Here is a 54512-nt window from a genome sequence, read left to right on the forward strand (position 1 = left end):
AACGACCCCGCCAGATTGGCCGCATTCGCCTCCGTTGGCGCATGGGTCGTCACCGTCGACGGTGCGGCCAAGAGCGCCTTCAACACATCCACATTGCGCGGCGTCGTGGTGACACAAACCTGAGGCCGATCACCCAAGCGCAGCGCAAACTGCAACTGGTCCCAAGCCTCCTGCCCGCGTTTCCATTTCGCCAATTCATCCACCCAAGCCGCATCAAACTGCGGCCCCCGCAGCCCTTCGGGATCATGCGCCGTATGCACCGTCGCAATCGCCCCGTTGGGCCAAACCAAGCGCTTGCGCGTCGTCTCCCAATCGGGCCGCCGATCCGGTGGGCTACAGGCCAGTATCCCGCTGTCGCCAAAAATCATCACCTCGCGCACCTGCTCAATGGTCTCCCCCACCAGCGCCACACGGCTGCACGCCCCCGCATCCAACGGACGGCTCCCCTCAACCTTGCTGCGCACCCATTCCGCCCCGGCGCGGGTCTTGCCCGCACCGCGCCCGCCCATGATCACCCATGTCCGCCAATCCCCCTCAGGCGGCAGCTGATGGTCCAAGGCCCAGAACTCGAACAAAAAAGGGAGAGCCAGAAGCTCTCCCTCATCTAGGTCATTCAGAAACTGCGCCTGGGTCTGAACATCGGCGCAGGCGATCCAGCTTGCACCCGATGTCAGCCCGCGCTTTGTCCATGTCGAGGGCATAGCCCCCGCGCGCGATTCCAGCTTGTCGGTTTCGACAGTCATTCAGCGTGTTCTCCGCTTTCAGGCAATGTGCCAGCAAGCCCGCCACTTTGGACGTGTTGCCAGACACCGCAGTTTCCTTGAGTTCCCCCCCGGACCGGGTCTGTTCCGTCAGACCTTCGATTTCCCGACGCAGCGCGCCGATTGCTTCTTGGAGACCGCGCAGAATTTCCGCGCTGTCTTCCGTCTCTTGCTCCGGGGTAATGATCGTCATCGCTTTACCTCTTGTTGGTTATCCCCAACCGAGCAGACACAAAAAAAACGACCACCGGGTCACCCCGGGGCCGTTCGCCCATGTCTTCTAGCGTGACACAAGTCCTACGTCAGACCGTGCGCAAAGTCAAGAAAAACTGTGTTAACAACACCTTACAGCGCCGTACGGCAAAGCACCCGCGCTGATAAAAACCCCGCTGTCTCCAGCGGGGTTTCTAGTCGTTTCAGTTACCACCTGTCGAAGCATTCCCGGCCGCTTCTGCGCCGCGCTCCGCCTCGATCTGACGCCAGCGCGCCACGTTGCGGTTATGCTCGTCCAAGGTCTCAGCAAAAGCGTGCCCCCCGGTGCCATCCGCCACGAAGAAGACGAAATCCGTCTCCGCCGGTTGCGCCGCAGCCATCAGGCTTGCCCGGCCCGGATTTGCAATCGGGGTCGGCGGCAGACCGTTGATCACATAGGTGTTCCACGGCGTCTCTGCCCGCAGCTCTGAGCGGCGCAGCCCACGGCCCAGCACGCCCTTGCCCTCGGTCACGCCATAGATCACCGTCGGATCCGTTTGCAGACGCATGCCTTGGTTCAGACGGTTCACGAAAACGCTCGCCACCTGCTCACGCTCCGCCGCCACACCGGTTTCTTTTTCGATGATCGAGGCAAGGATCAGCAGTTCCTCCGGCGTCTCAATGGGCAGATCAGGGTCACGTGCCTCAAAGGCCTGCGCCAACAGCACCTGCTGCGCTGCCGTCATCCGCGCGATCACCTCGGCGCGGTCATCACCGGGGCGCACCTCATAGCTGTCTGGCGCAAGGCTGCCCTCAGCGGGGAGGTCTTCAACCTCACCGGTCAATTGCTCGACCTGTTTCAGCGCTTCGACAACCTGCCAGCTTGTCACGCCCTCGGCCAATGCCACACGAAACCGCGTGTCGTTCTTGCTAGAGATTTCGGAGTATGCCTCAGGGGTCTCTTCCTCACCCGGCGTGAACTCCGCGCGCTCAACAAACCGGCTTGTCTCCGGGTCCAACTCACGGACCTGCACGCTTACGCGGTTCACGCCCACGCGGTACACAACCTCGGTGCCGCAGGTGCTGGCCCCGCCCTGGGTCACGATATCAACAATCCCCTGCATCGACGTGCCGGGTTGCACAAGAAAGCTGCCCGCTTTCAGGCTGCCCGACTTCTCCTCGTAATCCGCGCCCATGCGAAAGAGCGCGGGCGAGGAAACCGCGCCCTGTTCCTCAAGGCTCTGGCTCACCTGCCGCATGTTCGAGCCGCGCTCGACCTGCACACAGATCGCCTGCTCCAGCGGCCCTTCGGCGACATAGGTCGTCTTGCCCCAGAGGATGATCCCCCCAAGCAGAAACAGGCCGACCAACAGAAACGTCACGGCGTTAGAAGCGATATGACGCCACATTTAGCGGACTTTCCCGAACAGTACCGATGCGTTTGTGCCGCCAAAGCCGAACGAATTGCTCAGCGCCACGTCGATCTTGCGCTCGACCTTTTTGTTGGGTGCCAGATCAATTGGTGTCTCAACCGCTGGGTTATCAAGGTTGATCGTCGGCGGCGCCACCTGATCGCGGATCGCGAGCATGCAGAAGATCGCCTCAATCGCGCCAGCGGCCCCCAAGAGGTGCCCGGTCGCGGATTTGGTCGAAGACATGGTGACCTTGTCCGCCGCATCGCCCATCAGACGCTCGACCGCGCCCAATTCGATGGTATCGGCCATGGTCGAGGTGCCATGCGCGTTGATGTAATCGACATCCGCTGGCTCCAGCCCCGCGTTCTTCAATGCCGCTCGCATAGAGCGTTCGCCACCTTCGCCGTCTTCCGACGGTGCCGTGATGTGATGCGCGTCGCCCGACAGGCCATAGCCCAGCACTTCGGCATAGATCTTGGCACCGCGCGCCTTGGCGTGCTCGTATTCTTCCAAGACCACGATGCCCGCGCCTTCGCCCATGACAAAACCGTCACGGTCCACATCATAGGGGCGGCTGGCTTTCTTGGGGTCGTCTCCGCGTTTGGTCGACAGCGCCTTGCAGGCGTTAAAGCCCGCCATGCCGATCTCACAGATCGCCGCCTCGGCGCCGCCTGCAATCATCACATCCGCATCGCCGTATTTAATCAGCCGCGCCGCGTCACCGATGGCATGGGCACCAGTGGAACAAGCAGTCACGACCGAGTGGTTCGGCCCCTTAAACCCATAGCGGATCGACACCTGACCCGAGATCAGGTTGATCAGCGCGCCGGGCACGAAGAAGGGGCTCACGCGGCGCGGCCCCTTTTCGGCCATCATGACAGCAGTATTGGCGATAGAGTTCAATCCACCGATGCCCGAGCCGATCAAAACGCCGGTGCGCTCCTGATCTTCTTTCTCGGTCGGCAACCAGCCCGAATCCTCAACCGCCTGCTGGGCGGCGGCCATGCCGAACAGGATGAAAGTATCTACTTTCCGCTGCTCTTTCGGCTCCATGTATTTATTGGCGTCAAAGGTGCCATCACTGCCATCGCCCAAAGGAACTTCGCAGGCGTATTGGGTCACCAATTTGCTGGGATCAAAGCCGGTGATCGGCCCGGCCCCGGATTGCCCATCAAGGATCCGTTTCCAGCTTTCTTCCACGCCGTCCGCGAGGGGGGTAACCAAACCCAAACCCGTTACTACAACTCTGCGCATCTTAGTGCCCCTTGCCGATAATCTCTCGGCGAACCTCTTACCCTGCAAAAGCCTGTAGGCACAAGCATATCGGCGGTGGGCCGCAGGCATAGCACAAAAACGCCTATCTTCGAAACCGGGCGGCCATCAAAGGTGGTAAGGGTCTGGTGGCGCCGTTAGACTGGCGGCCCACGCCGGGTTAGCAGATGCACCGGGCCACCCGCTGTCTTTGCCTCCCGAAGCGGCTGATACCCAAGCGCGCCCGCGATCCGCAACGCTGCCTCATTCCCCCTCGAAATCATGCAAACCGTGCGCCCTGTGATCACCCGATCAAACCATTCATGCGCCGCGCGTGCGGCCTCAAACCCCAGACGCTGATCCTGCGCCTGAGGGGCCAAGACCAGCCGCGCTTCGGGGTAAGTATCGAAATCTTCGCCGAAATTCCGTGAACCAAAGACGAAACCCGTCTGCCCCAGCATCTCTCTTTGTCGGTGAAGCTGCACGGCCCATTGCCCGAATCCCGTGATTTGCCAATGCCCAGCATTGCGCAAGAAAGCATCCCACGACTGCCCCTTCGCCCGGGGCCGATCAAGTATCCGGTCCGCCACATCCGGCATCGCCCAGATCTCAGCGTAACGCTCAAAATCCTCGGCCCGCATGGCACGCAGGGTCAGTCTGGCTGTGTTGATGGTCGGGATCGTTCGGGACATGGGGTGAATTGCCTTCACGCTTGAAACTTCTTGGCGAAGACATGCGGCTTCGGCACCAAAGGGACAAGCCCACCCCGCTGCGACAAATAAAAACGGCGTCATTCCGCTAGGAACGACGCCGCTTTCAAATCTCAATTCCGCCGGTCGCCCGGCAAAGCCTTAGGAGGCTTCTTTGATGAACTTGACCGCATCGCCAACGGTCTGGATGTTCTCAGCGGCGTCATCGGGGATCTCGATGCCGAACTCTTCTTCGAACGCCATCACCAGTTCCACGGTGTCAAGGCTGTCAGCGCCAAGATCGTCGATGAACGACGCATTCTCAGTCACTTTGTCCTCTTCCACGCTCAGGTGTTCTACAACGATCTTTTTCACGCGGTCTGCGACGTCGCTCATAATAAGTCCTCATGTCTTCGGGCCATTCAGGCCCCTTTTGGTTTCCGCCCGCCGATGATCAGCGTTTGGAGGATGCCCCAAAAGGGGCGGCTATTTTCCTTGTTCGCACAAGGCGGAGGGGGCAATCAAGCACCCTTCGTTTCGATTCTGCGCCCCCTTTAGCACATGCCGAAGGCTTGGCAAACGCTATTGCAGCGCAGGGTCACAACATGGCCATACCGCCGTTCACATGCAAGGTGGTCCCTGTCACATAAGCGGCCTCGGCACTAGAAAGATAGACCACAGCGGCGGCAATTTCATCCGGATCACCCATTCGGCCTGCCGGAATTTGCCCCATGATTCCAGACTTTTGCTCGTCCGTCAGCTTGTCTGTCATGGCCGTGGTGATAAAGCCCGGTGCCACAGCATTCACGGTGATCCCACGGCTCGCCACCTCATAGGCAAGCGATTTGGACATACCGACAACACCCGCTTTGGAGGCCGCGTAATTCGCCTGACCGGGATTGCCGGTGGCCCCCACCACGCTTGAGATATTGATTATCCGGCCCCAACGCGCCTTCATCATTCCGCGCATCACGCCTTTGCACAGCTTAAACGTCGCCGTGAGGTTCACATTCAGCACGGAATTCCATTCATCATCCGACATGCGCATGAACAGATTATCGCGCGTGATCCCGGCGTTGTTCACCAGAATATCGACCGAGCCCATCGCCTCAGCCGCTTGTTTCGGCAGAGCATCGACGGCTTCCATGTCGCTCAGGTTACAAGGCAGCACATGCGCCCGCTCGCCCAATTCGGCCTTCAGCGCTTCCAACGGTTCGGTCCGCGTACCCGAAAGCCCGACGGTGGCGCCTTGGGCATGCAATTTGCGGGCGATATCCGCGCCAATGCCGCCCGAAGCGCCGGTAATCAGGGCATTCTTTCCTGTAAGATCGAACATGTCTCTTCCTTTATTCTATCAGTCAGGGCCGCGTCAGCAGCCCGTAGCGGCGGATTTCACCCGCTGTCATCTTGTGTATCCCGTCAGATGGCGCTGCCTGCAAGGTAAACCAGTAAAAGCTGTCATTGCCCAGCATCTCGGCCACGTAGCGCCGTGTCATCTGATGTTTGGGCGATTGCCGCGGAAAGCTGCTGCCCTCGCGGTAGCCATTGCGCCAGCTATGCACCCGCAGCGCCGCCCCCGGCGCCATGCGCCGTTTGGCTCCGGCAATGAAAAGCTCAACACCCCCGGAATCAACCACACTATTCGCCCGCAACTCAGTCGCCAGACCCGCTGCGCGAATCTGCCGCCCCATACGATGCGTCGCCTTGGCATCAATGGAGCCGTCGATTTGCCCCAGAACCACCGTATCAATCCGCGGATTCTCGGCCAGATGGCGCGCGAAAGTGGCAGGTGTTCGGCTGGTGATCGTGCCGGACATCAACAGATACGGCCCCTGGACCTGCATCCGCGTGCCATCGCTGGCATTCTCAAGGGTGCCACAGGCCACAACTGAGAGCAGCAGCGCAAAGACGGCAATCAGCCGCCTCATGCGTCACTCCCCAGCGGCGTCCGCTCACTAAGTATATAACGCAGCACATCTACCACATCGAAGGCCAGCGAGATCAGCAAGGTGACCAAGATCACCCGAATGATCCAACGCGCGGCGATTGGCATGGCATCCTTGGCCTGCTTGCGGAACAGATAGACCGCCAGTGGCCCCCAGATCAGCAGATGCGGCAGACCGAGAAGTTTGACGTATCCCATTTGCCGGAACATGCCGTAAACCGCCGCTCCGGTAAGAATACTGGCGGCCACGGCAATCACCCCAACCTTGCGGCTCTGCGGCCATATCAGCAGCGCCATGGGCAAGACCCCCACGGCAAAGACCAGCCAGTTGAACCACCAGATCAGCCATTCCGGCAGCAGCGTCAGGGTTTCTTGCATCGTCATCTCGGCCCTCCGGGGCGTTACGCCTCTTTCGCGGTTTTGACCTCATCCGGCGTGCCGATGCTGCGGGTGGCGAGGGACTTTTCGATCCGGCGGATCATGCCCGACAGCGCCTTCCCCGCGCCGATCTCCCAGGCTTCGGTGACACCCTGCGCGGCCATCCACTCGACCGAAGACCGCCAGCGCACCCGGCCTGTCACCTGCTCTACCAACAAGTCGCGAATCTTCGCGGCATCGGTGACCGCCTCGGCGGTGACATTCGCCACCAGCGGCACAGCGGGATCATTGAATGTGACCTCCCCCAATGCGCGCGCCATCTCATCCGCCGCAGGCCCCATCAGCGGGCAATGGAAAGGCGCAGAGACCGGCAGCAGCAACGCGCGTTTGGCGCCAGCATCCTTGGCCATGGCCACGGCACGCTCCACTGCGGCTTTGTGGCCCGACAGCACGTTCTGGCTGGGGTCGTTCTCATTGGCGACCTGACAGACTTCGCCTTCGGCGGCGGCTTCGGCCAGCTTCTCGGTCTCTTCGATGCCAAGGCCAAGGATCGCCGCCATCGCGCCCTCACCCACCGGCACGGCGGCCTGCATCGCCTTACCACGAATGCGCAGCAGCCGTGCGGTGTCGGCAAGCGACAGCGACCCTGCGGCGCAGAGCGCGGAATACTCACCAAGACTATGGCCCGCCACATAGGCCGCTTTGCCAACCTCGATCCCTTCGGCCTTCAGCGCGGCCATTGCCGCCATCGACGTGGCCATCAACGCAGGCTGGGCGTTTTGCGTCAGGGTCAGCGTCTCAATGTCCCCCTCCCAGATCAGGTCCGACAGTTTTTCACCGAGGGCGTCGTCGACTTCTTGGAAAACGGCGCGGGCTTCAGGATAGGCTTCAGCCAGATCGCGGCCCATGCCGATGGTTTGGGCACCTTGGCCCGGGAAAACGAATGCAATGCTCATGGTTGCGGCCTCTCTTATGCGTTTTGCCTGATGTATCCTCTGCGCCCCAGCCGAACAAGCCTTGCCGCAGGCGCTTGGGGCTTGCCGTGCAGCACAAACCGTGTATACGGGCGCTTCCTTGCAAAGCATATGAACCGCGCAGACTCTCGTGGTGGGGCCGCAAGGATGAATGCCCCGCCTATGAAATGCGCCTTGATATAAATAGGAGTGCACATGCCGCTTTATGAGCATGTTATGATTGCGCGTCAGGACCTGTCTAACACGCAAGCAGAAGGCCTCATCGAACACTTTGGCACCGTCCTCGCGGACAACGACGGCAAGCTCGTCGACAGCGAGTACTGGGGCGTCAAAACGATGGCCTACAAGATCAACAAAAACCGCAAGGGCCACTATGCCTTCCTGCGTTCGGACGCCCCCGCGACCGCCGTGCAGGAAATGGAGCGCCTGATGCGCCTGCATGATGACGTGATGCGCGTTCTGACCATCAAAGTTGATGAGCACAAAGAACTGCCGTCCGTACAGATGCAAAAGCGTGACGAGCGTTCCGAACGCCGCGAACGCCGTTGATCAACGCTTGAAGAAAAGGACTTAAATCATGGCTGCAAAACCATTTTTCCGTCGTCGTAAAGTGTGCCCCTTCTCGGGCGACAACGCACCTGCGATCGACTACAAGGACACACGTCTGCTGCAACGCTACATCTCTGAGCGTGGCAAGATCGTTCCTTCCCGTATCACCGCCGTATCGGCCAAGAAACAACGCGAGCTGGCCCGTGCCATCAAACGCGCTCGTTTCCTCGCCCTGCTGCCCTACGCCGTCAAGTAAGGAGAGAGCACATGCAAGTTATCCTTCTGGAACGTGTGGCCAAACTGGGCCAGATGGGCGAAGTCGTGGACGTAAAGCCCGGCTATGCTCGCAACTACCTGCTGCCGCAGGGCAAGGCGCTGTCGGCCTCCAAGGCCAATGTCGAAGCCTTTGAGGGCCAAAAAGCCCAGCTCGAAGCACAGAACCTCGAAACCAAAAAAGAAGCCGAGCAATTCGCCGAGAAGCTGAACGGTCAGCAGTTCGTCGTGATTCGCTCCGCTTCCGACGCCGGTGCGCTTTATGGCTCCGTCACCACCCGTGACGCCGCCGATGCCGCAACCGCCGAAGGGTTCACCGTCGACCGCAAGCAGGTCGTCCTGGGTAACCCGATCAAGGAACTGGGCGTGCATGACGTGCGCATCATCCTGCACCCCGAAGTCGATGCCACAATCGAGCTGAACGTCGCACGTTCGCCCGAAGAGGCCGAGCTTCAGGCGTCGGGCAAATCGATTCAGGAACTGGCCGCCGAAGAGGAAGCTGCAGCTGAATTCGAGATCTCCGAACTCTTCGACGATATCGGCTCTGCCGCTGACGAAGACGGCGACTCGGACGTTGTGCGCACCCCTGAGGGCGACGCGCAGGACGACAGCAACAGCTGATCCGACCTGTCCGATCTGACATGAAACGCCGCGCGGCTTTCCGCGCGGCGTTTTTTTATGCGCAGGCCTGTCGCAGGGCGCGTCTGCACCTCTCGCGCGAAATCCTGTAAAAACAGACCATTCTGTGCTATGCTACCTCCATTCAGCATGGAGGATGACACATGCGTTACATCACCATCACCACTTGGGAGATCGCCGACGGGGCGGATTATGACGTGGCCCTACGCGCCATCGACGAAAAGCGCCTGCCCGCCCTCAAAAGCTTTGGCGCCAGCCGCGTTACCGTGGTCCGCACCTCTGAGCGGACCAGTGCCGCCATCACCGAATGGCCCGACAAGGCCACGCGCGATGCGGCCGAACTCAAGATCGACGAGGTCCGCCGCTCGGTAAAGCGCGAAGATCAGACCCGCATGACCGGTGAAATGAAAGGCGAAATCGTCGCCGACGTCTAAGCGTGGCGGAAAGCCGCGCTTTGCGCCCCAACCGCTGGGCAAGGGGCCGCGTATGTTTTGCCAACACGCTTGCCCGAAAGGCCCACAACGGTGATCTTCGCGCCGATATAACAAGCCTCGGTGCATCATGCCTCAGACAACACGCCGCATGTTTCTCTCTTTCATCGCTGCCACGGCACTCACCGCCTGCAATGCCGCTCCTGTAGTGTCGCATGTGCCCCCGCAGCGCCCGGCCCTGCCCCTCCACCCGAATGAGACGCCCGACCTGCGGCGCAAGATCAACCACTGGGCCGACTTCTACGACCTGCCGCGCCCTTTGGTTCATCGTCTGGCCATCCGCGAAAGCACCCATAACCCGCGCGCCCGCAACGGCCCATATTACGGCCTGCTGCAAATCCTGCCCGCCACAGCCCGATCTATGGGGTTCCAAGGCAGCCCGTCTGACCTTTTGGACGCCGACACCAATCTGAAATACGCCCTGAAATACCTGCGCGGCGCTTGGCTTTTGTCTGACGGAGACCACGGCACGGCCATCAAATGGTATGCGCGGGGCTATTATTACGAAGCCAAGAAACGGGGCATGCTGGTGGAAACCGGCCTGAGGGACGGGTGATTAATTTTTAGGCTTGCGCGGCCTCACGCTTCGCCGCAGGTAGGTGTTAATCACGTTAAGAAGGAACGCCGCATGACCCTCCGCCTCAACCGCCGTCACTTTCTCGCCGGCTCTGCCGGTCTGCTGGCCCTTCACCCCTTCTCTCTCCGTGCTGCCGCCAATCAAGCGCACCTGCGCCTGATGGAGACGACGGATCTGCATGTGCATGTCTTTCCCTATGACTATTACGCCGACAAAGAGGTCGACACCGTCGGGCTTTCCCGCACCGCCAGCATCGTCAAGTCGATCCGCGCCGAGGCGACCAATACGCTGATGCTGGACAATGGCGACTTCTTGCAGGGCAATCCGATGGGCGATTACATCGCCTATGAGCGCGGCATGAAAGAAGGCGACATGCATCCGGTGATCCAAGCGATGAACACGCTTGGCTATGACGCCTCGACCTTGGGCAATCATGAATTCAACTACGGGCTGGACTTCCTAATGAAATCCCTCGCCGGGGCCGACTTCCCGGTGGTCAGCGCCAATGTCGTCAAAAAGGTCGGAGCCAAGCCCAGTGACGATGACACGCTGGTCAAACCCTATGTCCTGCTGGACCGGATGTTGACCGATGGCGCGGGAGAGGCCCATCCGATCAAGATCGGCATCATCGGCTTTGTCCCGCCGCAGATCATGGCATGGGACCGCCGCCATCTCGAAGGCAAAGTGCAGGCGCGCGACATCCTAGAGGCCGCCCGCGCTTGGGTGCCGCAGATGAAGGAGGCTGGCGCCGATATCATTATCGCGCTGTCGCATTCGGGCATTGGGGCCGCCAAAGAAGAAGACATGATGGAGAACGCTTCCGTTCCCCTCGCCGCCGTTGAGGGGATCGACGCCATCATGACCGGGCACAGCCACCTCGTCTTCCCCTCGGGCAGCTACGCGGACTATCCCGGCGTGGATGTGAGCGCGGGCACGATCCACGGTAAGCCCGCCACCATGGGCGGCTTCTGGGGCAGCCATCTGGGCCTTATCGACCTGATGCTGGAACGCGACGCGGGCGGTTGGCGCATCGCCAGCCACAGCGCCGAGGCGCGGGCCATTTCGCAGCGCAACGAAGACCGCTCGGTCATGCCGCTGGTGGAAAGCGACGCAGAGGTTCTGGCCTCGGTTCAGCAAGACCATAACGAAACGCTCGCCTATGTCCGCCGCGCCGTGGGCAAGACCGACGCCAATCTGCACAGCTATTTCGCGCTGGTGGCCGATGATCCTTCGGTGCAGGTCGTCTCCAACGCGCAGCGCTGGTATATCGAACAGATGCTGAAAGGGACCGAGCATGAGGGGCTGCCGATCCTATCTGCCGCCGCCCCCTTCAAGGCCGGTGGCCGGGGCGGGCCAGAGTATTACACCGATGTGCCGAAAGGCGATGTGGCGATCAAGAACGTGGCTGACCTCTATCTCTATCCCAACACCGCCCGCGCCGTGCGCGTCACCGGAGCGCAGGTGAAGGATTGGCTTGAGCGGTCAGCGGGCATGTTCAACCAGATCACCCCCGGCGAGGCCAACCAGCCACTTCTGAACCCAGAGTTCCCCAGCTACAATTTCGATGTGATCGACGGCGTAAGCTATCAGATCGACCTTAGCCAGCCGCCTAAATTCGGCCCCAAGGGCACCGTGGCGAACTCTGAGGCGAGCCGGATCGTGAACCTTGAGTTCGAAGGGCAACCGCTTGATCCCAATGCCGAATTCATCATCGCAACCAACAACTACCGCGCCAGCGGTGGCGGCGCATTCCCCGGCGCGAAGGGCGATACCATCGTCTTTGAAGGGCCCGACACCAACCGCGATGTCATCGTGCGCTATATTGTCGAAAAAGGCACCATCAGCCCCCGTGCCGATGGCAACTGGCGCTTTGCTCCGATGGAAGGCACCAGCGTGGTGTTCGAGACCGGACCGAAGGCCGCGGATTACGTGGATGAGGTGACCGGCGTGGCAATGGAGCAGGTCGGCGATACGGAAAACGGCTTCGCCCAGTTTCGGATTACGTTGTAAGGGCGTCTCACCAAGGGTGATGTGCCTAAGCACCTAACACTGCCACAAAGGGCATCGCCTTCCCTGGGGGGCGTTGCAACAATAGCAACCTGCGGAAGCGTTCCATTGCTCGCGAATGTTCCAGTTTGCCGAAACCTTGCAAAATCGCCCTCCGCGGGGAGGGAGGGCGATGCCCGGGGTTGCCCCCGGGCGCAACATTTGCGACCGGCGCGTTTGAGGCCCAGTGTGGCTTGTGCTTCATATCTTTACTCTGTGAACACGAAGCAGATCCCCTCGCTCCGGCGTTCATTCACGACCCTGTACCAACGTTGAAGTCGGCCAGCACCGAAACACTACAAATCCCCCCGCTGTCCCTCCGCAGGAGGCAACACCACCAGCCCCCCAAACGAAACAGGGGCGACGGTTGCCCGTCGCCCCTGCCCCGTAATCCGATCCGGTAAGACTTATTCGTCTTCCAGTTCCTCAACTGCTTTCTGAAGCTCTTCTTTCGAGATCTCTTTCTCGGTCACTTTGGCTTGCTCAACAACGTGATCGACAACCTTGTCTTCAAAAATCGGCGCGCGCATTTGCTGCTGCATCTGCTGGTTTTGCTGCACGAACTCAAAGAACTGACGCTCTTGACCCGGGTACTGACGCGCCTGGTTCATGATCGCTTGGGTCATCTCGGCGTCGGTCACCTGAACCTCGGCCTTTTGACCCAGTTCGGCCAGCAACAGGCCAAGACGCACTCGGCGCTCGGCCAATGTCTTGTGCTCGTCTGTCGGCTCGATCTCGGGGTGATCGTGGCCTTCAACGTCAGGGTTTTCCTCGTGCCACAGCTGATGCGCGATCTGCTTGGCTTCGGCGTCAACCAGCGACGGCGGCAGGTCAAAGCTGACCTCTTTGTCCAGCGCGTCCAGCAGGTTACGCTTCATCACAGCGCGCGAAGCACCGGCATATTCCGCTTCCAGACGCTCAGCGATCTGACCTTTCAGCGCGTCGAGATCCTCGGCACCGAATTTCTTGGCCATCTCGTCGTTCACTTCAGCGGCAACAGGCTCTTTCACTTCTTTGACGGTGCAAGCGAATGTCGCTTCCTTACCGGCCAAGTGGGCAGCCTGATACTCTTCGGGGAAGTTCACGACGACGGACTTTTCTTCGCCCGCCTTCACGCCGACCAGCTGCTCTTCAAAGCCGGGGATGAAGGAGTTGGAGCCCAGCACCAGCGGGTAATCTTCCGCCGCGCCGCCTTCGAATTCTTCACCGTCGACGGAGCCTTTGAAGTCGATCACAACCTGATCGCCATCTTCCGCCTTGGCGCCCTCTTTGCGGGCTTTGAAGTCTTGTGCGGTTTCGGCAAGGCTTGCCAGCGCTTCTTCGACGGCGGCGTCATCGGCCTTAACGACCATCTTTTCCAGCTCGATCTTGCTCAGATCAACTTCTGGAATTTCGGGCAGTTTTTCGTAAGCCATGGAAACTTCGACGTCATCGCCTTCTTTCCAGTCTTCGTTGGTCATTTTGACTTCGGGCTGCATCGCGGGGCGATCGCCGGATTTTTCAAAATGCTCTGCCATGGCGCCGTCGATGCTTTCCTGCATCGCTTCGCCCATGATCCGCTGGCCGAACTGCTTTTTCAGCAGTGCCATCGGAACCTTGCCCTTGCGGAAGCCCTTCATTTCGACTTCGGGCTGCGCTTCGGCCAGCTTTTCGTTGACCTTGGCTTCCAGTTCGGCGGCGGTCACGGTGATGTTGTAACCGCGTTTCAGACCTTCGTTCAGCGTCTCGTTGACCTGCATGTGTGCTCCATAGGGTAAGGCCGCGCAGCCGGGGCGCGGGCGAAAATTTGTGTCCTTCTATGGGTGTTGATCCGCCTGCGCAAGGGGGTCCGCGGCCATCGCGTCACATCCGCAGAAATCGGCCCCACCCCCCGTGCAACGCCTGCCGACAGCCTTAGATCAAAAGCACACCGATGTAGCCCGCATAGGCCAAGGCAAAGACTGCGCCCTGCCCACGCGTCACACGCCCGCCAAACGCGGCGCAGCCAATCAAAGCCAGCGTGGCCGCGAGCATGACCCAGATGTCGAGCGTGGCAATCTGCGCAGCTACACCGACCGGCTGAATCACCGCCGTGATCCCAAGCACACCAAGAATGTTAAAGATATTGGAGCCGACCACATTGCCCAGAGCCACATCGCTCTGCCCGCGGCGTGCCGCGATGACCGAGGTTACAAGTTCCGGCATGGAGGTGCCCACAGCCACGATGGTCAAGCCAATGACCGCCTCAGAGAGCCCTACGGCCTGCGCCAACGCCACCGCCCCGGTCACCAGAAACCGCGCTGAAAGGATCGTCAGCACCAGCCCCCCCAAAAGCCAAAGCAGCGACAGCCCCATCGGTGCCTGATCCGGCAGGGGCTCGATGGCCTGCAGGCTGCTGCGATCACTCCGGAAGGTGTAAATCAAATACCCCGCGAGCCCGACGATACAGATCAACCCGGCCACACGGTCAACGCGCCCCAAAAGCACCGCCCCCAAACAAAGCACGCTCGCCGCCAGCATGACGGATCCATCGCGGGCAAAACTGCCCCGATTAATCGCAAAGGGCGCGATCAGCGCGGCAATGCCTAGAATCAGCAGGATATTCGCGATGTTCGACCCGACTACATTGCCAAGCGCGATGTCCGGCGCACCCAGCATCGCGGCCTGAACGGAAGTCACCAGTTCAGGGGTTGAGGTTCCAAAGCCCACGATTGTCAAACCGATAACCAGCGGCGACAGCCCAACCCTTTGTGCCAGTGCCACCGCACCGCGCACCAGATACTCCCCACCGAGCACGAGACCCAGCAAGCCGCCAAGTACAAACAAAATGTTCACGAGAAAATCTCACCGGTCTCACACCATCGGGCGTCGCGGAGACCGCGCAGACGCCCGATGCAAATGGGCATGGACCGGAGGCGTTCAAGGCCGCGCGGAAAATTCAGTTCCGCTGCGGCCCGGCGCTCACATGCCCAAAGCTTCTTTGTACATCTCCATCACCGCTTCTTCTTCGGCGATGTCGTCCTTGTCACGCTTGCGCAGGGCGATCACCTTGCGCAGCACTTTGGTGTCGTAACCGCGCGATTTCGCTTCGGCCATCACCTCTTTTTGCTGCTCAGCGAGGTCTTTCTTTTCGGCGTCCAAACGCTCGATCCGCTCGACGAACTGGCGCAGCTCATTGGCGGTGACCCGGTAGGTCGCATCGCCTTGGGATTCGACGACATCGGGGTTGGTGCTGGTATCGCTCATGGAAAGTCCTCACGGAATGGCTGGCTCTGGCGGGTGTGACTACAGGCTGCACGCCCAGCCCGCAAGCGGGACTTGCCCCCCTTGGCGGTTTGGCGTAGCTCTGCCGCCATGGAAAGCGCAAACACATCTATTTTCGATCTCATGGTCTGGGGCGGCGCGGGTCTGTCCCTTCTGGGATTGCTCGGTCTTGGCTGGTGCATCGTCAAAGTGAGCCGTGCCAAACGCGCGCAGCTGGACGATGAGGCGATGCGCGTTGTATTGCGCAAAGTGGTGCCGTTGAACATGGGCGCGCTGTTTCTATCCGTCATCGGCTTGATGATGGTGATTTTGGGCATCTCTCTGAGCTGATCGAGGCGGCTGTTCGGCGGGCGGTCGCGGCGGGTCTTAGCCGTCTCTGGACAGGGCCGCTGCATCTGCTTAAATCGACGCATGGATATTCGCCAAATCACCCCCCGCTATTTCGTCGCCCCGCAGATCGAGCCCGGTGACATGGAAAGCCTGCGCGCCCAAGGCATCACCCGCATTCTGTGCAACCGCCCCGATGCAGAAGTGCCGCCCAGCCACCAAGCCGCCGCCATGCGCGAAGCGGCTGAGGCGGCGGGCATCGCCTTTGCCGAACAGCCGCTGACCCATCAGACTATGACCCCCGATGTCATTGCCAACAACCGCGCCCTTGGGGTCGATACGGATGACACCGTGCTGGCCTATTGCGCCTCCGGCACCCGTTCGACCATCGCTTGGGCCTTGGGTCAAGCCGGTGAGATGGACAGCGACGCGATCATCGAAGCGGCGCGTCAGGGGGGCTATGACCTTGAAAACATGCGCCCTATGCTGGGGCAGAGCTACAGCTAAGGCTGCGTATCGGCCCCGACCACGGGGCCGACCGCTGGGCCGATGTCTCTTGCAGGCGGTGTCAGGACGCTCTGCGGCAATTGCACCCGGAAGGCCGTGCCAGGCACATCACCCAAAAAGCTGATCTCGCCGCCCAAGCGGCACATGATCTCGCGGCAGATGGCGAGGCCGAGGCCTGCGCCATCGCCCTCGCCCGTGATGCGCGAAAATTTTTCGAAAATCAGCGCCTCTGATCCTGCGTCGATCCCATGGCCGTTGTCGACAAAATCGATCACCAGCCCCTGCGCCGTGACCTGTGCCGAGATCACCAGTTGCGGCTTATCGGCAGCGCAGTATTTGCGCGCATTGGTAACAAGGTTGATGAACACCTGCACCAGCCGGTCGAGGTCGCTGGTCAGGGTGATATCCTCGGCCTGCAGATCACGCAGCACCTCAAGCGGGCGCGTGGCCCCGGCCTGCGCCGTGGTCACCGCCAGATCGAGCAGGTCGCGCAGGTTGCCCTCCCGCTGGTTCAGCGTCACCTGCCCGTTCTCCAGCACCGACAGATCCAGCAGATCGTCCAACAGCCGCGTCAAGCGGATCGTCTCGCTGTGGATGATCGTGGCGTAGCGATTCTTATCCGCGTCCGACAGCCCCGGCGCATCACGCAGGATCTCGGAAAACGACCGGATCGAGGTCATCGGCGTGCGCAACTCATGACTGATTTGGCTCAGAAAGCTGTCCTTTTGCAGCGACAATTGTGTGAGCTTTTCATTCGCCGCGCGCAGCTGTGCCGCCGTTTCGGTCAACTCCCGCGATTTGGCCTCAAGCTGACTGGAATACTCCAGCATTTGCGCGGATTCGTCGGCGACGGCGAGCAGGTCCTGCACCGAAACAGACGCCCCGCCCACGATCTGCGCCACCATCGCATGTGCCGTGGCCGCCCCGACGGAGGCCGCCAATTCCCGCTCCAACGCCTGTACGAATCGCGGCGTGGGTTCCGGCAGGCGTTGCCCATGCCCTTGCCGTTCAGCCTCTCGCGCAAAGAACGCCTGCGCCTCCGTCGCGCCCAAGATGCGCTGCGCCATGATCATCAGGTCTTCGCTGCCCGCGACTGAGGCCGTCCACCCCCGCGCCGGGCCAGAATGGTCAAAGACATTAACGAATTGCGCCCCCTGAAGCCGCTCCAACGGCGCGGGAAAGCTGAAAAGCGAGACGACCACGAAAACCAGCGTATTGAGCGCAAGGCTCCAGACCACCGCATGCACCGTCGGGTCAATCCCGGCGATGCCAAAGAGCGCCTCGGGACGTAGCCATGCCAGCCCCCACAGCCCGCGCTCCAAGGTCGCGCTCGACAATGCCACATCCGCGCCAAAACTGGGCAGCAGCATGGTGAAGACCCACAGCACAAAGCCCGTGCCAAGCCCGCAAAGCGCGCCGGTCCGCGTGGCCCCGCGCCATAGCACGCCGCCCAACATGGCGGGCAAAAACTGCGCCACCCCGCCGAAGGAGATCGTGCCAATCGCCGCCAGCGCCCCACTGCCGCCCGAGGCGCGGTAGTAGAGGTAGCCCAAGCCGACCACGCAAAAGATCGACAGCCGCCGCGCTAGGATCACGATATTGCGCACGTCACCCGACTGCGTCGCCCCATCGCGCCGAAACGCCAGCCAGATCGGCATGACGATATGGTTGCTGACCATCGTCGACAGCGCCAGCGTGGCGACGATCACCATCGAAGTGGCTGACGAAAAACCGCCCAAGAAAGACAACATCGCCAGACCATTCTGGCCTTGGCTCAGCGGCAGGCTCAGCACAAACAGATCGGGGTTCGAGCCTTCGGGCATCAGATCAAGCCCCACCACCGCGATCGGCACGACGAAAAGGCTCATCAGCATGAGGTACAGCGGAAAGGCCCAGCTGGCGATCTGCAACTGGCGCTCGTCGTCATTCTCGACAACCATGACCTGAAACATGCGCGGCAGGCACAAAAGCGCGGCCCCCGAAAGCACCGTCAGCGCGGCCCAACGGCTGCCTTGGACTTCCCATTGGCCGATGTCGGAGGCATCGATCTTCGCGAGCGTCTCGCTCAGACCTCCGGCAAGTCCCCAGATCACGTAGATACCGACCGCCACCAATGCCAGCAGCTTCACCACCGCCTCAACCGCGATGGCGATGACAACGCCGTGGTGCCGCTCGTTTACGTTCAGGTTCCGCGTGCCGAAGAGCACTGTAAACAGTGTCAGCCCCGCCGCCACCCAGAGGGCGGCCTGCCCACGGTTGATCACGTCGCCTCCCGCCTCGACCAGCGGCACATCCGCGGCGGCGAAAATCGACAGAGACAAGATAACCGACTGTAATTGCAGCGCGATATAGGGTGTCACGCCAATCACGGCCATGACCGTCACCACAATTGCCAACGTGTTGGACTTGCCGTAGCGCGAAGAAATCAGGTCCGCGATCGACGTCACACGATGGCTCCGCCCGATGCGCACCAAACGCCGCAGCCCCCACCACCAACCGATCATCACCAGCGAAGGGCCGAGGTAGATCGTCACATACTCCAACCCCGAACGCGCGGCATAGCCCACCGCGCCATAAAAGGTCCACGCGGTGCAATAGATCGAGAGCGACAGCGTGTAGACCAGCGGCGAGCGCAGCAGCCAGCCACCCTGCCCGCGCAGGGCTGCGCGTTCAGCGGCGAAGGCCACGATGAACAGCCCCGCCACATACATCAGGCAGACCGCGACCAACTGGTTGAGCGACACCATCAGCGCGGCCCGTCTTTGGTATCGGCACCCCCGTCCGACGCCACATCGCGCGTGCGCCGCCAGAGCGCCCATGTCGCCAAGATCAGCAACGCCCAAACCCCAAAGAGATAGCGCAGTGCCACGCTCATCGCGATTGTCGGCTCGGTGGGTTCGGGGGTAGCGTCAGGCAGGATCTCTGGCACGGGCCACAGCAACGGCACCATCCACAGCATCAGCCCCAAAAACGGCAGCAAACGCACCGCATCCATCATGCGCCGCTGGCGGTAGCCGCGTTTTTCCAGAAAGATCGGAGAGCGGGGCATGGCGGGTTAACTGGCGATCAGGTCGCGCACCGCGTCCAGCATCTCTGAGTTCGAAAACGGCTTGGTCATAAAGCGGCTGACCCCGGCCTTCTCGGCCATGGCCCGATCCCGGCTTTGGCCCCGCGCGGTCAGCATCAAGACCGGCAAGGTCTCCATTGCCGGGTCGCCGCGCAGCTCATCGAGTATCTCAAATCCGCTCTTGCCCGGCAGCATCACGTCCAGCATCACCAGATCAGGCGATGTTTTGCGGATCACCTCCACCGCGCCCGACCCATTGGCCAGCGTCTCCACCCGCCAGCCCTCTTGGCCCAACAAAAAGCGGATGGCCTCGGCGATATTCACCTCGTCCTCCACCAGAACTACGAGTTTGCTCATCGGCAAAAAGTCTCCCCCCTCGGTGTGCGACCGCCCCGTCTTGTTGCGGGGTCTCGCGCACCAGGGCGAGCATGCATCGGTTTGGCAGCCCTGTCAAAAACTGCCTGAGCGCCTGCTAGATTCCGTCGCGCAGGATCGACGGCTCACGCCGGGCGCGGCATCCTTCGACCGGACAAATCCGGCAGGTGGCGCCCACGGGCTGCGCAGGCGCCGCCCCCGACGGCACCGGCAAAAGCAACATGACCGATTGGCTCAATGGCGGCGTGTTATAGGCGGCGGCGGCTTGAACCTCGCAAGTCGCAATGACCTCGAACTGCGCCTGCCCGCGTCCCATCTGCATGACGCGAGATTTCATCACCAGCCCCGGCTGGCCTTGTACTGCGAACAGTGGCCAAAGCGGGCAACATGCGCCAAAGCGCGGCACGGTGAACCCTTCGATTGACTTGGCAAAGGTCACGCTGCCCGAGCGGTCACAGACCACCAGCCCCGCGCCCAAATCGGGTAAAGACGCCAAACGTCTCAGCACCCGGCCCATCGGCTGGTCCAATCTGCGCGCCAGTTCGGCTGGGTCATGGCCCGCCTCCTCAACGGTCCGCTCCAGACGCGCCAAGGGCAACGCCGCCGCGTCCCGCGCGATCTGTTGCAACACCCCCGTCGCGATATGCTGCGCGGCTTTGGTTTTAAGCGCCTCGGCCTGCTCCACAAGCGCCGTGATTGCCTCTTGCGGGGCGCGAGCCTGTTCCAACGGGTCAAAGCGGTAGTCATGCGCGGCGAGAAAAGCTTCCACCTCCGCCTGCGGGGAGTGGGCCACCTCACGGGTCTCGGCGGCATTGTCAAAATAGGTCACCAGCGCCTGCGCGCTGTCGGACAGGCGGCGGCTATCCTCGTGAATGTTCGCATGAAACCGGTCGCGCCATTCGGGTTGCAGACTGTCCGTCTCTGCCAAAATCGAGGCGGTCGATCGGATTGCGGCAGCGGTGCTGAGCAGCTCATGCATCGACGTGGCAAGCTGCGGATCATGGGCCAACCGGTCTGACAACGCCTCTACCGTCTGCTCCAAAGCATCAATGCGCCGCTGGCTGGTGGCGAGCACTTTGGCCCACCCCGGGAAACGCCCCGCGAATTCGTCAGCGCGGTCGCCCTCCGGCCCCGCCAGCCCTGCATCCGCAGCCGCTTCGCGCAGCGCGGCGATCAGCGCGGCTTCGGCCCCTTCGGTCAGCGCCTGCGGCTCCACCCCAAGCGCATGGGCGATGTTGAGCAAGAGTTTCCCGCCGATTCTGCGTCGGTTGTGTTCGATCAGATTGAGGTAACTGGCCGAGATACCGCTTTGCTGTGCCAACTCAGCTTGCTTCACCCCCGCCATCACCCGCCGCTCACGGATGCGGCTGCCGGTCAGCCCCTCACGCATGAGGTCGCTCCGCGCGTGATTTCGCCCGTTGTTTCAAGGTCTTTCTGCGGCGCAACATCATGTTATTTACAAACCTCGCGAAGTGATTGCGAATATATTTACAGAAATATTGTTTCCATCAAGCAGGTTATTGATCGGTTTTCATTTTCCGCGCCATAGTTTCTTTGCATTCTTGCGCGCCGTGGCACCGGGGGGAGGTTCCGCTGCCACGGCTCTTAAAAACATGGGAGGACTTCATGTCGTTTACAAAACTGACACGCCGCGGGCTGATTCAGACCGGCGCGGTTGCCGGTGCAGGGTTGGCGCTGCCGACCTATCTGCGCGCCGAGGCGCACGCGGGCTTTACCAATGCCCCCACGGGCAGCACGGTCACGCTGGGCTTCAACGTGCCCCAGACTGGCCCCTATGCCGAAGAGGGTCTGGACGAGCTGCGCGCGCAGGAGCTTGCGGTCGAACACCTCAATGGCGGGGGCGACGGCGGCATGATGAACACCTTCAGCTCCAAGGCGCTGAAAGGGAACGGCATTCTGGGCAAGAAGGTCGAATATGTCACGGGCGACACCCAGACCAAATCCGACGCCGCCCGCGCCAGCGCAAAGTCGATGATCGAAAAAGACGGCGCGGTGATGATCAATGGCGGCTCGTCCTCGGGCGTGGCCGTGGCGGTGCAAGACCTTTGCCAATCGGCGGGCGTGATCTTCATGGCGGGTCTCACCCATGCCAATGACACCACCGGCAAGGACCGCAAGGCCAATGGCTTCCGGCATTTCTTCAACGCCTATATGTCTGCCGCCGCCCTCGCCCCGGTGCTTAAGAACGCCTATGGGTCTGAGCGCCGCGCCTATCACCTGACGGCGGATTACAACTGGGGCTGGACCCAGCAGGAATCCATCGCCGCCGCGACCGAGGCGATGGGCTGGGAGACCGTGGAGAACGTGCTGACGCCGCTCGCCTCGACCGATTTCTCCTCCTATATCGCGCCGGTGCTAAACTCCGGAGCCGATGTGTTGGTGCTGAACCACTACGGCGGAAACATGGTGAACTCGCTCACCAATGCGGTGCAGTTCGGCCTGCTCGACAAAGAGGTCAACGGCAAGAAATTCGAGATCGTCGTGCCGCTCTACTCCGAGCTGATGGCCGCCGGTGCCGGGGCCAACGTGCAGGGCGTGATCGGCTCGATGAACTGGAACTGGCAGCTGCAAGACGAAGGGTCCAAAGCCTTCACCAAATCCTTTGGTGAGAAATATGGCCGCCCGCCGTCTAACTCCGCGCATACCTGCTACGTGCAAACGCTGCTCTATGCCGATGCGGTGGAACGCGCGGGCTCATTCAACCCCTGCGCCGTGGTCGAGGCGCTGGAGGGCTATGAGTTCGACGGTCTGGGCAACGGGCCGACGCTCTACCGCGCAGACGATCACCAATGCTTCAAGGACGTGCTCGTGATGAAGGGGGCGGAGAACCCGACCAACGAATACGACACGCTTGAGATCGTCGAACAGACGCCCCGTGCACAGGTCGAATATGCCCCCGATCACCCGATGTTCGCGGGCGGTGATCTGGGCAAATGCAACCCCGGCGCGTGATCCGCTGAAATCAGATGGCGCGCGGGCCTGATCCTGCGCGCCCTTTTTATCGCTGCAAGCGGCCCTGCCGCTTGTAAACGCTTCCCTTACAGGTGGGGACCATGGACGCAATCCTTCTGCAAATACTCAACGGCCTCGACAAAGGCTCGGCCTATGCGCTGATCGCGCTTGGGCTAACTCTGATCTTCGGCACTCTTGGCGTGGTCAATTTCGCCCATGGGGCGCTTTTCATGATCGGGGCCTTCTGTTCGGTCACGCTGCAACGCATTCTGACGCTGAGCGTCGAGACCATCGACGAGACCAAGAAGGATTTCCTCGGCAATCCGCTGAAGGTCAAAACCCCCTATGTCGAACAGTGGTTCGGGCCAGAAACGGGACAGGCGATTATCGATTGGTCGGTGCCGCTGGCGATCCTTTTCGCGATCCCGGTGATGCTGCTCATCGGCTTCATCATGGAACGCGGGCTGATCAAACATTTCTATAAGCGTCCCCATGCGGATCAGATCCTTGTGACCTTCGGCCTTGCCATCGTCCTGCAGGAAGTCGTCAAATATTTCTACGGCGCCAACCCGATCCCCACCCCTGCGCCGCAAGCTTTCGTGGGCAGCTTCGACTTCGCGCCGCTCCTAGGCTTGGACACGTCTTTGGCCTACCCCTATTGGCGCTTGGTCTACTTTGGCTTTTCCACACTCATCATCGCTGCCGTCTTTGCTTTCTTGCAATTCACCACCTTCGGCATGGTTGTCCGCGCCGGCATGGCAGACCGCGAAACCGTGGGGCTTCTGGGCATCGACATCGATCGCCGCTTTACCATCATGTTCGGCATCGCCGCTGCCGTGGCGGGGCTTGCGGGGGTGATGTATGCGCCGATCAACTCACCGAATTATCACATGGGCATGGACTTTCTGGTGCTGAGCTTTGTCGTCGTCGTGGTCGGCGGCATGGGCTCGCTCCCCGGCGCGGTGCTGGCGGGGTTCCTTCTGGGCATCCTCGAAAGCCTCGCGTCCATGAATGAAATCAAAAGCATCATCTACGGTATCGACCAGATCATCATCTACGTCGTTGCCATCGTGATCCTGCTGGTCCGCCCGCGCGGTCTGATGGGTCGCCGCGGCGTGATGGAGGAATAAGACATGTTCGGACTGGAAAAACGCGATACGCTTCTCTTGGGGGTCGTGGTCGTTCTCACGCTCTTCGCCCCCTTCATCCTCAATCCCTTTCCGGCGGATTCGGGCCTTGCACAGTTCAACGCGGGCTACCCCGACCTGATGCAACGCTTTGTGATCTTTGGCATCTTCGCCATCGGGTTTAACATCCTCTTCGGGCTGACCGGCTATCTCTCCTTTGGCCATGCGGCCTTTCTGGGTGTCGGTTCCTACTCCGCCGTCTGGATGTTCAAACTGCTCAGCTACAACGTCGTGCCCGCGCTGGTGCTGGCGGTGATTATGGCAGGGCTGTTCTCGGCGCTCATCGGCTTTATCAGCCTGCGACGGTCGGGCATCTATTTTTCGATCCTGACGCTGGCCTTCGCGCAGATGTCCTTCAACCTCGCCTATTCTGTACTTACGCCGATCACCAATGGTGAGACCGGGTTGCAGATCTATACCTCCGATCCGCAGTACCTCCAGTCCGTCGACGCGCCGTCATTCCCTAACCTCTTCGGGGCTGCGATGAACTCCTCGACGACGCTGTTCTTTGGCGGTTGGACGTTTACTTTCTCCGTCGGCTACTACTTCTGTGCGGTCTTCCTGATCCTAGCCTTCTATCTGGCGATCCGCATCTTCCGCTCGCCTTTCGGCATGATGCTGCGGGCGGTGAAGTCTAACCAGCAGCGGATGAACTACACGGGCCTAAACACGCGGCCCTACACGCTGGCGGCTTTTGTCATCTCGGGCATGTATGCCGGTTTGGCCGGTGGCCTGCTGGCCGCGATGGACCCGCTGGCGGGGGCCGAGCGGATGCAGTGGACAGCCTCGGGCGAAGTGGTGCTGATGACGATCCTTGGCGGCGCGGGCACCTTGATCGGGCCGGTTCTGGGTGCGGGTTTCATCAAGTACTTTGAAAACATCTTTGCCAAGATCAACGACAACGTGCTGCACGGCTGGTTCGCCTTCATGCCCGACGGATTGGAAGACGCGATGGTTGCGATCATCCACCCCTTCGTCGGCAAAGGCTGGCACCTGACGCTTGGCCTGCTGTTCATGCTGGTCGTGATCTTCCTGCCCGGTGGGCTGGTCGAAGGTGGCCAACGTCTGGGCCGCGTCTTCCGCCGCCGGGACAAGAACGCAGGCTCGGTTGAGGCCGACGCCGCCCAACAACGCAGCGAAGCCGCAGAATAGGAGAGACTGATGTCCATTCTCGAAGTCAAAAATGTCGGCAAACGCTTTGGCGGTCTGCAGGCGCTGAGCGATGTGAACCTGAGCGTGGCAGAGAACTCTGTCCATGCGATCATCGGCCCCAACGGGGCGGGCAAATCCACCCTGCTGAACTGTCTGGTGGGCAAGCTCATCCCCGACACCGGCTCTGTCATGTTCGACGGCCAGTCGGTGCTGGGGCGCAAACCCTATGAGATCAACCAGATGGGCATCAGCCGCGTGTTCCAAACGCCTGAAATCTTTGGTGATCTCACGGTGATGGAAAACATGCTGATCCCCTGCCTTGCCAAACGCGACGGGGCTTTCCAACTCAACGGTTGGTCGCGCGTCGTGGGCCAGCAAGATGTGATCGACAAGGCCGAGGAAATGCTGCGCGACATGAATATGATCGACAAGCGGCACATGCATGCGGCGTCCCTCTCGCGGGGGGACAAACGGCGGCTGGAGATCGCGATGTGTCTGGCCCAAGACCCCCGGCTGCTGCTGCTGGACGAACCTACTGCGGGGATGGCACGGGCCGATACCAACAATACGATCGACCTACTGAAACAGATCAAGGACGAGCGCGACATCACCATCGCCATCATTGAACACGACATGCATGTGGTCTTTTCGCTGGCCGAGCGGATCACCGTGCTGGCCCAAGGCACGCCACTGGTCGAAGACACGCCCGACCGGATCAAGGGCCACCCCAAGGTCCGCGAAGCCTATCTGGGCGAGAGCCAAGACGCCGCCTGATCTATCCTGTTGCCGAACCCCAAGGACACCCCAATGAGCACCGACACGCTAGACAAAAACGCCAACCACGCCCAAACCGCCCCGGCCTTCCTCTCGGTCTGGGACATTCACGCCTATTACGGCGAGAGCTATATCGTGCAGGGGGTGAGCTTTAACGTCCACGAGGGCGAGATCCTCGCGCTGCTGGGCCGCAACGGGGCAGGCAAAACCTCGACCCTGCGGGCCATCTCAAGGGTCAGCGACCCGGAACTCAAGCGCGGCGAGATTTGGCTCGACCATCAGCCGCTACACAACATGGCCAGCCACCAGGCCGCCGCAGCGGGGCTGGCGCTGGTGCCCGAAGATCGGCGCATCATCTCGGGGCTGACCGTCGAAGAGAACCTGAAACTCGCCCAGATCGCCCCGCCCATCGGCTGGTCCCTCGACCGGCTCTATGACCTCTTCCCGCGCCTGCGTGAGCGGCGGAACCAAGAGGGGGTGACCCTTTCGGGCGGGGAGCAACAGATGCTCGCCATCGCCCGCGCCTTGGCCCGCGACATCAAGGTGCTGCTGCTGGATGAACCCTACGAAGGTCTTGCCCCGGTGATCGTGGATGAGATCGAAAAGACGCTGGGGCTGATCAAGGCGCAGGGCATCACCACCATCCTTGTTGAGCAGAACGCCGTGCGCGCCCTGAAACTGGCCGATCGTGCGGTGATCCTTGATACCGGCGGCGTGGTCTTTGACGGCACCGCGGCAGAGGTGTTGAACAACGCGGAACTGCGGGCGGAATACCTCGCGATCTGACCCTACGTGACCTTGCACCGGTGCGCGAAGATGTGGCGCGGCCTCATTCTTGCGCCCCGGGGGCCATTGCGCGGCAAAAAACCGATCCTACCCCCTAGACAACAGTTGGCTTTTCATGGCTTTGCCCATGCCCTATAAGCGAGCCAATCAATCGCGCAGCGACGGGCTGTTGGCCTGTCGAAATCTTCGAGGATCCAATGACAAAAAACACCCATGACAGTGACGTGGCCTTCATCAAGGCCCTCGCCGAGCTGCTGAACGAAAACGACCTGACAGAGCTTCAGGTGAAACGCGACTATGCCGAGGATGACAGCCTGAACGTGCGCGTCAGCCGCAAGCCGCCGCAGCAGGTCATGGCCGCCCCCCAGCAGCAGTACCAAGCCGCCCCCGCGCCTGCCGCTGCACCGGCCCCCGCCGCTCCCGCGGCCGCCGCACCTGCCGCTGACGCCGATCCGGCCGATCACCCCGGTGCTGTGACATCGCCCATGGTCGGCACCGTTTACCTGCAAGGTGAGCCGGGCGCGCCTGCGTTCATCTCCGTTGGCGCTTCGGTTTCCGAAGGCGACACGCTGCTCATCGTCGAGGCGATGAAAACCATGAACCACATCCCCGCGCCCCGCGCCGGCACCGTCAAGCGCATCCTCGTCGGCGACGGCGATGCCGTTGAATTCGGCGCCCCGCTGGTGATCCTGGAATAAGGGCCGGACATGTTCAGCAAAATCCTAGTCGCCAACCGGGGAGAGATCGCGCTGCGAGTCATCCGCGCGGCCCGCGAGATGGGCATCCAGACTGTCGCGGTGCATTCCACCGCCGACAGCGACGCGATGCATGTGCGCATGGCCGACGAATCCGTCTGCATCGGCCCGCCCTCCTCGACCCAATCCTACCTCTCAATCCCGGCAATCATCGCGGCCTGTGAGATAACCGGGGCCGAAGCGATTCACCCCGGCTATGGTTTCCTGTCGGAAAACGCAGGCTTTGTGCAGGTGATCGAAGACCACGGTCTGACCTTCATCGGCCCCACCGCAGAACACATCCGCGTCATGGGTGACAAGATCACCGCCAAGGACACGATGAAAAAGCTCGGCGTGCCTTGCGTGCCCGGCTCGGATGGGGGCGTCGCCTCGCTCGAAGAGGCCAAGCGTCTGGGCGATGAAATCGGCTATCCGGTCATCATCAAGGCGACAGCGGGCGGCGGCGGCAAGGGCATGAAAGTCGCCCAGACCGCCAAAGACATGGAAAAAGCCTTCCAGACCTCGCGGGCCGAGGGGAAATCGAACTTCGGCAATGACGAAGTCTATATCGAAAAATACCTCACCACCCCGCGCCACATCGAGATTCAGGTCTTTGGGGATGGCAAGGGCAACGCCGTGCATCTGGGCGAGCGTGACTGTTCGCTGCAGCGCCGCCACCAGAAAGTCTTCGAAGAGGCCCCCGGCCCCTCGATTACCGAAGAAGAGCGCGCGCGGATCGGTAAGGTCTGTGCCGACGCCGTGGCGAACATCAACTATATCGGTGCCGGCACGATCGAATTCCTCTATGAGAACGGTGAGTTCTATTTCATCGAAATGAACACCCGCCTTCAGGTGGAACATCCGGTGACCGAGGCGATCTTTGGCGTCGATCTGGTGCGCGAGCAGATTCGCGTCGCCGAAGGGCTGCCGATGTCCTTTACCCAAGACGATCTGACCATCAATGGCCATGCCATCGAAGTCCGCATCAACGCCGAAAAACTGCCGAATTTCGCGCCCTGCCCGGGCAAGATCACGCAGTATCACGCCCCCGGCGGGCTTGGCGTGCGGATGGATTCGGCGCTTTATGACGGCTATTCGATCCCGCCCTATTACGACAGTCTCATCGGTAAGCTGATCGTGCATGGCCGCGACCGTCCCGAAGCGCTGGCGCGTCTCGGTCGGGCCTTGGGTGAGCTGATCGTGGACGGTGTGGATACCACCGTGCCGCTCTTCCACGCGCTGCTGGCCGAAGAAGACATCCAGTCGGGTGGCTACAACATCCACTGGCTTGAGCATTGGCTGGAAACCAACCTCGGCAACGGCTGACACCGATGTCGGATCTGACACCAGAGATCCTGCTCCACGGCTATTCCATCGGGATATTCCCCATGGCCGAACACCGCGACGACCCAGAGATTTTCTGGGTCGATCCGCGGCGTCGGGGTGTGATGCCGCTCAATGGTTTTCACATCTCGCGCTCGCTCGCCCGCGCGATGCGGCGCAGCACTTACCACCATACGATCAACCGCGATTTCGATGGTGTCGTCGCCGGCTGCGCTGACCGCGAAGACACATGGATCAACGCCGAGATCACCGCCCTATATACCGCGCTGCACCACGCAGGCCACGCCCATTCGCTTGAGGTTTGGGATGGCACGGCACTGGTGGGCGGGGTCTATGGCGTAACGCTGGGCCGCGCGTTTTTCGGCGAAAGCATGTTCTCCCGCCGGACCAACGCCTCAAAAATGGCGCTGGCGGCGCTGGTGGATCGGCTGCGCCATGCGGGTTTTACCCTCTTTGACACGCAGTTTCTGACCGATCACCTTGCCTCTCTCGGAGCGCAGGAGATCAGCCGCGCGGAATATCACGCGCAGCTTGACGTAGCCAAACGCGGCACTGCACGGTTCGACGCGGGGGATTTAGTCAGTTTTCAGGACGTGCTGCAGCGCATGACCCAGATGTCATAGCGAAAATGCTCCAGCGCGTGCAGCGCCGGGGCCGAGGCGATCATCCAGCCAGAAAAAAGCGCGCCGCTGCTGCCCTCTTCGGTGATCTCAAGCGCGGCATAGGCGTTGGCCGCCGGATCGCCCGCCGGATAGCGGCAATCAACCATGGAAATCTGCAAATTGCCCAAAGAAAGGCTGTCGCCCTTGGCAATCTCCAGATCGATCGTATCGCCGGAAATCTTGTCCAAAGCGCGCAAAACGCCACCCGTGGCACTGGCGATCTGTGCGCCCTCTTGTGCATGCAGCGGCGCGGCCAGCAAAAGCGCGGCCAAGAGAAGCTTTTTCATTCATCCACCCGGATTGCGTGAAACTTGGGGCCGCACCTCTGGCGCGGCCAACCGATCATTCAGGCTGCCAGGCCTCATAGTCCTTACGCTCGACAGGTTCGGCGCGGCGCAGCGACCCGGCGGGCGCATAGGCCATGGCGGTGCCGGTGCGATTCTCGACATGCGCCTTTTCCCACGGCTTGTGGATCAGCGGCTTGTCGGTTGGCGGCTCGTCCCAAGTGCGGTGCAGCCAGCCATGCCAATCGGGGCTCACGCGGCTCGCCTCGGCCTCACCGTTGAAAATGACCCAGCGTTTGCTGTCATCGGCGTTGCGGTAATAGATATTGCCCTGCGCGTCTTCGCCCACCTTGCTGCCCTTGCGCCAAGTGAAAAGCTGGGTGTTCAGCGTCTGGCCGTTCCACCAAGTGACGCCGCGCAGAAGTGAATTGAGAATGCCCATTGAGGTCTCCGTTCCTGTTGTCCGTTATATGCACCATGGAGGCTTTGGCGTCCAGCCTCGCCGCAAAGGAGCTTGGCGCGCGGGCGACCTCTGGCTAAGGTTGGGAAAACGAAAGAGGGCAGCGATGACTGAGGCAAGTGGGGCCGTACGGGCAGCGGCGGAATGTCATGGCATCAAGGTGCCCCAGTCGCCCTTTCTGAACGAGACGCGCATCCAGCGGATCAATGCAGGCCGCTACGAGCGCCAAGAGATCGATGGCGCGCTGGCTGTCGTCCGCCCCGGTGACCGGGTGCTTGAGATGGGCGCGGGTCTGGGGCTGGTGGGTGCGATCGTCGCCCAAAAGGCCGCGCCCGAGGCGGTGCTGTCGTTCGAAGCAAACCCAAACTTGATCCCCCACATTCGCGCGCTCTATACGTTCAACGGGCTTCAAGAAAAAATCACTCTTCGCAATCAGGTGGTGATCTCTGCCCCCGACCGGCCAGAAACCCTGCCGTTTCACCTGCGCAACTCTTTCCTCGGCTCCTCTCTCATCGATAGCGACATGCGTGAGACGACGCAGGTTCAGGTGCCCACCGCAAGCTTTGATGACATCCGCCGCAGTTTTAAACCCGACGTGTTGTTGATGGATATCGAAGGCGGCGAGTTGGAGTTTCTGCGCCATGCCGCGCTCGACGGGCTGCGCGCCGTGGTGATGGAATTCCACCCCGAGGCCTATGGCCGCGAGGGGATGCGTAAGTGCAAACGCATCCTTGAGCGCGCCGGATTTCGCAAATTACCGGGGCATTGTACCCGGCAGGTCTGGGCCTGTACCTTTGATCCCGCCGAGCGCCCGCCCGTCCCCGAGGGGGGCTGGTCGACCGAGATCACGGCCTTGGATAATGCGCTGGTCATACTGCCTGAGGATAGCGGCTTGGTGCAGCCCGCCGGGGTGTTGCACAGCGATGGCCGCCCCTGCCCTCAAGCCGCACTTTGGCGCAACGGTCGCGCGCTGACCACGCCGCCAGAAGCACCGCAGGGCAAGGTGGCTGAGCGCAGGGGCACATGGCTTTGGGGCGGGGTCCTCTGGCTGCATTTCGGGCATTTCTTGGTTGAAAGCACGGCGCGTCTCTGGGCGTTGGATCACCTTGAAGAAGAGATTGACGGCATTCTTTTCATCCCCAAACGGCCCCGCAACGGTGGAGAGGTGGCAGGGTATCAACGTGATTTCCTTGCCCTTCTGGGCTGCGATAAGCCGTTAATGAGTTTAGACGCACCGACACGGGTCGAGCGGTTGATCGTGCCGGGGCAAGGCTTCGGCCTGGGAAGTTTGATCACCGCCACAGAGCCTTACCGCAACACCATCGCCAATCGGTTCGCGCAAGAGATCGCGCCTAAAGGGCCAGAAAAGCTCTATATCAGCCGCAGCCAATTGCCCGCAGGGCGCGGCAATCTGATTGGGGAGGAGGCGTTGGAAACCTATCTGACGGCGCAGGGCTACACCGTCTTTCACCCCGAGAAACACGGGCTGCGCGAACAGATCGCAGTCTATAAGGCGGCCAAGCAGATCATCGCCGCAGAAGGGTCGGCCCTGCACCTCTTGGGGATGGTCGCCCGGCCCGCGCAGCAAGTGGCCATTGTCGTGCGCCGCCCGTCCTCTGCCACGCGCGGGTTGGAACAGCATTTGCAGAGTTTTGCGGGGATCACCACTGCGACGCTCTGCCACCTCACCCGGTCGTGGAAACCGCTCGGCAAAGCCAAGGCGCGGCTTTGGATGGGGGAGCTTGATATGCCCGCGTTGCAAGACAGCCTACGGAAGACGGGTTTTATCGACGACAGCGGGCCGCGTTGGGCAAACCTTGATCCCGCAGAGGTGCGCGCCCGGCTGGGGGATCAATTTGAACTGGTGCCGGAGAAAACTTAACCCTCTGCCGCCTCTCGCAGCATCGCGGTGACTTCGAGCTCAATACGGTATTTGGGGTCAATCAGCCCGCATTCGATCATCGTCGCCGCAGGCGGGGTCGCGCCAAATGCAGCGCGCAAAAGCGGCCAGCAGGGCTCAAACTCCGCAGCGTCCGGCAGCATATAGGTGACGCGGACCACATGGGCGAAATCGCTTCCCGCCTCTGCCAACGCCCGCTCAATCGTCGCCAATGCGGCTGCGCATTGGGCCGTGACATCTGCCCCTTCGCCTACGCAGCCCGAGACATAGACCATGCCACCTGCCACCACGGCGCGGCTGTAACCGATCTTCTCCTCATAGGCGCCGCCCGATGAAATCCGCTTCATGACCGTTCCTTTCATGCAAAAGGGCGGACCCTTTGGCCCGCCCTCTATCTTTCTGCCTCGCGTCGGGTCTTAGCCCGCGCTGGCTGGTTCTTTGCTTTCGCTGTCGGCGTGGATCATCAGTGGTTTGGCCTCGGATGTGACGGCCTCTTCGTTGACGACCACCTCGGTCACCGTCTCCAGCCCCGGCAGTTCGAACATCGTGTCGAGCAGGATGTCTTCGAGGATAGAGCGCAGGCCCCGCGCGCCGGTTTTTCGTTCAATCGCACGTTTGGCAATCGCGGTCAGCGCGTCATCGGTGAAGGTCAACTGCGTGTCTTCCAACTCGAACAGACGCTGGTATTGCTTGACCAAAGCGTTCTTCGGCTCGGTCAGAATGGTGACCAGCGCGTCTTCGTCCAGATCTTCGAGCGTTGCTAGAACTGGCAGACGGCCAACGAATTCCGGGATCAGACCGAACTTCAACAGGTCTTCCGGCTCAAGGTCAGTGAAAATCTCACCGATGCCGCGCGCGTCGTTGTCACGCACGTCAGCGCCAAAGCCCATGGCCGAACCCTTGCCCCGCGCCGCGATGATCTTGTCGAGGCCCGCGAAGGCACCGCCGCAGATGAAGAGGATGTTGGTTGTGTCCACCTGCAGGAATTCCTGCTGCGGATGCTTGCGCCCACCCTGAGGCGGCACTGAAGCTACGGTGCCTTCCATCAGCTTCAAGAGCGCCTGCTGCACGCCTTCACCGCTCACATCACGGGTGATGCTGGGGTTTTCGGACTTGCGGGTGATCTTGTCGACTTCGTCGATATAGACGATGCCGCGCTGTGCACGCTCAACGTTGTACTCGGACGATTGCAGCAGCTTGAGGATGATGTTCTCCACATCCTCGCCCACATAACCGGCTTCGGTCAGGGTGGTCGCATCGGCCATGGTGAAAGGCACATCCAGAATGCGCGCCAGCGTCTGCGCCAGCAGCGTCTTGCCGCAGCCAGTGGGGCCGATCAGCAGGATGTTGGATTTCGCCAGTTCGATATCGCCGCCCTTTTGGGCGTGGTTCAACCGTTTGTAGTGGTTGTGGACCGCCACCGAGAGCACGCGCTTGGCCATCGCCTGACCGATCACGTAATCGTCCAACACGCCGCAGATGTCGCGGGGTGTCGGTACGCCGTCGGTCGCTTTGAGCCCCGAGGCTTTGGTCTCTTCTCGGATGATATCCATGCACAGCTCGACGCATTCGTCACAGATGAACACGGTCGGCCCCGCAATCAGCTTGCGCACCTCGTGCTGGCTCTTGCCGCAGAAGCTACAGTAGAGCGTATTTTTGCTGTCGTTGCCGGAATTATTCGCCATCTCAAACCTTTCAGGTCTGTCGTGTATGTTCGCCCCGAACGTGAGGCTGCGAGATTTGGCCTCAAGCTTAGGCCAGTGATCCCGGCGCTACAATCGCAAAATATGCAGCGCCGGGCCCCTCTATTATTTGTCTTTCTTGCCCTTACCGCTGGCGGCGGCATCATCGGCCTTGCCACGGCTTTCGACGATCTCGTCCAAATGGCCCCATTCTTTGGCTTCTTCGGGAGTCATCCAAAGATCACGGTCGAGCGCTTTTTGAACGGTCTCCAGCGGCTGGCCGGAGTGTTTGACGTAAAGCTGGTACATCCGCTCGCGGGTCCGCTCGATATGGCGGGCCGAGATCAGGATATCTTCGGCCATGCCCTGCGAGCCGCCGGACGGCTGGTGGATCATCACTTCGGCATTGGGCAGCGCGAAACGCATGCCCTTTTCGCCGCCAATCGCGATGACCGACCCCATCGAGGCCGCCATGCCGCAAATCAAGGTCGAGACCTTGGGTTTGATGTATTGCATCGTGTCGTAGATCGACAGGCCCGCCGTCACTTCGCCGCCGGGCGAGTTGATGTACATGCTGATTTCCTTGGTCGGGTTCTCCGCCTCAAGGTGCAGCAGCTGGGCGACGACCAGATGGCTCATCCCGCTGTGGATCGGGCCGTTGACGAAAATAATCCGTTCTTTCAGCAAGCGCGAGAAGATGTCGTAGGACCGCTCGCCCCGGCTGGTTTGCTCAACCACCATCGGGACAAGCGTATTCATATAGGTGTTGATCGGATCGTTCATGCGTGCCTGCCTCAGTTCCTGTTCGCGGGACCATACCCGCAAAACTGTTACCCAGAGATTAGTCCCCCCGGTATGGGGGTTCAAGGGGGGCAGGCACGTCAGTTTTCTCTAATCGCCTCAATCACTCCGACGCATCACGCAGGTAGGCGATCAGCGCGGCGATGTCTTCTTCTTTGCGCACACCGGGGAAGGACATTTTCGTGCCCTTCATATAGCCCTTGGGGTTGCCCAAAAATGCGCTGAGCTCGCTCTCGGTCCAGACCAGAGCTGCCTCGGCTGCGGCTGCCATCGGTTTGGAGTACCGGAAGTCATCGACCGCACCCGCTGGGCCATCCACGATGCCGTTCAGCACCGGGCCGACGCGGTTCTTGGCCTTGGCGCCGATCTGGTGGCAGGATTTGCATTTGCGGAACACCTTTTCGCCCGCTTTGATCAGCGCCGGGTCGGCGGCAGGAGCCTCGGCGACCTCAACCGCCGGTGCCTCGGCGGGCGGCGCTTCGGGGGTGGGCTCTGCGGCTTGCGCCTCTTCGGCCTTGGCGGCGGCTTTGGCGGCGGTTTCTTCGGGCGTCACATCCAGCACAGCGGCGCGCATGGTGATTTCGACCGATGATTTGCAGTCGGTCATGCAGGGCTCTTCTTTAAAGGCCACAAGCTCCACTTCGGCCCGATCGTCGGGTTTGAAGGCCTCCTCATTCGGCAGACGCGCTTCGGCAAAGTTGTCCGAAGAGAGCACGAAATCCTCGTCCACCTCATCGTTGAGATAGAGCAGATAGGCCGTGATCGCATAGACCTCATCATCGGTCAGCGACTGCGCGTTGCCAAAGGGCATGGCGCGGTTCACATAGTCGTAAACCGTTGAAAGATATGGCCAATAGCTGCCGATCGTCTTGACGGGACGTGCATCGGACAGGCTGCCCTGCCCGCCCGCCAGCACCGGCCAGCGGCCCGTGCCTTCGCCAAAGACCCCGTGACAGGCCGAGCATTTCTCGGTGTAGATTTTATCGCCGGTCATCACGTCGCCGCTGCCCGCAGGCAGGCCCAGACCGTCGGGGCGCACGTCGATGTCCCAAAGGGCGATTTCCTCGGGCGTGGCGGCGCGGCCAAGGCCCAAAGGCTCGGCGGCAAGGGGGCTGGCCATGGCGCTGGCCAGCAACGCGAATTTAAGAAATCTCGACATTTTCGGCCTTTCCGTCAGCGTCAACAGCCCAAGTCTGGATGCCGTTGTTGTGGTAGATCGAATTCTCGCCCCGGATCTCGCGCAGGGCATTTTTGTTGGGCTGGACATAGCCGGTGCTGTCATGCGCGCGGCTTTGCAGCAGCAACGGTTTTCCGTCCCATACAAAGTCGTAATAGAAGCGGTGCAGCGCTTTGGGCGTGCTCGGCCCGTCCATCCGTGCCTCCTGCCAAGTGATTCCACCGTCGATGGTCACATCGACTCGCGGGATCGTGCCCCGCCCGGACCACGCCAGACCGGTCAGAACGGTCGGTCCCGGCCCATGGGTGATCGGCGCCTGCGGGCTGGGGCTGGTGATGACCGATTTCGCGTCCATCTCCCAGGTAAAGCGGCGCGCCACGCCGTCGGCCATGAGGTCGGTGTATTTGCTGGTTTCTTCGCGGTGATGCCAAGGCTGGTCACCGACTTCGAGCCGCCGCAGCCATTTGACCCACATGTTGCCCTCCCAGCCGGGCACCACGAGGCGCACCGGGTAGCCCTGTTCGGGGCGCAGCGCTTCACCGTTCATCTTGAAGGCGACGAGACAATCGTCGAGCGCCTTTTCCATCGGGATCGAGCGGGTCATGGCGGCGGCATCGGCCCCTTCGGCAAGCAGCCACTTGCCTTCGGGCTTGATCCCCGCCTCTTCCAGCACCAGCCGCAGCGGCACGCCGGTATACATGACGTTATGGATCATACCATGGGTGAACTGACACCCGTTAAGCTGTGAGCCGCGCCACTCCATCCCGGAATTCGCTGCACATTCAAGGAAGTAGACGTGGTTCTGCCGGGGAAACCGTTTGAGGTCTTCCATGGTCAGCACCAAGGGTTTGTCGACCAACCCGTGGATCATCAACCGATGCTGGGCCGGATCAACGCGGGCGACGCCAGAGTGGTGACGCTCGAAACACAGACCATTGGGGGTGATCGTCCCATCGAGGTCATGCAGCGGCGTGAAATTGATCGAACTCACCGGATCTGCGGTGAGCCACTCCACGGTGCGGCGTTTCACATCTGCCTCATGCGGCGATGGCATCCCATAGGGTGCGGCGTCAACGCCGTCGCCCAGCTCCTGCATCCATGGGTGAATGGCAATCGCCGGGTCCGTTTGAGCGCTGGCGCGGCCTGCCAGCGTCCCCGCAGCCGCCGCCCCTGCCCCCGTTAGAAAGGCACGGCGCGATGGCCCAGTTTGATTTTCGTCAGTCATGTCGTGGCCCTCACATATTCAAATTCATTTTATTGAATTTGTTACCGCGTGAGAACCCCTATTCTGCTTTTTCTCAGTCTGGCAGAACGATTTCCGCCGGCGTGCGTGCGCCATCGGAAACTGTTCCCAATTTGGCGATATGGCTTTCCACCACATCCCAGATCGGCGGCCCTTCGGTGCCCTCGTTGACCGAGGCCCATCCGGCGACGACATAGCTGCGCGACGGATCAATCGGCTCACCGGAACTGAGCAGGGTCATATCGCTGATCCGCTCACCCTGCGGCTTGGCGATGTCCATCTTGAAGCCCATGCCGCCAACGCGGACCATGTCGCCGCCCTGCTGGTAATAGGGGTCGGGGTTGAACAGGTTGTCGCCCACGTCCTCCAGCACGACCTTCAGGAATTCGCCGGTCATTTCCGTGCGGTAGGCATTGGGATAGGTCATCGAGGTGACGTTAAAGATATCTTCGCGGGTGATGTCCTGCCCCGGCAGGATCGATGGGCCCCACCGCACACCGGGGCTGAGCGCGATCTCGGCATCGCGCTCGCTCAGCAGCGCGTCGCAGATGAGGTCATCCCAAGTGCCGTTGAAGTTGCCGCGACGGTACAGCAGCGCATCCGACTGCCCGACCACATGAGTCAACTCATCCAGATAAGGCGCGCGCTGCGCGTCGATCAGCTTTGCCACCTCGGCATCGGGCGTAATGAGGTCGGAGAAGATCGGGATCAGCTTGTGCCGGATGCCCATCATCTTGCCGTCGCGCACGTCCAGATCCACGCGGGAAACGAATTTCCCGTTCGAACCCGAGGCGATGATATGCGTCTGCCCCACCAGCACGGGCTCGGGCAGCGCGTCATGGGTATGGCCCGAGAGGATCACGTCGATCCCCTTGACGATGCCGGCCATTTTCTTGTCGACATCAAAGCCATTGTGGCTCAGACAGACGACCAATTCCGCCCCCTGCGCTCGGACTTCGTCGACCATCTCCTGCATATGCTCGTCGCGGATGCCAAAGGAGTATTCAGGGAACATCCAGCCGGGATTGGCGATGGGCATGTAAGGAAAGGCCTGCCCGATCACGGCGATCTTCACGCCGCCGCGCTCGAAGAACTCATAGGGTTTGAACAGTTCGGCAGGCTCATCCCATTCCGCGTCAAAGATGTTTTGGCCAAGCGCCGAGAAGGGCAACCCCTGCACGATCTCCTGCACCCGCTCAGACCCCAGCGTAAACTCCCAGTGGAAGGTCATCGCATCGGGCTTCAGCGCGTTCATCACGTTGACCATGTCCTGACCTTGGGTCTTGAGACAGGTCATCGAGCCGTGCCACGTATCCCCGCCGTCCAAAAGCAGCGCGTCGGGCCGGTCGGCGCGGATGGCGTTCAGCACAGTCGCCACGCGGTCGAGCCCACCGACCTTGCCGTAGGCCTGCGCATGGGCGACGAAATCGTCATAGGTCAGTGCGTAGTCCAAAGGCGTGCCGCCGCCGATGCCGTAGCGGATGCGAAACTCCTCGCCGGTGATATGGGGCACCTTGCCGCGGTTCTCGCCGACGCCGATGTTGACCGATGGCTCGCGGAAATAGATCGGTTTCAGTTGCGCGTGGATGTCGGTGACATGCATCAAAGTGACATTGCCGAACTTCTCAAACTCCAGAAGCGCGTCCTGATCGAAGCGGTCCTGCGCCGCCAGCCGCGCCCAGCTGCCGAAGCCCGAGCCGCCGTAGATGGAGGCCGCAGCCATGGACATTTGCAGAAAATCACGGCGAGACAGCATGTTACGCTCCAGCACTTAAAAACAGGGAAAGGCCCCGCCCCCGGTTTGGGGGGCGGGATCATGTCAGGCAAGAAGCCCGGATGTTAAATCAGTTACGCACCGAAGGCGCTTCGACCGACAGGCCGTTGCCGCGGCTGGCGACGTAAAGCTCAAGCGCCACGAACTCGGGGCTACCGGGGCTAAAGGTCTCGGCCCGAGTGTCGCGGATACAGCCTTTGAAACGGGCGTGGCTGCTGTTGAGCTTGGTGTTCTTCAAGCGATAGACCGGAAAGCCGTTGATCTGACCTTGGCTCAGATGGTCGGCGCGGATCATGTTGCCGTAGTTGTCCTCATGGCAATTGGCGCAGCTCAGCTCCAACTGGCCGTAGCGGGTGTAGTACATCTCCTTGCCCTGCTCCCAAACGCTCTGGGCCGGGCCGTCGATGGCCACGTTGACCGGCATGCCGCGCGACTGGACCGAGATCAGCGCCTCCATCGCGGTCATGTCGCCGCCGTCGTATTTCCACGGCTCGGCGCCCATCTGGGTCTCGCGGCAGTCGTTGATCTGCATCGCCAACGTGCGAACTTCGCCCGCCTCTTCGTTCCATTTGGGATAGACGGCGCGGACGCCTTCCATCGATTCCACGTCATTGTGACAGGACGCGCAGGACTTGCCCTCGCTGCCCTCTGCCGTGTCCCACACCGCTTGGGCCTGGTCGACAAAGATCATGCCGGGGTTATCGAAATCGTCCATTTGCGTTTGCTGCGTCTCATCCGAGCGGAAGCGCCAGCCAGACATGATTTCCGGCAAAGCCCCGTCAAGATGCGCAGGCGCATCGGTCTTGGTCACCATCTCGATCTCGCCGTTGACGACAAGCTCGGCCTCCTCATCGGCCATCCCCAGCATGGGGGCGGCCACCAAAAGCGCCGCGACCGCGGTCATTGCCTTGAATTTCATGTCTTTCCTCCCTGTTCCACGCACGGTGCTGGCTGACGCGGGGTCAGCCAACCGTGATGGATTTGACTTCTTCGTAGACCGAACCGTCGTCATCGTACCACGTGAATTTGAAGTCGCCGGCCTCTGGCACGGTAGCGTCAAATTCGAAATAGGGGTTGGTCGACATCGCCGGTTCCATCTTCACGTCGATCACGCTCTCGCCGTTGAACTCGGCTGTGAAGCGGTTGATGATCGAACGCGGGATGACATTGCCGTCGCCGTCTTTGCGCTGGCCCGATTCCATCGGGTGGCTGATCAGGGTCTTGATCGTGATGACCTCACCTGCCTCGGCTTTTTTCGGCACTTTGACGCGAGGGGTTACACCTTCTGCCATTTTGAAAACTCCTAAAAATTGGGGCGCGCGGGCTTAGCCGCCGCAGCCGCCGATTGTGACTTTGATCTCTGCGCTGGTGCGGGCAAAGGTGCCATCTTCCAGCTTGGCGATGGCGACAACGTCTTGGGTCGTGGCCAAACGAATGCGGGTGGAGGCACTGCGCGAACCGGCCAAGGGGCCAAAGTTAAAGGTGCCCACGGGCGGGGTCGGGTTGCCGGTGGCCAGCACCATGATCGCCGAGGCGCCGGGCGCTTCGACCGAGATTGGCACGGTGTTGCCATTTTCCGCGATCTCAGGCGCAGTCAGGGTCACGCCGGTGTCGGCCATATCGGCCCCGCCGGTGAATTCCGCAATCAGCTCGTCAACCGTGGCGGCAGAAGCCCCCACGGGCAGCATGGTCAGCGCCACGGCTCCAAGGCCGAGGCCGAAAGTTTCACGTCTTGAGAAGTTCATCTCTCATCTCCTTATGCGTCAGCGACGCTCTGCGCCGTTATTTCATTGCCGCGGTGCGCTGACCGCGATGATCTGTCGAGCCGTCCGCCGCCCCTAGGCCGCGAAGCCTCGGCGTTACTCTTTCAACGTGACCAAGAAAGCCACGATATCTTCGATCTGCTGAGCATCCAACAGAGGCGGCAGCGGCTCAGACCCGGCCTTGCCGGTGAACCCGTCGCCGGGGCGGATATATCCGCTTGTCTTGTAGTAGGAGGGCATCATCGAGCCTTCGAAGGTCATTTTGCTGTTGGCGACGATGCCGCGCAGCTCTGCCTCTGACCAGCGGTCGCCCGCCCCGTCGAGCATCGGGCCGATCTCCCCTTGAAAGGGCACATCGCTCAGCGCATCCAACTGGTGACAGGCCACGCAGTTGCCAGCCTTCTTGTTGCCAACGATGGCGGCACCATTGGCAGCATCCCCCGGCGTGCCGGTCAGCGATTGTTCAACCGAACCGTAATCATCATAGGTCACGTCGGCAGGTGCCACGGTTTCAGCGGCGGCCAGAACAGGCGCGCCCGACACAATTGCGGCGGCGATCCATCTCATCATCGAAAACTTCCTCCCAGTGCCGATCACGGTGATGTGTGATCCGGTTTACCTGACCCTAAGACAGGGATGCGGCGCGGCGCAACAACAAATTCAAACTTTTGAATAGCTTTACATCCGCGCCGCTGTATTTCACGGGTTAATCCGTGCTGCCATTGTTGCGCTCTTGGATCATCCGCGCGTGGTAGCGTTGGAAATCCTCCTCGCTTTCAAGCGCATAACGTTCTTCATTGACCCAAGTCAGCATATCCAGCGTCGTGCCCTTGCCAAAGGCACCCGGCATCACCGCCACCGCCGCCTGCGGCGCGGTCGCGTCTTCGGCCACCTCTTGGGGCAAGAACATCAGCGTCGGGGTAAAGAGAATCCCCCATTTCCGCGCCATTTGCTTTTCCGAGAGGGTCTCACCATCGAAATCGGTCACTTCGATGTCCCCATGCAGGTTGAGCTGCACGACGAAGTAATTCTCTTCGATGTAGCCGCCGATTTCGGGGGCGGGATAGACCTCCTCATGCATCTTGGTGCAGTAGATGCAGCCGCGCTGTTCAAACATCAGCATCAGGCGCTTATCTTCGGCGTTGGCCTCCTCCAAATCCTCGCGCAGGTCTTTGAAGGTGTCGCGCATCCACGGCGTCTTGTGCAGACCGTCGTCGCCCAGTTCCGCCGCGGCCAATGGCCAAGCCAGCACCGCTGCCGCCACTGCGGCCCCTATCCTTGAGATAATCATCTTGGCGTCCTCCTCCTTGTTGCGGTTACCCTAACGTCGTGAAGCTGGGGAACCAACGGATCATCGCATCCGCGATCAATTGCACCCCGCCTGTCACGATCAGCACGGCAAAGAGGATCAGCATGACCCCCATCGCCTTCTCGACCTTTTGCACCAGCGCCATATGCCGCGCCGCCCAGATGAGGAACGGCTTGGCGAAAAGCGCGGCCACCACGAAGGGCGCGGTCATCCCCGCGCCATAAGCGGCCAGCAACAGCCCCCCATGCGTGATGTCGCCCATGCCCGAGGCAATCATCAAGATCGCCGCCAGCGCCGGGCCAACGCAGGGCGTCCAGCCAAAGCCAAAGGCCAGCCCCATCACATAGGCGCCCCAGATCGACGTGGGCTTGCCACCGCCCTCCAGCCGCGCTTCGCGGTAAAGGAGCGGCACTTTGATGACGCCTAGAAAATGCAGACCAAAGACCAGCAGGATCGCCGCCGCCACCCAGCTCAGCGGTTCAAGGTATTGGGTAAACACCTGCCCCAAGGCCGTGGCCCCCATACCCAGCAGCACAAAGATCGTCGTCACCCCAAGCGCAAAGAGCACCGATGACAACACCAGCCGCCGCTGCGCCCCTGGCGCAATCGCGCCGTCGCCGCGCAATTCGGTCACGCTGAGCCCTGCCATATAGCTCAGATAGAACGGCACCATCGGCAGAATACAGGGGGTAAAGAAGCTGAGCAGCCCCGCCAGAAGCGCGCCCGCATAGGTGATGTCGAACATGTTACCCCCTGCCTGCGCCGACACATGTCGCCGCGCTTGAACAATTCACATATTCAAATTACGTTGAGTGTTGTCCAAACGTCAATCAGGCAAGCCAATGATCCGCACAGTAACCGCCCTGAGCCTCGCGGCCCTAACCGCCCTGCCCGCCTTGGCGGTGGAACTGGTCATGGTCGAACAGCCCGGCTGCATCTATTGTGAGCGCTGGGATGAAGAGATCGCCCCTGCCTACCCCAAAACAGCCGAAGGTGAATTCGCCCCGCTGCGCCGCGTCGACATCTCGGCGGTCGAGGATAGCGTCACCCCCCAGCGCGCGGTGGTCTTTACGCCGACCTTCCTGCTGGTTGATGATGACGCCGAACTGGGCCGTCTCGAAGGCTACCCCGGAGCGGAATTTTTCTGGCCGATGCTAAATATGCTATTACGCGACAAGACTGATTTCGAGGAACTGACCGAATGACAGCCCTGCCCGTGATTACCCCCGACATGTCCGAAGAGGACATGGACCGGATGCTGACCAACGCCGTGACCGCGTCAAATTTTCTCAAAGCGATCAGCCATGAGGGGCGGTTGATGATCCTGTGTCACCTCGTTTCGGGAGAGAAGTCCGTGAGCGAGCTAGAGGCGCTGCTTTCGACCCGGCAGGCGGCCGTATCGCAGCAACTGTCGCGCCTCAGGCTCGAAGGGCTGGTGACCCCCCGTCGTGATGGCAAAACAATCTACTACCGGCTTGCCGATGACCGGCCCCGCAAAATGCTGGAACTGGTCTACGAATTATTCTGCAAGGATGATTGAGCTTCTGGGCCAGCCGCTCACCGCCGCCCTCTTGGGCGGATTGGGCGGCGTATTGCTGGGCCTTGCCGCACGATTGGGGCGGTTCTGCACTTTGGGCGCGATCGAAGACCTGCTCTACGGCGGCTCCAGCCACCGGATGCGGATGTGGGGCTTGGCGATCGGTGTGGCGATGCTGGGCAGTTTTACCCTTAGCGGATTTGGTCTGATCAACATCGACCGCGCCTTTCACCTGACCATCGCCTTCTCATGGGCGCCTGCGATCTTTGGCGGGCTGATCTTTGGCTACGGCATGGCGCTGGCGGGCACCTGCGGCTTTGGCGCATTGGCGCGGCTTGGCGGGGGTGATCTGCGCGCTTTTGTCATCGTGGTGGTCATGGGGCTGGCAGCCTTTGCCGTGCTCTCTGGCCCTCTCGCCCCGGCGCGTGTGCTCCTCTTCCCCCGGCAATTGAACGTAGGTCCGCCCGATGGCATCGCCCATGCGCTTTCCGGACTCACAGGCGGATCGGTGGCCATGATCGGCGTGGCTTTGGGGATGGTGATATGTGCCCTTATGCTGAGCGCCCGCAGCTTTCGCCGCGATTTTCGAATGGTTTTCTGGAGCGTGATCGCCGGGCTCGCCATCGTCTCAGGTTGGGCGGGCACGGCGTGGCTTGCACAGACCGGCTTTGGCACCCAGACGCTTATGTCTCACAGCTATGCCGCCCCCGTGGGAGAGACACTGCTCTATGCGATGCAGGGGTCGGTCCGTCCGCTCAGCTTTGGCATCGGCTCGGTCGCCGGGGTCTGGGTCGGGGCCTTTCTGGGTTCGCTTTGGCAGGGGCATTTCCGCTGGGAAGCCTGCGAAGACCCGCGCGAGCTGCGCCGCCAGATATTCGGCGCGGGGCTTATGGGCGCAGGCGCGGTGATCGCCATGGGCTGCACCATCGGGCAAGGCATCTCCGCCATATCGGTCTTGGCCTTCAGCGGACCTGTGACCTTGGCGTCGATCTTTGCCGGGGCCGCATTGGGTCTGCGCCAACTCATCGTAGGATTTCGCCGCAGCGCCGTCTGACGCGTCATAAAACCGTGACAGTCATGGTGCAGATGGGGGCCAGCCAAGTCACCAAAGGAAGCATGATGACCCGCCGCGATATCCTCAATGACCCCGCCATCGGCAACAAGGCCGAAGCCTTTGAGGCCTTTGACGACATCCCCACCAACGCAAACCTGTCGCGCACCATCGGTGATGTGATCAACGCCCGCTATGGCCGCCGCGACATCCTGCGCGGCATGCTTGGGATTTCCGCCACCACAGCACTTTTCGGCAGTGCTGCCGCCATCGCCCCGTCCAAGGCCAATGCCGCCGAGAGCCGCTATGTCTTTGACGAGCTGGCGTGGGGCAATGATGAGACCCACCACGTCGCCCCCGGCTATGATGCGCAGATCCTGTTGCGGTGGGGCGATCCGATCACCGCCGACGCGCCGGAATTCGACGTGATGAACCAAACCGCCGCCGCGCAGTCGAAACAGTTCGGCTATAACAACGACTACGTCGGTTTCGTGCCCCTGAACGAGGAAGGTAGCCGCGGGCTGCTCTGCGTGAACCACGAATACACCAACGAAGAGGTCATGTTCCCCGGTCTGGGCCGTCAGGACAAAGTCGACTTCAAAGGCATGACGCCTGAGCTGATCGACATCGAGATGGCCGCCCACGGCGGCTCTGTGGTCGAGATCGCCCGCGACGATGCGGGCAAATGGCAGGTGGTGCGCGACGGCAAGATGAACCGCCGTATCACCCCCCTCGACACCGCCATGACGCTGAGCGGCCCTGCCGCCGGTCACGCGCGGCTGAAAACCAACGACGACCCCAGTGGCACCAAGGTCATCGGCACGCTTAACAACTGCGCGGGCGGGCTGACCCCTTGGGGCACATGGCTGATGGCCGAAGAGAACTTCCACGGCTATTTCTGGACGGACAAACTGGATGCCGACGGCAAGCCCGACATCACCGGTGCCGCGGAAGAGAAATCTTGGGACCGCTACGGTGTGCCGGGCATGTGGTACGCTTGGGGCCAGAAACACGACCGCTTCAACGTGGATGCCGAGCCGAACATGCCCAACAAGTTCGGCTGGGTGGTTGAGGTTGACCCAATGGACCCGACCTCAACCCCCGTCAAACGCACCGCTCTGGGCCGTTTCCGCCATGAGGGCGCCGAGACCACGGTCAGCAAAGATGGCAAGCTGGTGGTCTATATGGGCGACGACAACCGCTTTGACTATCAGTACAAATACGTCTCTGCCGGAACCGTGTCCGAAGACCCCGCCGCCAATGGCACCCTACTCGACGATGGCACGCTCTATGTCGCGCGGTTTGAAGAGGATGGCACGATCAACTGGCTGCCGCTGGTGCATGGCTCCGGACCGCTGACCGCCAAGAACGGCTTTAACGACCAAGGCGACGTGATGATCGACACGCGTCTGGCCGCTGACCTTTTGGGGGCCACCCCCATGGACCGCCCCGAAGACGCGCAGCCGCGCGGCGATGGAACGGCCTATGTCCTGCTGACCAACAACACCAAGCGCAAGGAAGGCGACACCAACGCCGCAAACCCGCGCCCCGAAAGCAGCTTTGGCCATATCATCGAGATCAAAGAGGCCGAGGCTGACCACGCCGCCACCAACGGCACTTGGTCGATCCTCGTGCAATGCGGTGATCCAAAGATTGCCGAGGTCGGCGCGCAGTGGAACCCTGAAACTTCGGAAAACGGCTGGTTCGGCAGCCCCGACAACGCCGCGATGGACGCCGACGGGCGGCTCTGGATCAGCACCGATCAGGGCAGCGGCTGGGGCAAGACCGGCAAATCCGACGGGCTCTACGCGCTGGAGACCGAGGGCGAGGCGCGCGGCACCTCAAAACTCTTCTTCCGTTGCCCCGTGGGCGGTGAGATGTGCGGCCCCTACTTTACCGAAGATGGAGAGACGCTCTTCGTCGCGGTGCAACACCCCGGTACGGACGGGACCAAGGACATCCCCGGCTTTGAGCGGGAAAGCACCTTCGAAGACCCGGCCACCCGCTGGCCCGACTTCGACCCCAAGATGCCTCCGCGCCCGGCGGTGGTTGTCATCACCAAAGAAGGCGGCGGTAAAATCGCCGTCTGATCAGAATTCTATAAAAGTTATTTTAGCATGTAAGATGTGGTGCAGCTTCCCCGGCTGCACCACTTTTTCGTTTCGGCGCTAGGCTCAATCCGACAGGCAAGCGGCCATGCTCTCTGCCATGCCGCGCAGCAGATCGGCATAGAGCGCAGCGCCCGGTTCCAGATCAGCCCCCAGCGGGTCGAGCGTGCCGGTCCCGGTGCCCTGCCCTTCGGTCACCGCGGCAATGAGGCCGGGGTTGAACTGCGGCTCGGCAAAGACGCATTTCGCGCCGCTCTCGGCCACCAAGTCGCGCAGTTCAGAAACCCGCGCCGCGCCGGGCGCGCGGGCGTCATTCTCGCTGATGGCGCCGCGTGCTTCAATGTCAAAACGCGCTTCGAAATAGTGGTAGGCATCATGGAAAACGATGAAGGGGCGGTCTTTGACTGGGGCGAGGGTCTCGGCGATGTCCTCTTCCAAGGCGGCAAGCTCGGTCTGCGCTGCGGCGGCGTTCTCACGGTACTGTGCAGCGTTGTCGGGGTCTAGCTCGGCAAGTGCTTCGGCGATCTGACCCAACCAAAGCTGCCCGTTCTGCGGGTCAAGCCAGACATGCGGGTCAACACCGCTATGCGCGTGAGCCCCATCATGCCCGTGATCGTCATGGTCTTCGTCAGGCGCTGGCGCGTCATGTCCTGCGTCGTCATGTCCTGCGTGACCGTGCCCGTCGTGGTCATGCTCCTCATGCGCCTCGTCACCATGGGCGTCGTGATCATCCCCCTTTTCGGGATGCTCCTCCGCCCCGTGGTCTTCATCGCCGTGAACATGGGTTTCGAATGTCGCCCCCTCACGGAACGCCAATACGCGGGTGCCCGGTTGCTCCATCAAAGCCAGATGGCTCGCGCTGCTGGCCAGAGATTCCAGCGGATCGGCCAGCCAAGGGGTCAACAACGGGCCGACCCAGACGACCAAGTCCGCCCCGCTCAGCGCCCGCGCCTCGGAAGGGCGCATCGCATAGCCATGTGGCGAACTGCGCGGCGGCACGATGAGGTCAGGCGTGCCGACCCCTTCCATCACCTGAGACACCAGCGCGTGAACCGGCGCGATATCCGTGGCGACTGCGGGCACATCCGCCCAAAGCGGCGATGCGGCAGAGGCGAGAATGGCAGCGGAGAGCGTGAAACGATACATGGCAGACCTTCAAAATGTTATAGTATCACCTTGCTAACACCGCTGTTATAACATATCAATACCCAAACGAATTGAGGTCCCCCATGAGCGCCATCGAATTTCGCGATCACGACCATGCCGCCTGTATGCGCAGCACCATGCAGGCTGCCGAAGCACAATGCGCCGCGCGCGGGCTGCGGCTGACGCCCGTACGCCGCCGCGCGCTTGAAATTCTGCTGTCAGAACACCGCGCTTTGGGCGCCTATGACCTCTTGGCCCATCTCTCGGCCGAAGGCTTGGGCGCGCAGCCCCCCGTGGCCTACCGCGCGCTAGATTTTCTGGTCAAAGCCGGGCTGGCCCATAAGATCGAAGCGCTTAACGCCTATGTCGGCTGCGTGCATCCGGGCGAAGACCACGCGCCCGCCTTCCTGATCTGCCGCAACTGCCGGTCGGTGGCAGAGGCCGAAACCTCACCCACCAAAAGCCGCCTTGGCGATGCCGCCCGCGCCGCAGGGTTTCGCATCGAGCGCAGCGTGGTCGAGGCCGAGGGTCTTTGCCCCGCCTGTCAGGAGACCGACGCATGAGCCTGATTGAGACCCGTGGCCTGACCCTGCGCCACGACGGGCAAACCGCCCTGCGCGATGTGAACTTCAACATCGAACCGGGGGAGATTGTCACCATCGTCGGCCCCAACGGATCGGGCAAGTCCAGCCTGCTGCGGGCGCTGATCGGGGCGCTGAAACCGGCGGCGGGCAAGGTGTCCCGCAAACCGGGGCTGCGCATCGGCTATGTGCCGCAAAAATTGCAGATCGATGCCACCCTGCCGCTGACCGTGCGCCGTTTCGTCAACCTGCCGCGCCGCCAAAAGCCCGAGGCGATCCGCGATGCCCTTGTCACCGCCGGCGTGCCGGAATTGGCCGAACGGCAGATGGTCGATCTTTCCGGCGGGCAGTTCCAGCGCGTGTTGCTGGCCCGTGCGCTGCTGGAAAAACCTGACCTGCTGATCCTCGATGAGGCGACCCAAGGGCTGGATCAACCCGGTTCTGCCGCCTTTTACCGCCAAATCGAAGCCGTGCGCCAAGATTTGGGCTGCGCCGTGCTGATGGTCAGCCATGATCTGCATGTGGTGATGGCCGCCAGTGACCGGGTGCTCTGCCTCAATGGCCATGTCTGCTGCGAAGGCACGCCCGAAACCGTGGCCGACGCGCCTGAATACCGCGCCCTATTCGGCAGCGGCACCCAAGGGGCGCTGGCGCTTTACCGCCATGACCATGATCACCACCACCACCATCACGGCGACGCCTGTGAAGGCCACCACCAAGAGACTGAGAATGCTTGACGATTTTATTCTGCGCGCCGCCCTCGCCGGGCTTGGCGTGGCGCTGGCCGCCGCACCGTTGGGCTGTTTCGTGATCTGGCGGCGCATGGCCTATTTCGGCGATGCCACCAGCCACGCGGCCTTGCTGGGCGTAGCCTTGGCACTGGCGACCGATCTGCCGATCACCGCGGGCGTGCTCTTGGTGGCGCTGGTGATGGCGCTGGTGATCAGCACGCTCTCGGGCCGCAATGTCAGCGCCGATGCGCTATTGGGCGTTATGGCCCATTCCGCGCTGGCGCTTGGGTTGGTGGCCGTGTCCCTGCTGCCGGGGCAGCGGGTCGATCTGTCGTCTTACCTTTTTGGAGAAATCCTCGCTGTCACCCGCTTTGACCTTGCTGTCATTTGGGGCGGTGCGCTGGCCGTGGCGCTGCTGTTGGCGTGGCGCTGGTCTGCGCTGCTGGCCGCCACGCTGAACCCCGACCTTGCCCAAGCCTCTGGCGGCAACCCAAAGCGCGAGCAGTTGATCCTGACATTGGCACTGGCGATCATGGTCGCCGTGGCGATCAAGGTCGTGGGCGCCCTGCTGATCGCCGCCATGCTGATCATCCCCGCCGCCACCGCGCGCCCCTTTGCCCGCACCCCCGAGACCATGGCAATCTGGGCCATGGGACTGGGCGCTTTGGCGGCATTGGGCGGGCTGATGGCATCACTGGAATTCGACACGCCGACGGGGCCCAGCATCGTCAGCATCGCCGCAGGTCTCTTTGCGCTGTCCTCGGCCTTTTCGGCGGCGCTTCCGGCGCTGCGCCGCCGGGGGTGACCCCGGCGGCCGGGCCGCTTAGCGGTTGATCACCGCATCGGCTTCGATCTCAAGCTTGGCGTCATCCTCGACCAATCCGGCGACGACCACCATTGCCATGGCCGGGAAATGCTTGCCCATAACCTCACGATAGGCGCGGCCCACGTCCTTTTGCGCGGCAAGGTATTCTTTCTTATCCGTCACATACCACGTCAGACGGGTGATATCTTCGGGCGTGCCGCCAGCGGCTTCGACCACCTCGCGGATGTTTTGCAACGCCTGTTTCATTTGGCCGATAAAGTCCTGGCATTCGAACTTCTGCTCGGCGGTCCAGCCGATCTGACCGCCGACGAACAGATGACCATCCGCGCTCAGCACGCCGTTTGCATAGCCCTTCGCGGGGGCCCAGCCTTCGGGCTGGATGATTTGATGCGACATGTCGTGTTCCTTTTTGTTAACAGTCACACGCCGAGAAATTGATCGGCGATATGGGAATCGAGCGCGGGCATCGGGCCAGTCCAGACCGTGCGGCCACGTTCGAGAATTACGGCGTGATCCGCCACGCGGCGCAGTTCGGCGAGGGATTTGTCCACCACCAAAAGCGCCAGCCCGCTGTCACGTTTCAACTGCGCGACGGCGGCCCAGATTTCTTGGCGCACGACGGGGGCAAGCCCTTCGGTCGCCTCATCCAGCAACAGCAGCTTCGGGTTAGTCATCAAGGCGCGGCCAATGGCCAGCATCTGCTGCTCCCCGCCCGAAAGCGAGCCCGCCGCCTGATCGCGCCTCTCGCCCAGACGGGGGAAAAGCGCCGTGACCCGCGCCTCGTCCCATGCATCCGGGCGTGCGGCAGCGATGAGGTTTTCATGCACCGTCAGCGGCGCGAAACAGCGCCGCCCCTCGGGCACCAGACCCACGCCGGCCTGCGCGGCGCGGAAACTGGGCAGACCGCCGATGTCGCGCCCATCGAAAGTCACGCTGCCACCGCTGTGTTTCAGCATCCGGCAGATCACTTTGATGGTGGAGGATTTGCCCATCCCGTTGCGCCCCATCAGCGCGCAGACCTCGCCCTCCTTCAGCGAAAGATCCACGCCAAAGAGCGCCTGCGTCGGGCCGTAGGACGCCTCGATGCCCGTGAGTTCCAGCAAGCTCATGCCGCGTCCTCCTCGCCCAGATAGGCCACGCGGACTTGCGGGTCGGCCTTGATCTCGGCCGCCGTGCCACTTGCGATGATCTGGCCGTAGACCAGCACCGAAATACGGTCTGCCAGTGCGAAGACCGCGTCCATATCATGTTCCACCAACAAGATCGGTGCCTCGGCCCGCAACCCATCAAGGAACCCGGTCAGCGCTTTCGAGCCGCCTGCCCCCAGCCCCGCCATCGGTTCGTCCATCAAAAACACCTTGGGCCGCAGGGTCAGCGCCACGGCGACCTCAAGCTGGCGACGTTGCCCATGCGACAGGTCCGCAGTGCGCTTGGCCGCGTGATCCGCGAGCCCCACCAACTCCAAGGCGCGCATTGCCTCGGCCCGCAGCTCTGCCTGTCGCATCACCGGCGCGAAGAAACGCATCACCCGGCCCGATTGCCCTAGCGCCCCCAGCACGGCGTTCTGCAGCACCGTGTATTCCATCGCCAGCGAGGAGATCTGGAACGTCCGCCCCAGCCCCGCCCGCGCACGCTGCACGGTGCTGAGCGGCGTCACGTCCTGCCCGGCGAAATGCACCGTCCCGCTGTCCGACCGCAGCCCGCCAGCGATCTGTTTGATCAGCGTCGATTTGCCTGCGCCGTTGGGGCCGATGAGCGCGTGAATCTCGCCCGGACGCAGGGTGATCGACACATCGTCGGTGGCCTTCAACGCGCCAAAGCTCTTGTGCAGGTTGCGCACATCCAAAAGCACCTCAGTCATGGGCCACCTCCCGTCCGGCGATCAGGCCGATCATGCCGCCGCGGGCGAAAAGCACCACCAGCAAGAGCAGCAGCCCCAGATAGATGTGCCAGAACTCCGACAGCCCGCCCAAAACATGCTCAAGCAAGATGAACAGCGCCGCCCCGGCCACGGGGCCAAAGAGCCGCCCCACCCCGCCAAGGATGACGAAGATCATGATCTCACCAGAGGTCTGCCACGAGAACATCGTCGGGCTGACGAAACGGTTGAGATCGGCAAAAAGCGCGCCCGCCAGCCCCGTCACCGCCCCTGAGATGACAAAGGCCACCAGCCGCAGCCGGAAGGGCGCGAGACCCACGGCTTCGACCCGCTCGGCATTCTGCCGCGCCGCCGACAGCGCAAGGCCAAAGGGCGCCCGCGCCAGACGACCCGCAAACAGCAGCACCAGCGCCAGCACCGCAAAAGCGATGGCAAAGAAAGTCAGCGGATCAAGCGTGTTCAGCCCCGGAAAGCCGTTGCGCACATAGATCGAGAGCCCGTCCTCGCCGCCATAGGCGGGCCATGAGATCGAAAAGTAGAACAGCATCTGCCCGAAGGCGAGCGTGACCATGATGAAATAGACGCCCGAGGTGCGCAAAGACAGCGCCCCGATCAGCAACGCGGCAAGGCCAGAGACCACAATCGCCACCAGCCAGATCACCGGCATCGACTTAGTGCCTTCGATCAGAAATGGGCTCTCCATGATCGGCGTGTAGCTCTGCGCATGGGCGGCGAGAATGCCCATGGCATAGCCGCCGATCCCAAAGAATGCCGCATGGCCAAAGCTCACCAGCCCGCCGAGGCCGAGCGCGATGTTCAGCCCCACCCCCGCGAGGGCGAGGATCGCCGCCTTGGTCGCCAATGTGATGATAAACGGCTCATCCAACGCGAAAGCCGCCAGCGCCGTCACCGGCAGCAGCAGAAAGAGAATGAGGTTTACGAGTTTTTCGCGCATCATGGCTCAGGCCTCCCCAAAGAGGCCGGTGGGTTTGAACAGCAAGACCCCCGCCATCAGAATGTAAATCGACATGGAGGCGAGCGAGGAGCCGACAGAAGTGGCCGCAGAGGCCTCCATGAAGTTGGCAAAAAAGAGCGGCAGCAGGACAGAGCCAAGCGTGTCCGTCAGCCCCACCAGCAGCGCCCCGATCAGCGCGCCCTTGATCGAGCCGATGCCGCCGATAACGATCACCACGAAGGCAAGGATCAACACCGGCTCCCCCATGCCCACCTGCACCGACTGGATCGCGCCGACCAGCGCACCGGCAAGCCCCGCCAGCGCCGCACCGAGTGCGAAGATCAGCGTGTAGAGTTTGGCGATATCGACCCCAAGCGCTGCGATCATTTCACGGTCGGCCTCACCTGCGCGGATCTGGATGCCAATGCGCGTGCGGGCGATCAGCAGAAACAGACCTGCAGCAATCACCAGACCGACGCCGATGATGACAAGGCGGTAGAGCGGATACTGGATGCCGCCCGGCAGGGTCACAGGCCCCGCCAGCGCGGAAGGAATGTCGAGAAACAGCGGGAAGGAGCCAAAGAGAAACCGTGTGCCTTCTGAAAAAATCAGGATCAGCGCAAAGGTCGCCAACACTTGGTCAAGGTGGTCGCGGTCATAGAGCCTGCGGATCACCGTCATCTCGATCAGGCAGCCCGCCAGCGCCGCCGCGGCCAAGGCCGCCACCAATGCCAAGAGGAACGACCCCGTCGCCGCCGCAACCGCCGCGGCGGCAAAGGCACCGACCATGTAGAGCGAGCCATGGGCGAGGTTAATGAGCCCCATGACCCCGAAGATGAGCGTGAGCCCCGCAGCCATCAAAAACAGCATGACCCCGGATTGGACTCCGTTCAGCACCTGTTCAATCAGCAAGATGAGTGACATTTGGCAAAGCCTCCCGGCGCGCCGGACGCGAGGACCGGCGTGAAAGCGTTGATACGTCGGCCCCGGCGCGCCAAATCAGCGCCCGGGGCCGCGCGGGATTACATTTTGCAGTCAGCCGCGTAGGCATCCGCGTGATCGGTCAACGAGGGGCCGATCAGCTTGTTGGTATAGACATCACCCTCTTTGACCACTTCGCGCACGTAGTAGTCTTGGATCGGGTGGTTGTTGTTACCAAACGAGAATTTGCCCCGCACGCTATCGAAATCAGCCTCTTTCAGCGCCGCACCAAAGGCTTCGGCATCCGACACATCCGCCTTCTCCATCGCGCTCAGCAGCAGGTTCGCGGTGTCATAGCCCTGACTGGCGTAGAGCGACGGCAGACGGTCGTACTCTTCTTGAAAGGCTTCGACGAAGGTCTTGTTGGCTTCGTTATCGAGATCCTTGTTCCACTGGCTGGTGTTCTTGATCCCAAGAGCGGCCTCGCCCACGGCCTGCAAGATGCCTTGGTCAAAGCTGAAGGCCGGACCCACGACGGGCAGATCAACCCCCGAGTTGGCATATTGCTTGAGGAAGGAAATCCCCATCCCGCCGGGCAAAAAGAAGAACACGCTGTCAGCGCCCGAGGCACGGATCTGCGCGATCTCGGCGGCATAGTCGGTTTGGCCCAGATCAGTATAGACCTCGCCTGCCGCTGCACCGTCATAGGTCCGTTTGTAGCCCGTCAGCGCGTCCTTGCCCGCAGGATAGTTCGGCGCCAGCATAAAGGTGTTTTCATAGCCCGTGTCATTGGCATAAGCGCCCGCCGCTTCGTGCAGGTTGTCGTTCTGCCATGCCACGTTGAAGTAAAGCGGATTGCAGCCCTTGCCCGCCAATGCCGAAGGGCCCGCGTTTGGCGAGAGGTAGAATTTGCCCTGCGCCGTCGCCGCGGGCACCACGGCCATGGCGAGGTTGGACCAGATGATGCCGGTCATCACGTCGACCTTCTCGGACTGGATCATCTTGTCGGCCAGTTGCACTGCGATCTCGGGCTTGCGCTGGTCGTCTTCGATCACAACCTCAAGGTTCTCGTT

Annotated in this window: 61 protein-coding genes (2 of these 61 only partly in view); 24 read left to right on the plus strand and 37 right to left on the minus strand. The window is 61.6% G+C overall.

The annotated features are described in order from the left end of the window. The 9 genes from O4H31_RS11165 to fabD form a co-directional block, all read right to left on the minus strand. On the minus strand, window positions 1–701 hold the 5' portion of the coding sequence (locus O4H31_RS11165; protein WP_419723601.1) for a DNA-packaging protein. It extends 727 nt beyond the left edge of the window; the window shows 701 of its 1428 coding nt (coding positions 1–701); the start codon lies at window positions 699–701; its stop codon lies beyond the left edge, outside the window. Between the two features lie 476 nt (window positions 702–1177). Next, the gene (gene mltG, locus O4H31_RS11170) at window positions 1178–2362 is read right to left on the minus strand and encodes an endolytic transglycosylase MltG (protein WP_269345751.1); all 1185 of its coding nucleotides are present in this window, start codon (window positions 2360–2362) and stop codon (window positions 1178–1180) included. Further along, entirely contained in the window at window positions 2363–3622 is a 1260-nt protein-coding gene (fabF, locus tag O4H31_RS11175) for a beta-ketoacyl-ACP synthase II (protein ID WP_269345754.1), read from the minus strand. A gap of 155 nt (window positions 3623–3777) precedes the next feature. Beyond that, the gene (locus O4H31_RS11180) at window positions 3778–4311 is read right to left on the minus strand and encodes a GNAT family N-acetyltransferase (RefSeq protein ID WP_269345756.1); all 534 of its coding nucleotides are present in this window, start codon (window positions 4309–4311) and stop codon (window positions 3778–3780) included. Between the two features lie 159 nt (window positions 4312–4470). After that, window positions 4471–4704: an acyl carrier protein gene (locus O4H31_RS11185; RefSeq protein ID WP_067261852.1), complete on the minus strand. Its 234-nt coding sequence runs from the start codon at window positions 4702–4704 to the stop codon at window positions 4471–4473. Window positions 4705–4906: 202 nt separating this feature from the next. Continuing rightward, window positions 4907–5644: a 3-oxoacyl-[acyl-carrier-protein] reductase gene (gene fabG, locus O4H31_RS11190; protein WP_007119971.1), complete on the minus strand. Its 738-nt coding sequence runs from the start codon at window positions 5642–5644 to the stop codon at window positions 4907–4909. 22 nt (window positions 5645–5666) lie between these two features. Beyond that, the gene (locus O4H31_RS11195) at window positions 5667–6236 is read right to left on the minus strand and encodes a hypothetical protein (protein ID WP_269345763.1); all 570 of its coding nucleotides are present in this window, start codon (window positions 6234–6236) and stop codon (window positions 5667–5669) included. Continuing rightward, window positions 6233–6637: a hypothetical protein gene (locus O4H31_RS11200; protein WP_269345765.1), complete on the minus strand. Its 405-nt coding sequence runs from the start codon at window positions 6635–6637 to the stop codon at window positions 6233–6235. Before O4H31_RS11200 ends, O4H31_RS11195 begins: the two co-directional genes overlap by 4 nt. A gap of 17 nt (window positions 6638–6654) precedes the next feature. Then, window positions 6655–7587 (minus strand): ACP S-malonyltransferase, encoded by a 933-nt coding sequence (gene fabD, locus O4H31_RS11205; RefSeq protein WP_269345767.1) that lies wholly within the window; start codon window positions 7585–7587, stop codon window positions 6655–6657. Window positions 7588–7800: 213 nt separating this feature from the next. Here fabD and rpsF point away from each other — a divergent pair, with 213 nt between their 5' ends. The 6 genes from rpsF (at window position 7801) to O4H31_RS11235 (ending at window position 12144) form a co-directional block, all read left to right on the plus strand. Further along, window positions 7801–8154 carry a 30S ribosomal protein S6 gene (gene rpsF / locus O4H31_RS11210; RefSeq protein ID WP_067626662.1) on the plus strand — a complete coding sequence of 118 codons (354 nt, stop codon included), beginning with the start codon at window positions 7801–7803 and terminating at the stop codon, window positions 8152–8154. 28 nt (window positions 8155–8182) lie between these two features. Continuing rightward, window positions 8183–8410, plus strand: a complete 228-nt coding sequence (gene rpsR, locus O4H31_RS11215) for a 30S ribosomal protein S18 (protein ID WP_005852865.1) — start codon at window positions 8183–8185, stop codon at window positions 8408–8410. Between the two features lie 11 nt (window positions 8411–8421). Next, on the plus strand, window positions 8422–9048 hold the full coding sequence (gene rplI / locus O4H31_RS11220; RefSeq protein WP_067626664.1) for a 50S ribosomal protein L9: 627 nt from the start codon (window positions 8422–8424) through the stop codon (window positions 9046–9048). Window positions 9049–9209: 161 nt separating this feature from the next. Then, entirely contained in the window at window positions 9210–9500 is a 291-nt protein-coding gene (locus tag O4H31_RS11225; RefSeq protein ID WP_269345801.1) for a hypothetical protein, read from the plus strand. Between the two features lie 127 nt (window positions 9501–9627). After that, on the plus strand, window positions 9628–10113 hold the full coding sequence (locus O4H31_RS11230) for a transglycosylase SLT domain-containing protein (RefSeq protein WP_150120451.1): 486 nt from the start codon (window positions 9628–9630) through the stop codon (window positions 10111–10113). A gap of 72 nt (window positions 10114–10185) precedes the next feature. Then, a complete protein-coding gene (locus O4H31_RS11235; protein ID WP_269345803.1) occupies window positions 10186–12144 on the plus strand; it encodes a bifunctional 2',3'-cyclic-nucleotide 2'-phosphodiesterase/3'-nucleotidase in 1959 nt (652 codons plus the stop codon). A gap of 443 nt (window positions 12145–12587) precedes the next feature. On the opposite strand, the gene tig is transcribed toward O4H31_RS11235, so the two are convergent. The 3 genes from tig to O4H31_RS11250 form a co-directional block, all read right to left on the minus strand. Next, on the minus strand, window positions 12588–13919 hold the full coding sequence (gene tig, locus O4H31_RS11240) for a trigger factor (RefSeq protein WP_269345806.1): 1332 nt from the start codon (window positions 13917–13919) through the stop codon (window positions 12588–12590). 154 nt (window positions 13920–14073) lie between these two features. Further along, on the minus strand, window positions 14074–14994 hold the full coding sequence (locus O4H31_RS11245; protein WP_269345808.1) for a calcium/sodium antiporter: 921 nt from the start codon (window positions 14992–14994) through the stop codon (window positions 14074–14076). Between the two features lie 126 nt (window positions 14995–15120). Continuing rightward, window positions 15121–15405 carry a DUF2312 domain-containing protein gene (locus tag O4H31_RS11250; RefSeq protein WP_067261835.1) on the minus strand — a complete coding sequence of 95 codons (285 nt, stop codon included), beginning with the start codon at window positions 15403–15405 and terminating at the stop codon, window positions 15121–15123. A gap of 108 nt (window positions 15406–15513) precedes the next feature. Between O4H31_RS11250 and O4H31_RS11255 the strand changes: the two genes are divergently transcribed. Beyond that, window positions 15514–15753 (plus strand): hypothetical protein, encoded by a 240-nt coding sequence (locus O4H31_RS11255; RefSeq protein WP_269346339.1) that lies wholly within the window; start codon window positions 15514–15516, stop codon window positions 15751–15753. Between the two features lie 81 nt (window positions 15754–15834). After that, window positions 15835–16257: a TIGR01244 family sulfur transferase gene (locus O4H31_RS11260; protein WP_067939517.1), complete on the plus strand. Its 423-nt coding sequence runs from the start codon at window positions 15835–15837 to the stop codon at window positions 16255–16257. On the opposite strand, the gene O4H31_RS11265 is transcribed toward O4H31_RS11260, so the two are convergent. The 4 genes from O4H31_RS11265 to O4H31_RS11280 form a co-directional block, all read right to left on the minus strand. Beyond that, entirely contained in the window at window positions 16254–19004 is a 2751-nt protein-coding gene (locus O4H31_RS11265; protein ID WP_269345813.1) for an ATP-binding protein, read from the minus strand. The two genes, O4H31_RS11260 and O4H31_RS11265, sit on opposite strands and share 4 nt — an antisense overlap. Continuing rightward, window positions 19004–19306, minus strand: a complete 303-nt coding sequence (locus O4H31_RS11270; protein WP_093925943.1) for a hypothetical protein — start codon at window positions 19304–19306, stop codon at window positions 19004–19006. The genes O4H31_RS11265 and O4H31_RS11270 overlap by 1 nt, the downstream gene beginning before the upstream one ends. 6 nt (window positions 19307–19312) lie before the next feature. Beyond that, window positions 19313–19681, minus strand: a complete 369-nt coding sequence (locus O4H31_RS11275; RefSeq protein ID WP_269345819.1) for a response regulator transcription factor — start codon at window positions 19679–19681, stop codon at window positions 19313–19315. A gap of 115 nt (window positions 19682–19796) precedes the next feature. Next, window positions 19797–21089 carry a helix-turn-helix domain-containing protein gene (locus O4H31_RS11280; RefSeq protein ID WP_269345822.1) on the minus strand — a complete coding sequence of 431 codons (1293 nt, stop codon included), beginning with the start codon at window positions 21087–21089 and terminating at the stop codon, window positions 19797–19799. 236 nt (window positions 21090–21325) lie between these two features. Between O4H31_RS11280 and O4H31_RS11285 the strand changes: the two genes are divergently transcribed. From O4H31_RS11285 to aat, 8 genes are all read left to right on the plus strand, one after another. Next, entirely contained in the window at window positions 21326–22672 is a 1347-nt protein-coding gene (locus tag O4H31_RS11285) for a substrate-binding protein (protein WP_243260799.1), read from the plus strand. Window positions 22673–22773: 101 nt separating this feature from the next. Continuing rightward, the gene (locus tag O4H31_RS11290) at window positions 22774–23802 is read left to right on the plus strand and encodes a branched-chain amino acid ABC transporter permease (RefSeq protein WP_067261822.1); all 1029 of its coding nucleotides are present in this window, start codon (window positions 22774–22776) and stop codon (window positions 23800–23802) included. Between the two features lie 3 nt (window positions 23803–23805). Next, window positions 23806–25011, plus strand: a complete 1206-nt coding sequence (locus O4H31_RS11295) for a branched-chain amino acid ABC transporter permease (RefSeq protein WP_269345827.1) — start codon at window positions 23806–23808, stop codon at window positions 25009–25011. A gap of 9 nt (window positions 25012–25020) precedes the next feature. Continuing rightward, the gene (locus O4H31_RS11300) at window positions 25021–25785 is read left to right on the plus strand and encodes an ABC transporter ATP-binding protein (protein ID WP_120350854.1); all 765 of its coding nucleotides are present in this window, start codon (window positions 25021–25023) and stop codon (window positions 25783–25785) included. A 33-nt stretch (window positions 25786–25818) separates the two neighbouring features. Beyond that, window positions 25819–26571: an ABC transporter ATP-binding protein gene (locus tag O4H31_RS11305; RefSeq protein ID WP_269345831.1), complete on the plus strand. Its 753-nt coding sequence runs from the start codon at window positions 25819–25821 to the stop codon at window positions 26569–26571. A gap of 197 nt (window positions 26572–26768) precedes the next feature. Continuing rightward, window positions 26769–27269, plus strand: a complete 501-nt coding sequence (gene accB / locus O4H31_RS11310) for an acetyl-CoA carboxylase biotin carboxyl carrier protein (RefSeq protein WP_269345833.1) — start codon at window positions 26769–26771, stop codon at window positions 27267–27269. 9 nt (window positions 27270–27278) lie between these two features. Beyond that, window positions 27279–28631 carry an acetyl-CoA carboxylase biotin carboxylase subunit gene (gene accC, locus O4H31_RS11315; protein ID WP_269345835.1) on the plus strand — a complete coding sequence of 451 codons (1353 nt, stop codon included), beginning with the start codon at window positions 27279–27281 and terminating at the stop codon, window positions 28629–28631. A 5-nt stretch (window positions 28632–28636) separates the two neighbouring features. Continuing rightward, a complete protein-coding gene (aat, locus tag O4H31_RS11320; protein ID WP_269345838.1) occupies window positions 28637–29272 on the plus strand; it encodes a leucyl/phenylalanyl-tRNA--protein transferase in 636 nt (211 codons plus the stop codon). Here the strand turns inward: aat and O4H31_RS11325 are convergent. Both O4H31_RS11325 and O4H31_RS11330 read right to left on the minus strand, forming a co-directional pair. Further along, window positions 29236–29598 carry a DUF2155 domain-containing protein gene (locus tag O4H31_RS11325; RefSeq protein ID WP_067628342.1) on the minus strand — a complete coding sequence of 121 codons (363 nt, stop codon included), beginning with the start codon at window positions 29596–29598 and terminating at the stop codon, window positions 29236–29238. The two genes, aat and O4H31_RS11325, sit on opposite strands and share 37 nt — an antisense overlap. 55 nt (window positions 29599–29653) lie before the next feature. Further along, window positions 29654–30037 (minus strand): NADH:ubiquinone oxidoreductase subunit NDUFA12, encoded by a 384-nt coding sequence (locus tag O4H31_RS11330; protein WP_067628344.1) that lies wholly within the window; start codon window positions 30035–30037, stop codon window positions 29654–29656. Between the two features lie 124 nt (window positions 30038–30161). Between O4H31_RS11330 and O4H31_RS11335 the strand changes: the two genes are divergently transcribed. Continuing rightward, a complete protein-coding gene (locus O4H31_RS11335; RefSeq protein WP_269345844.1) occupies window positions 30162–31937 on the plus strand; it encodes an FkbM family methyltransferase in 1776 nt (591 codons plus the stop codon). Here the strand turns inward: O4H31_RS11335 and O4H31_RS11340 are convergent. From O4H31_RS11340 to O4H31_RS11395, 12 genes are all read right to left on the minus strand, one after another. Beyond that, a complete protein-coding gene (locus O4H31_RS11340; protein WP_269345846.1) occupies window positions 31934–32302 on the minus strand; it encodes a RidA family protein in 369 nt (122 codons plus the stop codon). The genes O4H31_RS11335 and O4H31_RS11340 overlap by 4 nt on opposite strands. A 69-nt stretch (window positions 32303–32371) precedes the next feature. Then, complete coding sequence (clpX, locus tag O4H31_RS11345) at window positions 32372–33640, minus strand: ATP-dependent Clp protease ATP-binding subunit ClpX (protein WP_093925929.1); 1269 nt, start codon at window positions 33638–33640, stop codon at window positions 32372–32374. Window positions 33641–33763: 123 nt separating this feature from the next. Further along, window positions 33764–34420 carry an ATP-dependent Clp protease proteolytic subunit gene (locus tag O4H31_RS11350; protein WP_067628353.1) on the minus strand — a complete coding sequence of 219 codons (657 nt, stop codon included), beginning with the start codon at window positions 34418–34420 and terminating at the stop codon, window positions 33764–33766. A 121-nt stretch (window positions 34421–34541) separates the two neighbouring features. Then, the gene (locus O4H31_RS11355) at window positions 34542–35597 is read right to left on the minus strand and encodes a c-type cytochrome (RefSeq protein WP_269345849.1); all 1056 of its coding nucleotides are present in this window, start codon (window positions 35595–35597) and stop codon (window positions 34542–34544) included. Then, window positions 35581–36840 (minus strand): sulfite dehydrogenase, encoded by a 1260-nt coding sequence (gene soxC / locus O4H31_RS11360; protein ID WP_269345850.1) that lies wholly within the window; start codon window positions 36838–36840, stop codon window positions 35581–35583. Before soxC ends, O4H31_RS11355 begins: the two co-directional genes overlap by 17 nt. Window positions 36841–36913: 73 nt before the next feature. Continuing rightward, on the minus strand, window positions 36914–38614 hold the full coding sequence (soxB, locus tag O4H31_RS11365) for a thiosulfohydrolase SoxB (protein ID WP_269345852.1): 1701 nt from the start codon (window positions 38612–38614) through the stop codon (window positions 36914–36916). 88 nt (window positions 38615–38702) lie between these two features. Then, window positions 38703–39551, minus strand: coding sequence for a sulfur oxidation c-type cytochrome SoxA (gene soxA / locus O4H31_RS11370; RefSeq protein ID WP_269345855.1), 849 nt, complete (start codon window positions 39549–39551; stop codon window positions 38703–38705). A 43-nt stretch (window positions 39552–39594) separates the two neighbouring features. Beyond that, window positions 39595–39924 (minus strand): thiosulfate oxidation carrier complex protein SoxZ, encoded by a 330-nt coding sequence (soxZ, locus tag O4H31_RS11375; protein ID WP_067941571.1) that lies wholly within the window; start codon window positions 39922–39924, stop codon window positions 39595–39597. Window positions 39925–39957: 33 nt separating this feature from the next. Then, complete coding sequence (gene soxY, locus O4H31_RS11380; RefSeq protein WP_067628363.1) at window positions 39958–40377, minus strand: thiosulfate oxidation carrier protein SoxY; 420 nt, start codon at window positions 40375–40377, stop codon at window positions 39958–39960. Between the two features lie 114 nt (window positions 40378–40491). After that, complete coding sequence (soxX, locus tag O4H31_RS11385) at window positions 40492–40965, minus strand: sulfur oxidation c-type cytochrome SoxX (RefSeq protein WP_208604006.1); 474 nt, start codon at window positions 40963–40965, stop codon at window positions 40492–40494. Window positions 40966–41101: 136 nt separating this feature from the next. Then, complete coding sequence (locus O4H31_RS11390; protein ID WP_269345861.1) at window positions 41102–41686, minus strand: thioredoxin family protein; 585 nt, start codon at window positions 41684–41686, stop codon at window positions 41102–41104. A 25-nt stretch (window positions 41687–41711) separates the two neighbouring features. After that, window positions 41712–42449, minus strand: a complete 738-nt coding sequence (locus tag O4H31_RS11395; RefSeq protein WP_269345863.1) for a cytochrome c biogenesis CcdA family protein — start codon at window positions 42447–42449, stop codon at window positions 41712–41714. A gap of 97 nt (window positions 42450–42546) precedes the next feature. On the opposite strand from O4H31_RS11395, the gene O4H31_RS11400 reads away from it, so the two are divergent. The 4 genes from O4H31_RS11400 to O4H31_RS11415 all read left to right on the plus strand — a co-directional run bounded on the left by O4H31_RS11400 (window position 42547) and on the right by O4H31_RS11415 (window position 46382). After that, window positions 42547–42909, plus strand: coding sequence for a hypothetical protein (locus O4H31_RS11400; RefSeq protein ID WP_269345865.1), 363 nt, complete (start codon window positions 42547–42549; stop codon window positions 42907–42909). Continuing rightward, on the plus strand, window positions 42906–43244 hold the full coding sequence (locus tag O4H31_RS11405) for an ArsR/SmtB family transcription factor (RefSeq protein WP_243260815.1): 339 nt from the start codon (window positions 42906–42908) through the stop codon (window positions 43242–43244). The genes O4H31_RS11400 and O4H31_RS11405 overlap by 4 nt, the downstream gene beginning before the upstream one ends. After that, the gene (locus O4H31_RS11410; protein WP_269345868.1) at window positions 43237–44295 is read left to right on the plus strand and encodes a YeeE/YedE family protein; all 1059 of its coding nucleotides are present in this window, start codon (window positions 43237–43239) and stop codon (window positions 44293–44295) included. The genes O4H31_RS11405 and O4H31_RS11410 overlap by 8 nt, the downstream gene beginning before the upstream one ends. 65 nt (window positions 44296–44360) lie before the next feature. Further along, entirely contained in the window at window positions 44361–46382 is a 2022-nt protein-coding gene (locus O4H31_RS11415) for a PhoX family protein (RefSeq protein WP_269345870.1), read from the plus strand. Window positions 46383–46466: 84 nt separating this feature from the next. On the opposite strand, the gene O4H31_RS11420 is transcribed toward O4H31_RS11415, so the two are convergent. Next, window positions 46467–47546 carry a zinc ABC transporter substrate-binding protein gene (locus O4H31_RS11420; RefSeq protein ID WP_269345872.1) on the minus strand — a complete coding sequence of 360 codons (1080 nt, stop codon included), beginning with the start codon at window positions 47544–47546 and terminating at the stop codon, window positions 46467–46469. Window positions 47547–47629: 83 nt separating this feature from the next. Between O4H31_RS11420 and O4H31_RS11425 the strand changes: the two genes are divergently transcribed. From O4H31_RS11425 to O4H31_RS11435, 3 genes are read left to right on the plus strand one after another with little or no spacing between them, the layout of a single operon-like run. Further along, window positions 47630–48109: a transcriptional repressor gene (locus tag O4H31_RS11425; RefSeq protein ID WP_269345874.1), complete on the plus strand. Its 480-nt coding sequence runs from the start codon at window positions 47630–47632 to the stop codon at window positions 48107–48109. Beyond that, a complete protein-coding gene (locus tag O4H31_RS11430) occupies window positions 48106–48864 on the plus strand; it encodes a metal ABC transporter ATP-binding protein (protein WP_269345876.1) in 759 nt (252 codons plus the stop codon). Before O4H31_RS11425 ends, O4H31_RS11430 begins: the two co-directional genes overlap by 4 nt. Beyond that, window positions 48857–49663 (plus strand): metal ABC transporter permease, encoded by an 807-nt coding sequence (locus O4H31_RS11435; RefSeq protein ID WP_205570912.1) that lies wholly within the window; start codon window positions 48857–48859, stop codon window positions 49661–49663. Before O4H31_RS11430 ends, O4H31_RS11435 begins: the two co-directional genes overlap by 8 nt. Window positions 49664–49681: 18 nt before the next feature. On the opposite strand, the gene O4H31_RS11440 is transcribed toward O4H31_RS11435, so the two are convergent. The 6 genes from O4H31_RS11440 to O4H31_RS11465 form a co-directional block, all read right to left on the minus strand. Continuing rightward, entirely contained in the window at window positions 49682–50080 is a 399-nt protein-coding gene (locus O4H31_RS11440) for a RidA family protein (RefSeq protein ID WP_269345880.1), read from the minus strand. Window positions 50081–50103: 23 nt separating this feature from the next. After that, window positions 50104–50793, minus strand: a complete 690-nt coding sequence (locus tag O4H31_RS11445; RefSeq protein WP_269345882.1) for an ABC transporter ATP-binding protein — start codon at window positions 50791–50793, stop codon at window positions 50104–50106. Further along, window positions 50790–51545, minus strand: a complete 756-nt coding sequence (locus O4H31_RS11450) for an ABC transporter ATP-binding protein (protein WP_269345883.1) — start codon at window positions 51543–51545, stop codon at window positions 50790–50792. The genes O4H31_RS11445 and O4H31_RS11450 overlap by 4 nt, the downstream gene beginning before the upstream one ends. Further along, window positions 51538–52521, minus strand: coding sequence for a branched-chain amino acid ABC transporter permease (locus O4H31_RS11455; protein ID WP_269345884.1), 984 nt, complete (start codon window positions 52519–52521; stop codon window positions 51538–51540). Before O4H31_RS11455 ends, O4H31_RS11450 begins: the two co-directional genes overlap by 8 nt. A 3-nt stretch (window positions 52522–52524) precedes the next feature. Beyond that, complete coding sequence (locus O4H31_RS11460) at window positions 52525–53442, minus strand: branched-chain amino acid ABC transporter permease (RefSeq protein ID WP_067626265.1); 918 nt, start codon at window positions 53440–53442, stop codon at window positions 52525–52527. Between the two features lie 98 nt (window positions 53443–53540). Further along, on the minus strand, window positions 53541–54512 hold the 3' portion of the coding sequence (locus tag O4H31_RS11465) for an ABC transporter substrate-binding protein (RefSeq protein WP_269345885.1). 174 nt of this gene lie beyond the right edge of the window; 972 of the gene's 1146 nt are visible here — the last part of the coding sequence; its start codon lies beyond the right edge, outside the window; it ends in the stop codon at window positions 53541–53543.

Origin of the sequence: Sulfitobacter dubius, from assembly GCF_027214245.1 — a bacterium.
Lineage (GTDB): Bacteria > Pseudomonadota > Alphaproteobacteria > Rhodobacterales > Rhodobacteraceae > Sulfitobacter > Sulfitobacter dubius_A.

Coding starts and splice junctions, on each gene's coding strand:
- mltG (WP_269345751.1), bottom strand. CDS start 2,362: ATGTGGCGTCATATCGCTTCTAACGCCGTGACGTTTCTGTTGGTCGGC.
- fabF (WP_269345754.1), bottom strand. CDS start 3,622: ATGCGCAGAGTTGTAGTAACGGGTTTGGGTTTGGTTACCCCCCTCGCG.
- O4H31_RS11180 (WP_269345756.1), bottom strand. CDS start 4,311: ATGTCCCGAACGATCCCGACCATCAACACAGCCAGACTGACCCTGCGT.
- O4H31_RS11185 (WP_067261852.1), bottom strand. CDS start 4,704: ATGAGCGACGTCGCAGACCGCGTGAAAAAGATCGTTGTAGAACACCTG.
- fabG (WP_007119971.1), bottom strand. CDS start 5,644: ATGTTCGATCTTACAGGAAAGAATGCCCTGATTACCGGCGCTTCGGGC.
- O4H31_RS11195 (WP_269345763.1), bottom strand. CDS start 6,236: ATGAGGCGGCTGATTGCCGTCTTTGCGCTGCTGCTCTCAGTTGTGGCC.
- O4H31_RS11200 (WP_269345765.1), bottom strand. CDS start 6,637: ATGACGATGCAAGAAACCCTGACGCTGCTGCCGGAATGGCTGATCTGG.
- fabD (WP_269345767.1), bottom strand. CDS start 7,587: ATGAGCATTGCATTCGTTTTCCCGGGCCAAGGTGCCCAAACCATCGGC.
- rpsF (WP_067626662.1), top strand. CDS start 7,801: ATGCCGCTTTATGAGCATGTTATGATTGCGCGTCAGGACCTGTCTAAC.
- rpsR (WP_005852865.1), top strand. CDS start 8,183: ATGGCTGCAAAACCATTTTTCCGTCGTCGTAAAGTGTGCCCCTTCTCG.
- rplI (WP_067626664.1), top strand. CDS start 8,422: ATGCAAGTTATCCTTCTGGAACGTGTGGCCAAACTGGGCCAGATGGGC.
- O4H31_RS11225 (WP_269345801.1), top strand. CDS start 9,210: ATGCGTTACATCACCATCACCACTTGGGAGATCGCCGACGGGGCGGAT.
- O4H31_RS11230 (WP_150120451.1), top strand. CDS start 9,628: ATGCCTCAGACAACACGCCGCATGTTTCTCTCTTTCATCGCTGCCACG.
- O4H31_RS11235 (WP_269345803.1), top strand. CDS start 10,186: ATGACCCTCCGCCTCAACCGCCGTCACTTTCTCGCCGGCTCTGCCGGT.
- tig (WP_269345806.1), bottom strand. CDS start 13,919: ATGCAGGTCAACGAGACGCTGAACGAAGGTCTGAAACGCGGTTACAAC.
- O4H31_RS11250 (WP_067261835.1), bottom strand. CDS start 15,405: ATGAGCGATACCAGCACCAACCCCGATGTCGTCGAATCCCAAGGCGAT.
- O4H31_RS11255 (WP_269346339.1), top strand. CDS start 15,514: ATGGAAAGCGCAAACACATCTATTTTCGATCTCATGGTCTGGGGCGGC.
- O4H31_RS11260 (WP_067939517.1), top strand. CDS start 15,835: ATGGATATTCGCCAAATCACCCCCCGCTATTTCGTCGCCCCGCAGATC.
- O4H31_RS11265 (WP_269345813.1), bottom strand. CDS start 19,004: ATGGTGTCGCTCAACCAGTTGGTCGCGGTCTGCCTGATGTATGTGGCG.
- O4H31_RS11270 (WP_093925943.1), bottom strand. CDS start 19,306: ATGCCCCGCTCTCCGATCTTTCTGGAAAAACGCGGCTACCGCCAGCGG.
- O4H31_RS11275 (WP_269345819.1), bottom strand. CDS start 19,681: ATGAGCAAACTCGTAGTTCTGGTGGAGGACGAGGTGAATATCGCCGAG.
- O4H31_RS11280 (WP_269345822.1), bottom strand. CDS start 21,089: ATGCGTGAGGGGCTGACCGGCAGCCGCATCCGTGAGCGGCGGGTGATG.
- O4H31_RS11285 (WP_243260799.1), top strand. CDS start 21,326: ATGTCGTTTACAAAACTGACACGCCGCGGGCTGATTCAGACCGGCGCG.
- O4H31_RS11290 (WP_067261822.1), top strand. CDS start 22,774: ATGGACGCAATCCTTCTGCAAATACTCAACGGCCTCGACAAAGGCTCG.
- O4H31_RS11295 (WP_269345827.1), top strand. CDS start 23,806: ATGTTCGGACTGGAAAAACGCGATACGCTTCTCTTGGGGGTCGTGGTC.
- O4H31_RS11300 (WP_120350854.1), top strand. CDS start 25,021: ATGTCCATTCTCGAAGTCAAAAATGTCGGCAAACGCTTTGGCGGTCTG.
- O4H31_RS11305 (WP_269345831.1), top strand. CDS start 25,819: ATGAGCACCGACACGCTAGACAAAAACGCCAACCACGCCCAAACCGCC.
- accB (WP_269345833.1), top strand. CDS start 26,769: ATGACAAAAAACACCCATGACAGTGACGTGGCCTTCATCAAGGCCCTC.
- accC (WP_269345835.1), top strand. CDS start 27,279: ATGTTCAGCAAAATCCTAGTCGCCAACCGGGGAGAGATCGCGCTGCGA.
- aat (WP_269345838.1), top strand. CDS start 28,637: ATGTCGGATCTGACACCAGAGATCCTGCTCCACGGCTATTCCATCGGG.
- O4H31_RS11325 (WP_067628342.1), bottom strand. CDS start 29,598: ATGAAAAAGCTTCTCTTGGCCGCGCTTTTGCTGGCCGCGCCGCTGCAT.
- O4H31_RS11330 (WP_067628344.1), bottom strand. CDS start 30,037: ATGGGCATTCTCAATTCACTTCTGCGCGGCGTCACTTGGTGGAACGGC.
- O4H31_RS11335 (WP_269345844.1), top strand. CDS start 30,162: ATGACTGAGGCAAGTGGGGCCGTACGGGCAGCGGCGGAATGTCATGGC.
- O4H31_RS11340 (WP_269345846.1), bottom strand. CDS start 32,302: ATGAAGCGGATTTCATCGGGCGGCGCCTATGAGGAGAAGATCGGTTAC.
- clpX (WP_093925929.1), bottom strand. CDS start 33,640: ATGGCGAATAATTCCGGCAACGACAGCAAAAATACGCTCTACTGTAGC.
- O4H31_RS11350 (WP_067628353.1), bottom strand. CDS start 34,420: ATGAACGATCCGATCAACACCTATATGAATACGCTTGTCCCGATGGTG.
- O4H31_RS11355 (WP_269345849.1), bottom strand. CDS start 35,597: ATGTCGAGATTTCTTAAATTCGCGTTGCTGGCCAGCGCCATGGCCAGC.
- soxC (WP_269345850.1), bottom strand. CDS start 36,840: ATGACTGACGAAAATCAAACTGGGCCATCGCGCCGTGCCTTTCTAACG.
- soxB (WP_269345852.1), bottom strand. CDS start 38,614: ATGCTGTCTCGCCGTGATTTTCTGCAAATGTCCATGGCTGCGGCCTCC.
- soxA (WP_269345855.1), bottom strand. CDS start 39,551: ATGAAATTCAAGGCAATGACCGCGGTCGCGGCGCTTTTGGTGGCCGCC.
- soxZ (WP_067941571.1), bottom strand. CDS start 39,924: ATGGCAGAAGGTGTAACCCCTCGCGTCAAAGTGCCGAAAAAAGCCGAG.
- soxY (WP_067628363.1), bottom strand. CDS start 40,377: ATGAACTTCTCAAGACGTGAAACTTTCGGCCTCGGCCTTGGAGCCGTG.
- soxX (WP_208604006.1), bottom strand. CDS start 40,965: ATGATGAGATGGATCGCCGCCGCAATTGTGTCGGGCGCGCCTGTTCTG.
- O4H31_RS11390 (WP_269345861.1), bottom strand. CDS start 41,686: ATGATTATCTCAAGGATAGGGGCCGCAGTGGCGGCAGCGGTGCTGGCT.
- O4H31_RS11395 (WP_269345863.1), bottom strand. CDS start 42,449: ATGTTCGACATCACCTATGCGGGCGCGCTTCTGGCGGGGCTGCTCAGC.
- O4H31_RS11400 (WP_269345865.1), top strand. CDS start 42,547: ATGATCCGCACAGTAACCGCCCTGAGCCTCGCGGCCCTAACCGCCCTG.
- O4H31_RS11405 (WP_243260815.1), top strand. CDS start 42,906: ATGACAGCCCTGCCCGTGATTACCCCCGACATGTCCGAAGAGGACATG.
- O4H31_RS11410 (WP_269345868.1), top strand. CDS start 43,237: ATGATTGAGCTTCTGGGCCAGCCGCTCACCGCCGCCCTCTTGGGCGGA.
- O4H31_RS11415 (WP_269345870.1), top strand. CDS start 44,361: ATGACCCGCCGCGATATCCTCAATGACCCCGCCATCGGCAACAAGGCC.
- O4H31_RS11420 (WP_269345872.1), bottom strand. CDS start 47,546: ATGTATCGTTTCACGCTCTCCGCTGCCATTCTCGCCTCTGCCGCATCG.
- O4H31_RS11425 (WP_269345874.1), top strand. CDS start 47,630: ATGAGCGCCATCGAATTTCGCGATCACGACCATGCCGCCTGTATGCGC.
- O4H31_RS11430 (WP_269345876.1), top strand. CDS start 48,106: ATGAGCCTGATTGAGACCCGTGGCCTGACCCTGCGCCACGACGGGCAA.
- O4H31_RS11435 (WP_205570912.1), top strand. CDS start 48,857: ATGCTTGACGATTTTATTCTGCGCGCCGCCCTCGCCGGGCTTGGCGTG.
- O4H31_RS11440 (WP_269345880.1), bottom strand. CDS start 50,080: ATGTCGCATCAAATCATCCAGCCCGAAGGCTGGGCCCCCGCGAAGGGC.
- O4H31_RS11445 (WP_269345882.1), bottom strand. CDS start 50,793: ATGAGCTTGCTGGAACTCACGGGCATCGAGGCGTCCTACGGCCCGACG.
- O4H31_RS11450 (WP_269345883.1), bottom strand. CDS start 51,545: ATGACTGAGGTGCTTTTGGATGTGCGCAACCTGCACAAGAGCTTTGGC.
- O4H31_RS11455 (WP_269345884.1), bottom strand. CDS start 52,521: ATGATGCGCGAAAAACTCGTAAACCTCATTCTCTTTCTGCTGCTGCCG.
- O4H31_RS11460 (WP_067626265.1), bottom strand. CDS start 53,442: ATGTCACTCATCTTGCTGATTGAACAGGTGCTGAACGGAGTCCAATCC.